The sequence below is a fragment of the Bradyrhizobium sp. ERR14 genome, assembly GCF_014198235.1.
GTDB lineage: Bacteria > Pseudomonadota > Alphaproteobacteria > Rhizobiales > Xanthobacteraceae > Bradyrhizobium.
This window is the reverse complement of the sequence record NZ_JACIHD010000008.1, coordinates 111,615-168,377: the sequence shown is the minus strand read 5'-3', so window position 1 is coordinate 168,377 and position 56,763 is coordinate 111,615. Positions and strand designations below refer to the sequence as shown.

54 protein-coding genes and 1 pseudogene (1 of these 55 cut by a window edge) are annotated in these 56,763 nt (G+C 62.4%); 37 read left to right on the top strand and 18 right to left on the bottom strand.

Going from position 1 to position 56,763, the window contains the following annotated elements:
- Nucleotides 1-338, top strand: partial view of a hypothetical protein gene (locus tag GGD62_RS40890; RefSeq protein WP_246800245.1) — the 3' portion only. 88 nt of this gene lie to the left of the window's left edge; 338 of the gene's 426 nt are visible here — the last part of the coding sequence; the start codon falls outside the window, past its left edge; its stop codon occupies nt 336-338.
- A 380-nt stretch (nt 339-718) separates the two neighbouring features.
- The gene (locus GGD62_RS23165) at nt 719-1,198 is read left to right on the top strand and encodes a potassium channel family protein (RefSeq protein ID WP_183710369.1); all 480 of its coding nucleotides are present in this window, start codon (nt 719-721) and stop codon (nt 1,196-1,198) included.
- A 257-nt stretch (nt 1,199-1,455) separates the two neighbouring features.
- Here the strand turns inward: GGD62_RS23165 and GGD62_RS23160 are convergent, their stop codons facing one another.
- The gene (locus GGD62_RS23160; protein ID WP_092252051.1) at nt 1,456-2,139 is read right to left on the bottom strand and encodes a helix-turn-helix domain-containing protein; all 684 of its coding nucleotides are present in this window, start codon (nt 2,137-2,139) and stop codon (nt 1,456-1,458) included.
- A 308-nt stretch (nt 2,140-2,447) separates the two neighbouring features.
- Between GGD62_RS23160 and GGD62_RS23155 the strand changes: the two genes are divergently transcribed.
- Nucleotides 2,448-3,071 (top strand): response regulator transcription factor, encoded by a 624-nt coding sequence (locus GGD62_RS23155; RefSeq protein ID WP_183235942.1) that lies wholly within the window; start codon nt 2,448-2,450, stop codon nt 3,069-3,071.
- Between the two features lie 132 nt (nt 3,072-3,203).
- Nucleotides 3,204-3,635, top strand: a complete 432-nt coding sequence (locus tag GGD62_RS23150) for a response regulator (RefSeq protein WP_312014278.1) — start codon at nt 3,204-3,206, stop codon at nt 3,633-3,635.
- Between the two features lie 15 nt (nt 3,636-3,650).
- Here the strand turns inward: GGD62_RS23150 and GGD62_RS23145 are convergent, their stop codons facing one another.
- The 3 genes from GGD62_RS23145 to GGD62_RS23135 are packed head-to-tail and all read right to left on the bottom strand — an operon-like array spanning nt 3,651 to nt 6,847.
- Nucleotides 3,651-4,238: an invasion associated locus B family protein gene (locus GGD62_RS23145; protein ID WP_183710365.1), complete on the bottom strand. Its 588-nt coding sequence runs from the start codon at nt 4,236-4,238 to the stop codon at nt 3,651-3,653.
- A 23-nt stretch (nt 4,239-4,261) separates the two neighbouring features.
- Complete coding sequence (locus GGD62_RS23140; protein ID WP_246800243.1) at nt 4,262-5,149, bottom strand: S9 family peptidase; 888 nt, start codon at nt 5,147-5,149, stop codon at nt 4,262-4,264.
- 9 nt (nt 5,150-5,158) lie between these two features.
- Complete coding sequence (locus GGD62_RS23135; protein WP_018319930.1) at nt 5,159-6,847, bottom strand: aspartate:alanine exchanger family transporter; 1,689 nt, start codon at nt 6,845-6,847, stop codon at nt 5,159-5,161.
- Nucleotides 6,848-6,983: 136 nt separating this feature from the next.
- Here GGD62_RS23135 and GGD62_RS23130 point away from each other — a divergent pair, with 136 nt between their 5' ends.
- The 5 genes from GGD62_RS23130 to GGD62_RS23110 all read left to right on the top strand — a co-directional run bounded on the left by GGD62_RS23130 (nt 6,984) and on the right by GGD62_RS23110 (nt 14,469).
- The gene (locus tag GGD62_RS23130; protein WP_183710511.1) at nt 6,984-7,664 is read left to right on the top strand and encodes a YoaK family protein; all 681 of its coding nucleotides are present in this window, start codon (nt 6,984-6,986) and stop codon (nt 7,662-7,664) included.
- Entirely contained in the window at nt 7,661-9,364 is a 1,704-nt protein-coding gene (locus GGD62_RS23125) for a SulP family inorganic anion transporter (protein ID WP_183710363.1), read from the top strand. The genes GGD62_RS23130 and GGD62_RS23125 overlap by 4 nt, the downstream gene beginning before the upstream one ends.
- Nucleotides 9,365-9,547: 183 nt before the next feature.
- Nucleotides 9,548-12,301: a decarboxylase gene (locus GGD62_RS23120; protein WP_183258886.1), complete on the top strand. Its 2,754-nt coding sequence runs from the start codon at nt 9,548-9,550 to the stop codon at nt 12,299-12,301.
- A 12-nt stretch (nt 12,302-12,313) separates the two neighbouring features.
- A complete protein-coding gene (locus GGD62_RS23115; protein ID WP_183710361.1) occupies nt 12,314-14,014 on the top strand; it encodes an aspartate:alanine exchanger family transporter in 1,701 nt (566 codons plus the stop codon).
- A gap of 20 nt (nt 14,015-14,034) precedes the next feature.
- Complete coding sequence (locus GGD62_RS23110) at nt 14,035-14,469, top strand: hypothetical protein (protein ID WP_026202281.1); 435 nt, start codon at nt 14,035-14,037, stop codon at nt 14,467-14,469.
- Between the two features lie 54 nt (nt 14,470-14,523).
- Here the strand turns inward: GGD62_RS23110 and ppk2 are convergent, their stop codons facing one another.
- Nucleotides 14,524-15,324, bottom strand: coding sequence for a polyphosphate kinase 2 (ppk2, locus tag GGD62_RS23105; RefSeq protein ID WP_018319936.1), 801 nt, complete (start codon nt 15,322-15,324; stop codon nt 14,524-14,526).
- A gap of 40 nt (nt 15,325-15,364) precedes the next feature.
- Nucleotides 15,365-15,817 (bottom strand): hypothetical protein, encoded by a 453-nt coding sequence (locus GGD62_RS23100; RefSeq protein ID WP_183235932.1) that lies wholly within the window; start codon nt 15,815-15,817, stop codon nt 15,365-15,367.
- A 163-nt stretch (nt 15,818-15,980) separates the two neighbouring features.
- Here GGD62_RS23100 and GGD62_RS23095 point away from each other — a divergent pair, with 163 nt between their 5' ends.
- From GGD62_RS23095 to GGD62_RS23065, 7 genes are all read left to right on the top strand, one after another.
- Entirely contained in the window at nt 15,981-16,397 is a 417-nt protein-coding gene (locus tag GGD62_RS23095) for a hypothetical protein (RefSeq protein WP_049814962.1), read from the top strand.
- Nucleotides 16,390-17,622: an HlyD family secretion protein gene (locus GGD62_RS23090; protein ID WP_183710359.1), complete on the top strand. Its 1,233-nt coding sequence runs from the start codon at nt 16,390-16,392 to the stop codon at nt 17,620-17,622. Before GGD62_RS23095 ends, GGD62_RS23090 begins: the two co-directional genes overlap by 8 nt.
- A 90-nt stretch (nt 17,623-17,712) precedes the next feature.
- Nucleotides 17,713-19,605, top strand: coding sequence for a HAMP domain-containing sensor histidine kinase (locus GGD62_RS23085; RefSeq protein WP_183710357.1), 1,893 nt, complete (start codon nt 17,713-17,715; stop codon nt 19,603-19,605).
- Between the two features lie 108 nt (nt 19,606-19,713).
- The gene (locus tag GGD62_RS23080; RefSeq protein WP_183710354.1) at nt 19,714-20,694 is read left to right on the top strand and encodes an ABC transporter substrate-binding protein; all 981 of its coding nucleotides are present in this window, start codon (nt 19,714-19,716) and stop codon (nt 20,692-20,694) included.
- A 113-nt stretch (nt 20,695-20,807) separates the two neighbouring features.
- Nucleotides 20,808-22,511 (top strand): DUF3300 domain-containing protein, encoded by a 1,704-nt coding sequence (locus GGD62_RS23075; protein ID WP_183710352.1) that lies wholly within the window; start codon nt 20,808-20,810, stop codon nt 22,509-22,511.
- On the top strand, nt 22,508-23,425 hold the full coding sequence (locus tag GGD62_RS23070; RefSeq protein ID WP_183235929.1) for a DUF2950 domain-containing protein: 918 nt from the start codon (nt 22,508-22,510) through the stop codon (nt 23,423-23,425). Before GGD62_RS23075 ends, GGD62_RS23070 begins: the two co-directional genes overlap by 4 nt.
- A 7-nt stretch (nt 23,426-23,432) precedes the next feature.
- The gene (locus GGD62_RS23065) at nt 23,433-23,879 is read left to right on the top strand and encodes a hypothetical protein (protein ID WP_409333960.1); all 447 of its coding nucleotides are present in this window, start codon (nt 23,433-23,435) and stop codon (nt 23,877-23,879) included.
- 182 nt (nt 23,880-24,061) lie between these two features.
- Here GGD62_RS23065 and lpdA read toward each other — a convergent pair whose 3' ends face one another.
- From lpdA to GGD62_RS23040, 5 genes are read right to left on the bottom strand one after another with little or no spacing between them, the layout of a single operon-like run.
- A complete protein-coding gene (gene lpdA / locus GGD62_RS23060) occupies nt 24,062-25,459 on the bottom strand; it encodes a dihydrolipoyl dehydrogenase (protein ID WP_183710350.1) in 1,398 nt (465 codons plus the stop codon).
- A gap of 4 nt (nt 25,460-25,463) precedes the next feature.
- Nucleotides 25,464-26,735 (bottom strand): dihydrolipoamide acetyltransferase family protein, encoded by a 1,272-nt coding sequence (locus GGD62_RS23055; RefSeq protein WP_183710348.1) that lies wholly within the window; start codon nt 26,733-26,735, stop codon nt 25,464-25,466.
- 1 nt (nt 26,736) lies between these two features.
- Complete coding sequence (locus GGD62_RS23050) at nt 26,737-27,750, bottom strand: alpha-ketoacid dehydrogenase subunit beta (protein WP_018319947.1); 1,014 nt, start codon at nt 27,748-27,750, stop codon at nt 26,737-26,739.
- Between the two features lie 3 nt (nt 27,751-27,753).
- Complete coding sequence (locus tag GGD62_RS23045) at nt 27,754-29,013, bottom strand: 3-methyl-2-oxobutanoate dehydrogenase (2-methylpropanoyl-transferring) subunit alpha (protein ID WP_183710510.1); 1,260 nt, start codon at nt 29,011-29,013, stop codon at nt 27,754-27,756.
- The gene (locus tag GGD62_RS23040; RefSeq protein ID WP_143109001.1) at nt 29,010-29,273 is read right to left on the bottom strand and encodes a hypothetical protein; all 264 of its coding nucleotides are present in this window, start codon (nt 29,271-29,273) and stop codon (nt 29,010-29,012) included. Before GGD62_RS23040 ends, GGD62_RS23045 begins: the two co-directional genes overlap by 4 nt.
- A gap of 135 nt (nt 29,274-29,408) precedes the next feature.
- Here GGD62_RS23040 and GGD62_RS23035 point away from each other — a divergent pair, with 135 nt between their 5' ends.
- Entirely contained in the window at nt 29,409-29,921 is a 513-nt protein-coding gene (locus tag GGD62_RS23035; protein ID WP_018319949.1) for an Lrp/AsnC family transcriptional regulator, read from the top strand.
- A gap of 107 nt (nt 29,922-30,028) precedes the next feature.
- On the opposite strand, the pseudogene GGD62_RS23030 reads toward GGD62_RS23035, so the two are convergent.
- Nucleotides 30,029-30,613: pseudogene (locus tag GGD62_RS23030) on the bottom strand (MFS transporter); the annotation flags it as partial.
- Between the two features lie 163 nt (nt 30,614-30,776).
- On the opposite strand from GGD62_RS23030, the gene GGD62_RS23025 reads away from it, so the two are divergent.
- The 15 genes from GGD62_RS23025 to GGD62_RS22955 all read left to right on the top strand — a co-directional run bounded on the left by GGD62_RS23025 (nt 30,777) and on the right by GGD62_RS22955 (nt 46,283).
- Nucleotides 30,777-31,829 carry an NAD(P)-dependent alcohol dehydrogenase gene (locus tag GGD62_RS23025; RefSeq protein ID WP_018319951.1) on the top strand — a complete coding sequence of 351 codons (1,053 nt, stop codon included), beginning with the start codon at nt 30,777-30,779 and terminating at the stop codon, nt 31,827-31,829.
- Nucleotides 31,830-32,962: 1,133 nt separating this feature from the next.
- Nucleotides 32,963-34,633, top strand: a complete 1,671-nt coding sequence (locus tag GGD62_RS23020; RefSeq protein ID WP_183710346.1) for an aromatic/alkene/methane monooxygenase hydroxylase/oxygenase subunit alpha — start codon at nt 32,963-32,965, stop codon at nt 34,631-34,633.
- A gap of 84 nt (nt 34,634-34,717) precedes the next feature.
- Nucleotides 34,718-35,758: a 2Fe-2S iron-sulfur cluster-binding protein gene (locus GGD62_RS23015; protein ID WP_018319954.1), complete on the top strand. Its 1,041-nt coding sequence runs from the start codon at nt 34,718-34,720 to the stop codon at nt 35,756-35,758.
- Nucleotides 35,759-35,819: 61 nt separating this feature from the next.
- A complete protein-coding gene (locus GGD62_RS23010; RefSeq protein ID WP_183710344.1) occupies nt 35,820-36,890 on the top strand; it encodes an aromatic/alkene monooxygenase hydroxylase subunit beta in 1,071 nt (356 codons plus the stop codon).
- Nucleotides 36,891-36,896: 6 nt separating this feature from the next.
- Nucleotides 36,897-37,268, top strand: a complete 372-nt coding sequence (locus GGD62_RS23005) for an MmoB/DmpM family protein (RefSeq protein ID WP_018319956.1) — start codon at nt 36,897-36,899, stop codon at nt 37,266-37,268.
- Between the two features lie 122 nt (nt 37,269-37,390).
- Nucleotides 37,391-38,413 carry an amidohydrolase family protein gene (locus tag GGD62_RS23000; RefSeq protein WP_092252091.1) on the top strand — a complete coding sequence of 341 codons (1,023 nt, stop codon included), beginning with the start codon at nt 37,391-37,393 and terminating at the stop codon, nt 38,411-38,413.
- A gap of 5 nt (nt 38,414-38,418) precedes the next feature.
- Nucleotides 38,419-39,255, top strand: coding sequence for a metal-sulfur cluster assembly factor (locus GGD62_RS22995; RefSeq protein ID WP_092252093.1), 837 nt, complete (start codon nt 38,419-38,421; stop codon nt 39,253-39,255).
- Between the two features lie 104 nt (nt 39,256-39,359).
- Entirely contained in the window at nt 39,360-40,991 is a 1,632-nt protein-coding gene (locus GGD62_RS22990; protein ID WP_183235925.1) for a molecular chaperone GroEL, read from the top strand.
- 175 nt (nt 40,992-41,166) lie between these two features.
- The gene (locus GGD62_RS22985) at nt 41,167-41,661 is read left to right on the top strand and encodes a hypothetical protein (protein ID WP_018319960.1); all 495 of its coding nucleotides are present in this window, start codon (nt 41,167-41,169) and stop codon (nt 41,659-41,661) included.
- Between the two features lie 103 nt (nt 41,662-41,764).
- Nucleotides 41,765-43,831, top strand: coding sequence for a sigma 54-interacting transcriptional regulator (locus tag GGD62_RS22980; protein ID WP_183710342.1), 2,067 nt, complete (start codon nt 41,765-41,767; stop codon nt 43,829-43,831).
- Between the two features lie 17 nt (nt 43,832-43,848).
- Complete coding sequence (locus GGD62_RS22975; protein WP_179731012.1) at nt 43,849-44,298, top strand: hypothetical protein; 450 nt, start codon at nt 43,849-43,851, stop codon at nt 44,296-44,298.
- Nucleotides 44,295-44,603: a hypothetical protein gene (locus GGD62_RS22970; RefSeq protein ID WP_018319964.1), complete on the top strand. Its 309-nt coding sequence runs from the start codon at nt 44,295-44,297 to the stop codon at nt 44,601-44,603. Before GGD62_RS22975 ends, GGD62_RS22970 begins: the two co-directional genes overlap by 4 nt.
- An 8-nt stretch (nt 44,604-44,611) precedes the next feature.
- Nucleotides 44,612-45,727 (top strand): WD40 repeat domain-containing protein, encoded by a 1,116-nt coding sequence (locus GGD62_RS22965; RefSeq protein ID WP_246800229.1) that lies wholly within the window; start codon nt 44,612-44,614, stop codon nt 45,725-45,727.
- Nucleotides 45,728-45,774: 47 nt separating this feature from the next.
- Complete coding sequence (locus GGD62_RS22960; protein ID WP_092252105.1) at nt 45,775-45,957, top strand: hypothetical protein; 183 nt, start codon at nt 45,775-45,777, stop codon at nt 45,955-45,957.
- Between the two features lie 50 nt (nt 45,958-46,007).
- A complete protein-coding gene (locus tag GGD62_RS22955; RefSeq protein ID WP_246800227.1) occupies nt 46,008-46,283 on the top strand; it encodes a hypothetical protein in 276 nt (91 codons plus the stop codon).
- Nucleotides 46,284-46,463: 180 nt separating this feature from the next.
- Here GGD62_RS22955 and GGD62_RS22950 read toward each other — a convergent pair whose 3' ends face one another.
- Complete coding sequence (locus GGD62_RS22950) at nt 46,464-46,727, bottom strand: pyocin activator PrtN family protein (protein WP_312014283.1); 264 nt, start codon at nt 46,725-46,727, stop codon at nt 46,464-46,466.
- Here GGD62_RS22950 and GGD62_RS41690 point away from each other — a divergent pair.
- The 4 genes from GGD62_RS41690 to dusA all read left to right on the top strand — a co-directional run bounded on the left by GGD62_RS41690 (nt 46,669) and on the right by dusA (nt 50,847).
- Nucleotides 46,669-47,121, top strand: coding sequence for a helix-turn-helix domain-containing protein (locus GGD62_RS41690; RefSeq protein WP_312014277.1), 453 nt, complete (start codon nt 46,669-46,671; stop codon nt 47,119-47,121). The genes GGD62_RS22950 and GGD62_RS41690 overlap by 59 nt on opposite strands.
- Nucleotides 47,122-47,257: 136 nt before the next feature.
- Nucleotides 47,258-48,886, top strand: coding sequence for a hypothetical protein (locus GGD62_RS22940; RefSeq protein WP_183710338.1), 1,629 nt, complete (start codon nt 47,258-47,260; stop codon nt 48,884-48,886).
- A gap of 135 nt (nt 48,887-49,021) precedes the next feature.
- Complete coding sequence (locus GGD62_RS22935) at nt 49,022-49,750, top strand: hypothetical protein (protein WP_183710337.1); 729 nt, start codon at nt 49,022-49,024, stop codon at nt 49,748-49,750.
- Nucleotides 49,751-49,839: 89 nt separating this feature from the next.
- Nucleotides 49,840-50,847 carry a tRNA dihydrouridine(20/20a) synthase DusA gene (gene dusA, locus GGD62_RS22930; RefSeq protein WP_183710336.1) on the top strand — a complete coding sequence of 336 codons (1,008 nt, stop codon included), beginning with the start codon at nt 49,840-49,842 and terminating at the stop codon, nt 50,845-50,847.
- 339 nt (nt 50,848-51,186) lie between these two features.
- Here the strand turns inward: dusA and GGD62_RS22925 are convergent, their stop codons facing one another.
- From GGD62_RS22925 to GGD62_RS22905, 5 genes are all read right to left on the bottom strand, one after another.
- Nucleotides 51,187-51,741, bottom strand: a complete 555-nt coding sequence (locus GGD62_RS22925) for a TIGR02281 family clan AA aspartic protease (protein ID WP_091952184.1) — start codon at nt 51,739-51,741, stop codon at nt 51,187-51,189.
- 28 nt (nt 51,742-51,769) lie between these two features.
- Nucleotides 51,770-51,973: a DUF1289 domain-containing protein gene (locus GGD62_RS22920; RefSeq protein WP_026202286.1), complete on the bottom strand. Its 204-nt coding sequence runs from the start codon at nt 51,971-51,973 to the stop codon at nt 51,770-51,772.
- Nucleotides 51,974-52,018: 45 nt separating this feature from the next.
- Entirely contained in the window at nt 52,019-53,614 is a 1,596-nt protein-coding gene (locus GGD62_RS22915; RefSeq protein WP_026202287.1) for a HAMP domain-containing sensor histidine kinase, read from the bottom strand.
- 138 nt (nt 53,615-53,752) lie between these two features.
- Nucleotides 53,753-55,033 carry a sodium:proton antiporter NhaD gene (nhaD, locus tag GGD62_RS22910; protein WP_183710335.1) on the bottom strand — a complete coding sequence of 427 codons (1,281 nt, stop codon included), beginning with the start codon at nt 55,031-55,033 and terminating at the stop codon, nt 53,753-53,755.
- A 114-nt stretch (nt 55,034-55,147) separates the two neighbouring features.
- Complete coding sequence (locus GGD62_RS22905) at nt 55,148-56,020, bottom strand: NAD(P)-dependent oxidoreductase (RefSeq protein WP_183710334.1); 873 nt, start codon at nt 56,018-56,020, stop codon at nt 55,148-55,150.
- 197 nt (nt 56,021-56,217) lie between these two features.
- Between GGD62_RS22905 and GGD62_RS22900 the strand changes: the two genes are divergently transcribed.
- Nucleotides 56,218-56,655 carry a VOC family protein gene (locus GGD62_RS22900; RefSeq protein ID WP_179731002.1) on the top strand — a complete coding sequence of 146 codons (438 nt, stop codon included), beginning with the start codon at nt 56,218-56,220 and terminating at the stop codon, nt 56,653-56,655.
- The last annotated feature ends 108 nt before the right edge of the window (nt 56,656-56,763 follow it).

The following is a 56,763-nucleotide window of genomic DNA, read 5'->3' as shown; positions in this document are numbered from 1 at the left end:
TCGTAATCGGAAACAGCGCACCCAGGATCGCTCCTGATGGCCGCATGTCGGCCCCGCCCAACGGCAGCCGCGCGCCGGCCGCGCCAGACAGATGCGTAGAGGTGGAGATCGGATCCAGCCGATCGATGGACTGCCTCAACCAGAAGCTCAGGAGGGAGGTCGATCGAGTCAATCCAAGCATCAATCTGCCGCCCATCGATGCCAGGTCGCCTGACCCCAAGCTCGGGGTCGTCAACATCCCCGGTGTTCAGCAGCAATATGGCCGGAACTTCGGAGTTTCCGTCACTCCCTACCGGCCGCCGCCGCCGGTGTTCTCCTCGCCGATCGGGCATCGATGAAGGGATCCAGGGCCTGTTAGCGGAATCGTGCTCCGAGAGCGTCTCAGCTCTCGCGACGGTTTGCTGACGAAGCAATCAGATTCCCACGGCGGAGCTGCTTTGGATGCTTCGCGAAGCTGTCACCGGGGCCCAGCGCAGTCATGAAATCTGCTATTCCCGGGGTGGACTTGAACGACTATAGGGTCCGCATGTTATCTTACCGCTTTTCCGTGGCCCCCATGATGCGATCCACCATTGACGTGGATCAATCACGACGCTTGCCGGCGGCGCCCAGCTAGGCATGGGCCGAGCAGCTGACCTGATGCAGCTGTGGCGACGCAGTCGTTTCGGAACTCGGTGATCGAAGACCAGGACCAGCCAGTTGCAATGCGGTGGGCGCTATGATGCTTCAATTTCTCGTCGGCACGCTTGTTAGCCTGGTCGGTATCGGGCTGCACGCACTGGTGACCGTCGTCGCGGTCAGTATAGCCCGCAGCGCAGGTTTGCGTCACACGACGCGGCCGGGATCGCACTTGATGGGCGTGATGATGGCCACCGCCGTGGTGCTGATGGTCGCGCACACACTCGAAGTCCTCGTGTGGGCCGCGACTTACGGCATTGTCGGCGCGGCAATTGTCGAAAACGGACTGCTCTATTTTGCCTTCGTCAATTATACAACTCTCGGCTACGGTGATGTCACGCCCGTTCGCGAGTGGCGGCTCATTGGCCCACTGACAGCTATGAACGGGGTGCTGCTGTTTGGATGGTCGGCGGCCGTGCTGTTCGAGGTCCTGCGCAAGACGCTCGACCATCTCGAAGCCGTCAAGGCATCTGGACCGGTTCGGGGTAATCCGAGCATCGCAACGGAGCGGCGTGGATAATGTGACGGGATCGGGACTCATCGCCGATTTCCTGTTCGGCTTGGGCGATCTGTTCGCGATCATCAACCCGTACGGGCTCGCTTTCATGGCGCGCCTGTTCGGTGAGGAGGCACCGGTGACGAAACTGTCAGCATTCCTGCTGCTTTGCATGGGCGTTCAAATCATCGTCACCGGCGATTGGAGGTCGCGCGATCTCTATCGACGACGCGTCACGCGCCGTCTAGTAGACGCTGATCCGGGTGCAAGTCGAACCAAGATCAAGGCTGCAGATCGAGGCTGGCGAGCTGGTTCCGGTCGAGCAACACGATCTGCCGTTGGGTGTTGCCGATGAAGCCGAGGATGCCGAGCTCGTGCAGGCGCGACAGCGCGCGTGAGACGGTCTCCAGCGTCAGGCCGAGATAGTCGGCAATATCGCGTCGCGACATCGGGAGCGCGATGACGCCCGCCGCCGTCAGCCGCTTGTCCATTTCGAGCAGGAACGCCGCGACCCGCTCCAGCGAGGTCTTGCGGCCGAGCAACAGCATGTGGTCTTCCGCATGCTGGAGGTTGTTCGTGGTCATGCTGAGCAGGTTTCTGGCTACCATGGCATCGCTCTCGGCCACCGTTTCAAGACTTTGCCGCTTGATCAGGCGCACCGTGGTGTCGACGACCGCTTCCGTCGTGAATCGATGCTCCCCACCGTTCTCGAGCCCAAAGATGTCGCCGATGAGGTGGAATGCGCCGATCTGCCGGCGACCATCGGACAACAGCTTGTAGCTTCGCACCGCGCCCGCCTTGACCTGATAGACATATTCGGCGGGCTCTTTCTCACCGTAAATCTCGGTGCCTTTTCTGTACGAAAATTCGCTTAAACTGACGAGCGCATTTGAATCGCTGGTCATGCCGAGGTCACGGAGGGAATTGGGACGCAGTGCGGAATCGGTTGTGATGCGAACAAACATAGGCCAAGTCCTCAGCTCATCGCCGAATTTGGTCCGTTCGACGAGAATTTTCGCTGCTGGGAATGCGCCGCGCTGTCCCGCTCCCGCCGGGTTGATTTACGCCCAAGGCAGTATTTCAATCCATTGTCCCTAGGTTCATTGTACCAAGGGACAGCTTCTGGCGCTTGGTGCGCAGAATGAGAAAGCGCTGCCGCTGCGGGGATTTGGCTCATTGCAAGCAGATATTTCGGTTCTCAAACTGTTGAAGCTGACTTTGTCGAGCGAGAGGACGTCAATGGTCCTCGCTGGAACTGGGCGAGAGGTTGAAGGTGTCGGGTCTCGTTCACGTGGTTGATGACGACGAGTCCTTTCGGACTGCGATCGCACGGCGTCTGAAGCTCGCGGGCTATGAGGTCGCGACCTATGCGTCGGCGCTGGAGTTGGAGGAGTCTGCGCTGGATCCCGAGCAGGCCGGATGCATTCTACTCGACGTGCGCATACCAGGATTGAGCGGCCCCGATTTGCAGGCGCGATTGATCGCGTCCGGCTCGACGCTGCCGATCATCTTCCTGACGGGGCATGCAGACACGCCGACTACCGTGCGGGCGATCAAGGCAGGTGCGGAAGACTTTCTGACCAAGCCGATATCCTCCGAGCAGTTGATCGATGCGATCGAGCGCGCTCTGGCGGGCCAGCGGACGGCGCGCGCCCAGCGCAGCAAGCTGGAGACGTTTCGGACTCATCTGGCCACGCTGACGCAACGCGAGGGACAGGTGTTCAATCTGATCGTGCGCGGCCGGATCAACAAGCAGATTGCGCATGAACTCGGGACGACCGAACGCACCGTGAAAGCTCACCGCCATCAGGTGATGGAGAAGATGCAGGTTCATTCGCTTGCGGAACTCGTTTCGATCGCGGAACGGCTCGGAATGCTCGGTACGAACGAGCATTAGCTGCTTCGTCACCGCAAGCCCGGTTCCCACGGTGTGATTGCCCTAAAGGACAATATCGAGGCGTGTTGACAGTGCACGGCGAGGCGTGCGCAATGATGCACAGGCGCCGGGTCGGCAACGCAAAGCAAGCGTGTGCAGTATCCCACCGCCGTCACAGCGCTCGCAGTTCGTTCATCTCCCGAAAGGCAGATCGCCTTGCCGCTATGCCCGTCCGTTTTTGTCGTCGATGACGATCGGTCCATGCGGACCAGCCTGAGCAGGTTGCTGCGTGGGCACGGTTTCGACGCCACGCTGTTCGACTCCGCGAGGGCCTTGCTCCAGCACGGCAAATTCTACACCGCGATCTGCATCGTCCTCGACATCGATCTTGGTGGAAAATCCGGCATCGACGTACGGCGAAGACTGGCTGAGCAGGGCGTCACCGCACCGGTTATCTACATTACCGGCAACGACAGCCCCGCGAACCGCGCTGCGGCGCTTGGGTCCGGCTGCATCGCCTATCTGATCAAGCCCTTTACGGGCGAGTCACTGATCGAGTCCGTCGAACGCGCCGGCACCTCGTAAGATCGACTCCGGCCGTTATTCGTCGATCTGCTGCTCGAGCGTCCTGGCTGGCGTTCCCTTGTGGACTGAGGCGAATTGCGCCAGCGGAATCGAAGTCGTCAGGGCCAGGAGGTTCGAATCGACGAGTTCGAGCGTCAGGGTCTTGCCGGATTCCATTTTCCTGATGATCTTCGGCGCCGCCACATCGGCGGCGATGCACAGATTGGTGAGACACCAGGTGTAGGGCAGGCGGAAAGGCGCGCCCTGGTCGACGCTCAACCTGGGTGCATGTTGCAGGTACATGCCGACAGGCACGAACAGTTGCAGCCGGGCCGTGGCGGCGTCTTCGCGTTCGATCAGATCGACGCGCACGGCCGTCTGTCCGGTCGCGAATTGGCCGGTGATCGAGGTCCGGCACAGCGTGGGCGCGCCGCCGGCCTTGAAGCAGAGCTTCTGCCAACCGCCGTAGCTGATGTCCTTTGCTTCATGCTGACCACGTGTGGCGACTTCGGCCGCCGGCTTCTCGCCCTGGGCGCCCTTCGGTGCGGCATGGCCGGGCGCTGCCGTGGCGCCGGCGATGGTGATAAGCAGAAGAATGGCAAGGCAGTCGCGGGCATTGGGCATGATTTCACCTACGGATCTGGCATCTATTTCAGCGCGTCGAGGAACGTCGTTACCAGTGGCGACCACAGCGGGATGGCATCCCTCGAGCCGATGAAGAAATGGCCCTCATTGCCGAACGGCGGCATCAGGTGATACTCGGCCCGGCCGCCGGCGGCGGTGAAAGCCGTATGCATGCGCTTCGACAGTTCGGGGCCGAAGAAAGTGTCGTTCTCGATATAGATCCACAGCATCGGCACACGCGATGTGCGGCCGAAATCCGCGGTGGCCTCAACCAGCCTGTCGGGGCCGCAGTTGTTGTTCGGCTTGCCGCCGACGCGTCCACCACGACCCGCAGCGAAGGTGATGATGGCCTTCACCTGCGGCGGGTTCATGCTCGACAAGGCGATCGAGGCCCAGCCACCGGCGGACTGCCCGATCACGATCACGTCCTTGGGGATGATGCGCTTCTCGGCGGCCAGATAGTCGATGATATCGAGGTCGACCTTGGCGACCGCGAGCCCGGCGTCGCGGAAATTGGGATTGCTGCACTTGCCGATCTTGGAGAAGAACGGTCCGTAGATCGCGCGCTCGGGAATGTCGATGGCGACTGCGCCATAGCCGGAGCCGACCGGCGCCACCACGAGGTAGCCGCGCCTTGCGAACCATTGGGCGGCGTCGCGAAATTCGACCAACGGAAAGAAGCTGCGGTCGGTCGGGTTGAGCGAGACGCCGTGGTTCATGATCACGAGCGGGAAGGGGCCGTCGCCGACAGGACGCACCAGATAGGCGAACATCGGAAGCGGTAGTGGCAGCGCCCATATCTCTTCCTGGATGCGGACGTCATCCGCCGCGCGCGCGGCCGCGGCGAAGGCGACCCACGCGAACAATACGGCCGCGAAACACCCCACCGATCTGGCCGGTCGCCGCATCATGGGTCTCCGTCATCCGCTGTAGGTTGCCGCTACGATGATCGGCCCGAGCACGGTGAGCACCACGTTTCCGACCGCATATGGCACGGCGACGCCGAGGACCGGGGTCTGGCTTTCGGCCACCTCGCACGCGCCGGTCACCGCGGCATCGACAGTCATCGCGCCGGCCAATGCTCCGCAGGTCACGACCGGGTTCATGCGCAGCACATAGAATGCAAACAGCGTCGCGACGATCAGCGGCACGAGCGTGATGACGAGACCCATGCCGACCAGAAGCAGCCCGTGGGCCTGGATCGCGGCCCAGGCCGCGGCGCCGTTGCCGAGCCCGATCGCCGCGATGAAGCCGCCGAGTCCGAGATCGCTCAGGGTCTGTTGCGCCGCCGGCGGCAATGCGCCCATGGTCGGCTTGCGCGACCGTAGCCAGCCGCAGACGAGGCCCGCGATCAGCGCGCCGCCGCCACCGCCAAGCGTGAGCGCGACGCCGCCGATCCTGAAGCTGACGAGCCCGGCGAGCAGGCCGGCGGCGATGCCGGCGGCAAGAAAGGCAATGTCGGCGCGATCACCCGATCGCAGGATCTGGCCGATGGCCTTTGCTGCCCGTTCGATATTGCGCGTGCTGCCGACTAGCGTCATGACGTCGCCGACATAGATCCGAGTGTCCGCGCTCAAGGGAACCTCGCGGCCCATGCGGGTGAGGGCGCGTAGAAAGACGCCCCGGGCGTCGGTGCCGACGCGCGCGGCGATCTCCTGGATCGAGCGGCCGTGGAGATGGCGATTGTCCACGAGCACCTCCAGCACGTTGCCCGGGACGGCCTTCAAGATTTCGTCGGCGTCGATCTCGGTGCCGATGATCGGCTTGGCGGCGACGATGACCGCGGTCCGGCCGGCGATGACGATGTCGTCGCCGGCCTCGAGCACGGTCTCCAAACGTGGCTCGATGTCCGCGCCTTGGCGGACGATGCGCTCGACGACCGTGCGGCTGCCAAGTTCCTCCTCGATCGACTTGACGGTGCGCCCGGCGCCCGCGGTCACGCGATAGGCGCGGGCCTGGAACTTGCGATAAGAGAGATTTTCGGTTTTGGGCGGTTCGCCGCCGGCAAGCTCCGCCTCGAGCTTCTTTGCCTCAGCCTTCAGGTCTATCCGCATCAATTTCGGCGCGACGAAGGGGACGAACAGCAGCGTCAGGATATAGCCGAGCACGTAGGTCACGGCGTAGCCCGCCGCGATGTTCGCCTCCTGCTGGCTCAGCACATCCTTGGGCAGGCCGAGCTGGGCCAATGCGCCTGAGGCGGTGCCGATGACCGACGATTGCGTCAAGGCTCCGGCCGCAATCCCCGAAGCGGTGCCAGGATCGAGCCGGAAGCCGTGGGCAAACAACAGGACGACGACCAGTCCGGTGCCGCCCAGCACCAGCGCCATGGCGACCTGCGCGAGCGTGCGGACGCTCAAGGAGGCGAAGAACTCGGGCCCGGACCGGTAGCCGATGGTGAATACGAACAGGCTGAACAGGATGACGCGGAGCAGCGGCGGAAACGCAAAACTGCCGAGCTGTCCGAGCAGCACGGAAACGATCAGGATGCAGGCTGTGGTCCCGACGGCAAAGCCGCGGATCCGGACTCGGCCGAGGATCGTGCCGATGGCGACGGCCAGCAGCAGAAAGATCTCGGGAGCGGTGGAGATGATCCACCTGACGGTATCCATGTCGCATCTCCCCCGGCGCTTTGCCGAGATCTCAGTCGGGAAATCGCGGGCATTGCTTGATCCAGATCAAGCCCTGCGAGCGGCAAGGCACCGCCTATCGGATGATGTGGAATTCGCGACAGCCGGCATCATCAACATGAGCGCTCTCGACTTCGCGGCCGGTGCGATCCGCCGCGACGAAACCGTGGAGATCGTCCTGCTGCTCGCCTTCGTCGGCGGCTATATCGACGCCTATACCTGGATCGTCCACGGCGTCATGGCGAATGCCCAGACGGCTAACCTGATCTTCCTCTGGGTTTATGCGACGGCCGGCGACTGGACGAAGGCGTTTCACTTCGTGCCGCCGCTTCTCGCCTTTGCCGCCGGTATCGTGATTGCCGCTTGGCTGCGCCGCGCTGCGGGCGAGCGGGCCAGCGCAATCAGCACCCTGCTCGAGATATTGCTGCTGATCGCGATCAGCATCCTGCACAACAGGCTGCCGGATCTGGCTGGAACGCTCGGCATCTCGTTCGTCGCCGCGATGCAGACCGCGATCTTCACCAGGGTCGAGGGTGTTGTTTGCAGCACGGTGATGATCACGGGCAACATGCGCCAGGCGATCGAGGCTGTCTTTTTGGCCGCCGCCGGCGGCGCGCCGCTGGGGACGCTGCGTCGGTCGGGCATCTTCTTCGCCTTGTGCGCCGTGTTCGGCTTAGGCGCCGCGCTGGGCGCCTTCGCCACCAAGGCTATTCCGGACCTCGCGCTCGGCATTCCTGTGGTCGCGCTGTTGGTCGTCTTGTTGCGCTGCGAAGCGTCGCATCAGAGGGCGGTCCAATGAGTGCGCCGTCCGAACCTGGATGGATACGGTTCTTCCCGCCGGCCGGCTGGCTTGGCGCCTACCGGCGAGAGTGGTTTTCCTCCGACGCCGTCGCTGGCGTCACGCTGGCTGCTTACGCCATCCCGGTCTCGCTCGCCTATGCCGCGCTGGCCGGCCTGCCGCCTCAGATCGGCGTTTACGGCTATATGCTCGGCGGCCTCGGCTACGCGCTGTTGGGGGCGTCGCGGCAACTTGCGATCGGACCGACTTCGGCGATTTCCCTGATGATCGCGGGCACCGTCGGCGCGCTGGCCGGAGGCGATGCGATCCGCTATGCGCAGATCGCGAGCCTTGCGGCCTTTGCAGTGGCGGTGCTGTGCTTCATCGCGTGGTTGTTCAAGCTGAGCGTGCTGGTCCGCCTCGTCAGCGACAGCATCCTGGTCGGCTTCAAGGCCGGTGCCGGGCTCACGATTATCATGAGTCAGCTGCCGAGCCTGCTCGGCGTTGCCGGCGGCGGCCACAATTTCTTCGATCGGGCCATCAAGCTGGTCGGGCAGCTCGGGACCGTCAACCTGCTCGTGCTCGCGGTTGGCGCTGTCGCGCTCCTGCTGCTCCTGTTTGGCGAGCGGCTCCTTCCGGGAAAGCCGGTCGGCATCACCATCGTCGCGCTCGCGATCGGGACGGCGACGCTGCTCGGCCTGCCGGCGCTCGGCGTGCCCGTCACCGGGAAGATACCGGAAGGTCTGCCGGCCCTGGGCATTCCGACGCTCGGCCTGCTGGACTTCGACGATCTCTTCCCGCTCGCCGCAGGGTGTATCCTGCTGGCCTATATCGAGGGCGTTTCGGCCGCCCGCAGCTTCGCCGCCAAGCACGGCTATCCCCTCGACGTCCGGCAGGAGTTCCTGGGGCTGGGCGCCGCGAACCTCGTCGTCGCCTTCGGCCATGGCTATCCGGTTGCCGGCGGGCTGTCGCAATCGGCCGTCAATGACAGCGCCGGCGCACGGACGCCGCTCGCTTTGGTGTTCTGCTCGGTGACGCTCGGGCTGTGCCTTCTGTTCTTCACGGGACTCTTGACCAACCTGCCCAAGGCCGTGCTTGCAGCCATCGTCTTTGCCGCCGTCTACAAGCTCGTCGACGTTCGCGCGCTGGTGCGGATGTGGCAGGTCAGCCGGATCGACTTCTACGCCGCAACAATTGCGCTGGTCTCCGTGCTATTGCTCGGAATCCTGCAAGGCGTGCTGCTGGCGTCGATCGCTTCGATCCTTTTGCTGCTGGCCCGTGCCTCGCGGCCAAACGTCGCGTTTCTCGGCCGCTTGCCCGGCAGCGGCCGTTATTCGGACAGTTCAAGGCACGCGGACGTCGAGCCGCTGATCGGCGTCATCGCGTTCCGGCCCGAAGCCTCGCTGCTCTACATCAACGCCGAGACGATCCTCGAAACCGTCCTGATCGCGCTTCGGCGCACGCCCGAGGTCCGGCTGGTGGTCTGCGACCTCTCGGCTTCGCCTTATATCGACCTGGCCGGCGCGGGCATGCTGCACGACCTCTATGACGAGCTCGCCGCGCGAAAGGTCATTTTCTCCATCGTCGGCGCGCACGCGCAGCTCCGCGATCTCTTGCGGGCGGAAGGGCTGGCGGAGAGGACGGATAGCAGCCAGTGGCTGCGATCGCTCGACAGCGTTCTCGGCGACGAGCAGGCCGTGACGGCGCAGCGGACGGCCTGAGCGGGCGTGTTGCAATGCGAATGACCGCTGCGGCCGACGGTCTCGCCAGAATGCGTCCGACCGTTGACTTGGATCAATGGAGCCATCGGCGCCGAACTCACGATCACGCTCAGCTTCGCCCCAACTGGCATCAAATGACCATCGAGTGACCATCAAGGCACCGCCGAGGATCGGGAGAGACACATGTCCAAGGACACCAAGCCGGCGCAAAAGCGGATCGATCAGTTCTTTTCCGGGCCCGGCGCGCGGGCGGATGACTGGCGCGACCTCGTGGAGGCCGCGAAGGCGTGGGCTCGCGTCGGCAATCGGGCGGTCTACGATGCGGCACTGGCCGAGCTCTCGGTGACTGAGGAGTTCTACGGCTATCCCGGCCTGCAGCTGATGGCGGCATTGCGGGAGGCCGCGTCCGCGGGCGATGGGGCAACGACGCTCGCCCTTGCGACGCGGATTACCCAGGCCCTGACGACACGATCCTTCCGCCAGCATGCCGGCGACTGGAGCGCGAAGGATGATGGTAATGGCGACGCGCCCGAGCTGGTGCCACCGACGTTCGGTGCGCATACGGCACGCCGGCCCTATTTCGAAACCCTGATCGTGACTGGCGTATCATCAAGTCAGTGGCCGGCGCTCGCCGCCGAATGGCGCAAGTTGCGGCGCCCAGTCGATGGCTTCATCTATGAGCCTGTCATCGTCGGCAGCCTGGAAGATGCATTCTGCGCGACCATGCTCAATCCCAATATCGCGGCCGTCATCATCAACGAAGGCTTCGGGCTGCGCTCGCGCCACAATGCACCCGTGCTGCGCTCGATCACGGCTTCGGCCGGCCTCAACGACGAGTCCGACGCCTCTGCGCTCCGGCTCGCCCAGATCATCAAGCGCGTCCGTCCCGAGCTCGACCTCTACATGATCTCGAACCGCGACGTCGAGGAGTTGGCTGGAAACCCTGAAGCCAACGTCGTTCGCCGCATCTTCTACTCCGTCGAGGAGCTTCTCGAGCTGCATCTGTCCATCCTCGAAGGCATTCAGGATCGCTACGACACCCCGTTCTTCGACAATCTGAAGAAATATGCGCAGCGTCCGATCGGCACGTTCCATGCGTTGCCGATCGCCCGCGGAAAGTCGATCTTCAAGTCCGACTGGATCCGCGACATGGGCGAATTCTACGGGCCGAACCTGTTCCTGGCCGAGAGCAGCGCCACCACGGGCGGCCTCGACAGCATGCTGGAGCCGACCGGCAACATCAAGAAGGCGCAGGAGAAAGCGGCGAGGGCGCTCGGCGCTGACCGCGTCTTCTTCGTCACCAACGGCACGTCGACATCGAACAAGATGGCGGTGCAGGCGCTGCTCGCGCCGGGCGACATCGCGATCGTCGATCGCAACTGCCACAAGTCGCACCACTATGGAATGGTTCTGGCGGGTGCGCAGCCGCTTTATGTCGAAGCCTTCCCGATGACGGAATACTCGATGTACGGCGCGGTGCCGCTGAAGACGATCAAACAGGCGCTGCTCGGCGCCAGGGCCGACGGCCGGCTCGACCGCGTCAAGATGATCGACCTCACCAACTGCACCTTCGACGGCCACATCTACAACACCCGCCGGGTGATGGAGGAATGTCTCGCTATCAAGCCGGACCTGATCTTCCTCTGGGACGAGGCCTGGTTCGGCTTCGCGCGTTTCTCGCCGTTCCTGCGCCGCCGCACCGCCATGGGGGCGGCCAACGAGATCGAGGCGTGGATGCACGACCCGAAGTCGGTCGCGGCTTATGAGAAGCAGCAGGCCGAGCTCGGCAAGAACCCGTCGGACGAGATGCTGCTCAAGACCCGGCTGATTCCCGATCCCAGGCAGATCCGCCTGCGCGTCTACCAGACCAACTCGACCCACAAGTCGATGTCGGCGATCCGGCAGGGCTCCATGCTCTCGGTCAAGGACGTCGAATTCCACACGGTCGAGCAGCAGTTCAAGGAGGCCGTGTTCACCCACGCTTCCACCAGCCCGAACCAGCAACTCATCGCCAGCCTCGATATCTCCAGGCGGCAGATGGAGCTGGAAGGTTACGGCCTCGTGGCCAATGCGATGGAGATCGCGCTTGCCATTCGCCAGGCGGTCAACAACAACCCGCTGATCTCGAAATATTTCCGCATCCTCGGCGCCGACGCCATGGTGCCAGCCCAGTATCGCCAGAGCGGCTTTACCGATTATCTCGCCGCGGGCGTGAATTGGGTCAACACCCTCAAGAGCCTGGACGAGGACGAGTTCTGCCTCGATCCGACCCGTATGACATTGGTGTGCGGCATGGCCGGTTATGACGGCACCCAGTTCAAGGGTATCCTCGCCAACGAGTATAACATCCAGGTCAACAAGACCTCGCGCAACTCGGTCCTGGTCCAGTCCAACATCAACAACACCCGCAGCGACGTCGCGCATCTCATCCGCGTCCTCGCCGAGATCGCGGGCGAGGTCGATCGCGGGCTGGCACAGGGCGGCGTCAATGCGAAGAAGACGTTCGAGGCACGGGTCAAGAGCTTGATGACCGACGTGCCTGATCTGCCCAACTTCTCGCATTTCCACCCGAGCTTCCGCGGCGATGCCGGCAGCAAGACCAATGAAGGCGACATTCGCAGCGGCTTTTACGCGGCCTACGACGTGGCGGGTTGCGAGCACATCCGCCTCAACGATCCCGAGATCGATCGCCGGCTCAAGTCGGGACCAGAGCTCGTCTCGGCCAATTTCGTGATCCCGTATCCGCCGGGCTTCCCGATCATGGTGCCCGGTCAGGTCATCACGCAGGAGACCATCGACTTCATGCGCAAGCTCGATGTGAAGGAGATCCACGGCTACGACGCCAAGGAAGGGCTGAAGCTCGTGCGCTCCGAAGCCTTGGCGAAGATCGGCAAGCCCAGGCCCGCCGCGACGCCGAAGTTGAAAGCGGCATCTTAGAGGGGATCGAACATGCAGGGCTTTTTCACGTTCCTGCAGCAGAATCCGTACCTGCTGCTGTTCTTCGTCGTCGGCCTCGCCGTCTATATCGGCCGGGCCAGCATCAAGGGGTATGGCCTCGGCATGGTTGCCGGCGCCATCGTGGTCGGCGCCGGCGTTTCGGTGTGGTCGTCGACCTACGGCGTGAAGCTCGAGCTGAACAATTTCGCCAAGAGCCTGTTCTACTATCTCTTCATGTATGGCGTCGGCTTGCGTGTCGGGCCGTCCTTCATCAACAGCCTGAAGGGCGACGGCTTGAAGTTCTGCATCCTGGCCGTGGTATCGAGCGTGATCGGATTGGCGCTGGTGGTGATCGGCGCAAAACTGTTCTCGCTTCCGCCAGGCGCAGCCGGTGGCATGCTGGCGGGATCGCAAACCATGTCGGCGGCGATCGGCTCGGCCGAGCAGGCCGTCACGTCGGGCGTCGTCAAGCTGCCCGAGGGAATGAAGCCTGAGGATGCCTCAGGCATGATCGCGCTGTCCTACGGTATCACCTACATCTGGGGCACCGTCGGCATCATCCTGATCTGCAAATACCTGCCGCGCTGGTGGGGCGTCGACGCCAGGGCCGCCGCGAAGCGGTACGAGCGGGAATTCGGCGTCAAGGATCTCGAAGGCGGCGGCCTGACCGGCTATCGTCAGTTCGGTCTGCGGGCCTACCGGCTGGAGAACCCGGCGACGGTCGGTATGAGCATCGCGAAGTTCCGCGCGATAAATCCGGAATACCGGATCGTCAATGTCGGGCGGAACGGCGAGCCGCAAGGCGCGGATGCCGACCTCGTGCTGCAGAAGGGCGACATCGTCGCCCTCGGCGGCTCGACCGAGCACCTCACCGAGAAGATGGGCCTGATCGGTCCGGAGGTCTCGGATGCCAAGACGCTCGGCATTCCCATGGACCAGGCGGACATCCTCATCACCAACAAGGAGATGGTGGGACGTACCTTCGAGTCCTTCCGCGACACCGCGATTGCCGGCCAGCTGCAGGTCACCAAGGTCGAGCGCGGCGGTGTGCAGATTCCGGCCGGTCTCAAGACCAAGCTGGAGCGGATGGACATCGTTTCCGTGGTCGGCTTGAAGTCTGCCGTCAACGAGCTCGGCGAGATGTGGGGCCGCATCGCCCGGTCCAACACCTCGACCGATCTGCTGACGCTGGCTGTCGGCATGATCATTGGCTTCCTGATCGGCAAGATCGAATTCCCGGCATTCGGCGCCAAGGTCGGCCTCGGCAACGCCGGCGGTCTGCTGCTATCGGGTGTGATCGTATCGTCGATCGTGTCGCGTCTGCGATTCTTCGGCAATACGCCGAACGCGGCGCGCAACGTGCTGGAGGATCTCGGCCTCGTGGTCTTCGTGGCCATCGTCGGCGTCAATGCCGGCGCGGGACTGCTGTCGCAGCTCACGGGTGCAGTCGCCTTGAAGATATTCCTGGTCGGCTTCATTGCGTGCACGATCCCGCCGTTCATCGTCTGGGCGATCGGCTACCACGTCTTCAAGATCAACCCGGCCGTGCTGATGGGCGGCGTTGCCGGCGCGCGGTCGCACTCCGGCCCCGCCCGCGAGGCTGCGGTCGAGATCCAGAGCTCCGTGCCCTGGATCGGCTTCCCGGTCGGTTATGCCGTCTCGGGCATCCTGCTCACCGTGTTCGGCTACTTCGCAATGATCCTTGCGCAATGATCAAGAGGGGGAAGAAAGTCATGAAGAAACTTGCCGTTGGCGTCGCCCTGGTTGCCTCGATTGCGGCCCTGACCGGTCTCAGCACGCCGTCGCGTGCCGAGACCGGCGAGGTCGCCGTCGTCTTCACCAAGGGCGGCTTCATCGTCGGTGTCGGGGGCGGTGAGGGCGTTCTGCTCCTCAGGGGCAAGAAATATCCCTTCACCGTCTCCGGCATGAGCGTCGGCCTCACCGTCGGGGCCTCGACCACGAAGTTCGTCGGTCGGGCGCTCAATCTGAAGGGGCCAGCATCCATCGAAGGCTCCTATGCGGTGGGAGGAGCGGGCGGAGCCGTGGCCGCAGGCGCTGGCGCCGTTCAGCTGCAGAACGCCAATGGCGTGATCCTTCAGCTCAGCGGTCCGAGGGTTGGCGCGGAAGTGTCGGCTGCCGTCGGCGGTGTCACGATCCGCCTGAAGTGATCCTGAGGGCAATCAGGGCAATCGGGCTGCCTCACCGGCAGCCCTTTTCGCGTCTCAATACCGCTCGGCGACGAAGTTCATCCCCTTCAGGCCGGCCTGGTCGTTGTAGCGGCCCTTCTCGGAGCGCTTCGGCAGCTTGATTTTGTCCTTCTTGATGCGCTTGTAGGGAATCGCGCCGAGGAGATGTGCGATGCAGTTCAGCCGCGCCTTGCGCTTGTCATCGGAGCGGATGATGTACCACGGCGCTTCCTTCGTACTGGTCTGCTTGAGCATCAAATCGCGAGCTCGCGAATAGTCGTACCAGCGCCGGTAGGACTCCAGGTCCATCGGGCTCAGCTTCCATTGCCGCACGGGATCATCGATCCGGGCGTGGAAGCGACGCTCCTGCTCGTCCATTCCGACCTCGAGCCAGATCTTGATCAGGATGATACCGCCGTCGATGACGTATCTCTCCATCTGCGGGCAGAGGGAGAGGAAGCGCTGGTGCTCGGCGGGCGTAGCAAAGCCCATGACATATTCGACGCCGGCGCGGTTGTACCAGCTCCGGTCGAAGATCACGATCTCGCCGCCCGCCGGAAACTGCTCCATGTAGCGCTGGAAGAAGAGCTGTGTCTTTTCGCGGTCCGACGGCGCCGGCAGCGCCACGACGCGGAACACGCGCGGGCTGACCTTCTCGGTGATCGCCTTGATCGTGCCGCCTTTGCCGGCAGCGTCACGGCCTTCGAACACGATGATCACCCGGAGCTTGTTCGCCCGCACGTAGTCCTGGAGGTGACAGAGCTCGACCTGGAGCTTTTCCAGCTCCTTCTCATAGTCCTTCCGCTTCATTCGCTCCGCGGGCGCATCCTTGGCCATGCCGGTCCTCTCGCTGCTGAGCTTGTCAATCGCCCCAGAACTAATCGTCCCAGGAGATGGTCACGCCGATATCGCCGGGCACGCCGCCCGGGAATTCGATGATCTGGTAGGCGATGCGATAGCCGCGCGGTTTCAGATAATCGGTCCAGAGCTGGAAGATCTCCTTGGGGATGCCGGTCAGCGTGGTCTCCCAACCCTTTTCCATCTGGTTGATGGCGCGCCCCCTGTCGGTGCAAAGCGAGTTGGGGAAGCGATAGACCAGCACCTCCGTCAGGCCGTTTCGCACCGCACGCTGGATGATGGTCGAGGCGAGTTTGATCTTCTCCTCCTCACTCTTGCCGGAGGGTTTGCTGAGCCGCTCGATCAGCGCGCGCTTCTCGGCTTCGACCGCTGCGGCGAGGCGGACATACTCCTCGGCTTTCTCGGCCTCCTTGAGGGCGGCTTCCTTCCGAATCTGGGCGGCGTTGGGGATGAGATCGTCGAGGCCGGTCATGGCTTGCGGCTCCTGATGGTTATCCAATCAGCATCCAGGAAACGCTAGGGTCGGGCGGAGGGTGTTCCCTTGATTCAAATCAAGCAAACCGCGGCCTGCCGAACACAATATCGCACATGCGCATTTGATCGGGAGAGACGCTTTGAGCGACCAGCTTCATCCGATGGCTCCGCACCATTTGCCGTTTTATCTGGCGCCGGGGAGCGGGACCGATACGCTGATGGTTGTGATGGGGCTGTTCCTGATCGGGACCGTGCTCTGGGTCGGTACGCTCTATTGGAAGCTGCACAGCCTGCCCGAGCGGATGGCGCACAAATCACAAAAATTGCAGTTCGAGCTCGTCGCGGTGCTGGGCCTGATCTCGTTGTTCACGCACATGCATATTTTCTGGGTCGCCGGCCTCCTGCTCGCGTTGATCGATCTTCCCGATTTCGGCACCCCGCTGCGTAGCATCGCCGGGTCGGTCGAGAAGATTGCAGAGGCCGCGCCTGCCGCCGGTGGCGAAGAGATCCGGACGGAGGCCGCGACGCCTCCCGCACAGAAGCCGGAAGCCGCAAAGAAGGAGCACAGCCATGTTTGAGCTGATGTTCTGCTCGCTGCTGACGATCCTGCCGGACTATCTCTATCGCCGCTACGCCCAGGGCAAGCGTTTCGGCAAGGAGATCACCTTCTTCTCGGTCTGGTACGAGCTGCGCTGGGGCATCACCGGCTGCCTGATGCTTACGGTGTCGCTGATCACTATGATCTTCTACTTCCATCCTTCGACGTCATCGGCGACGCTCTATTTTCGCACCGTGCCGATTCTGCCCGAAGGCTCCGGCCGCGTTGCCGAGGTCAAGGTTGGCTTCAGCGAGCCGGTGAAGAAGGGCGACGTGCTGTTCACGCTCGACGCCTCGAAGCAGCAGGCCGCGCTCGAAACCGCCAGGCGGAAGGTTGCGGAGGTCGATGCCGCCATGCAGACGGCGCAGGCCGACGTGGTCAAGGCCGAGGCGCAGATCGGGGAGGCGAAGGCGAACTATCAGCAGGCCAAGGACGAGCTCGAGGTCAAGACCGAGCTCCAGCGCCGCAATCCCGGCATCGTTCCGCAGCGTGATATCGACAAGCTCCAGGTTTTGGTCGACCAACGTCAATCCGGGATCGATGCCGCGACCGCCGCGAAGCAATCCGTATCAATGCAGGTCTCCATCCTGCTACCGGCGCAGAAGGCCAGCGCGGAGGCCGCGCTCGACCAGGCCCAGGTGGATATCGACAAGACCTTCGTCCGCGCCGGTGTCGATGGGCGCGTCGAGCAATTCCTGATCCGTCCCGGCGACGTCGTCAATCAACTCATGCGGCCCGCAGGCGTTCTCATCCCGGAGGGGGCCGGCCGCAAGATGCTGCAGGCCGGGTTCGGCCAGATCGAGGCACAGGTGATGAAAGAGGGCATGGTGGCGGAAGCGACCTGCATCTCCAGGCCATGGGTGATCATCCCCATGGTGATCACGACAGTCCAGGACTACATCGCGGCCGGACAATTCCGATCCGGGGAGCAATTGGTCGATCCGCAGAACGCCGTCCGCCCCGGCACCATCCTGGTGTTCCTGGAGCCGCTTTACAAAGGTGGCCTCGAAGGCGTGACGCCGGGCAGCAGCTGCGTCGTCAATGCCTATACCAGCAACCACGAGGAGATCTCGGCCAAGGGGACTTCGACCAGCCGGAAGATCGCCTTGCACGTGGTCGACGGTGTCGGCCTGGTGCACGCGCTGCTGCTGCGCATCCAGGCGCTGCTGCTGCCGATCCAGACGCTGGTGCTGAGCGGGCATTGAGCTGTGAAGCCGCCCCCGGGGCCTGTCGCAGCGGTGCAATTCCCGCTAGAATTGCCGCGACAGCAGTTGCTGGAGCTGCAAGGATGGAGCATGAGCGGGCGCACGTCCATCTCCAAGGTCAGGCCACGGGCCGTGACGGCGCTATACTGTCTCGCGCTGCTTTTCGCCGTGTGCCTGTCCGCCGGGCGAGTTGGTGCAGTCGAGCGGAGTCTCCGCGGCGAGCTGAAGCGCGTCCTGGTATTGCATTCATTCGGCCGTGATTTTCGGCCGTGGAGCGAGTATGCGCGCGACATCAAGGCCAAGCTCGAACGGCAATCGCCCTGGCCACTCGATATACAGGAGCACGCGCTGCTCACCGCGCGCTTCAACAATCCCGGTCCTGAGGCACCTTTCGTCGACTATCTGCAATCGCTGTACCAGGGAGCGATGCCCGACATCGTATTGAGCATCGGCGCGCCTGCGGCCCGGTTTGCGCAGAAATACCGCGGAAGATTATTCCCTGATGTGCCATTGATTCTCTCCGCGGTCGAGCATCGGCTGATCAATCGCGCCGATCTCAGCGACAACGACGTCGTCGTGGCGATCCGCAACGATTTCATGGCCGCGTTCCGCAACGTTCTCCAGATTTTGCCTGACACAAAGTCTATTGTGGTCGTGATCGGTGCCTCGCCGCTCGAGAAGTTCTGGGTGGAGGAGGTCAAGCGGGAACTGCAACCCTTGGGCGAGGAGGTCGAGCTGGTCTGGTACTCGGACTTGTCATTCGACGAAATCCTGAAGCGCGCTTCAAAGCTGCCGCCGCACACCGCGCTGTTCTGGGGGCTGATGTCGGTCGATGCGGCTGGGGTCGTCCACGAGAGCGACATCGCCTTGCGCAGCCTGTACGCGGCCGCGAATGCCCCGATCTTCTCCTACCAGGAGCCGTTCTTCGGTGACGGCACTGTCGGGGGACCGATGCATATGATCGCGGAAACGAGTTCCAGGACCGTCAGTGCGGCGATTGGCATTCTCGGCGGCGCGAAACCAGCGAGCATCAGTTACGAGCCGATCGGATTCGCCGCGCCGAGATATGATTGGCGCCAATTGCAGCATTGGGGCATCAGCGAGAGCCGTTTGCCTCCCGGCAGCGAAGTCATGTTTCGCGAACAGAGCATCTGGGAGCGCTATCGTTGGCAGATGCTGCTGATCGCGTCCGTCATTCTGGTGCAGGCCGGGCTGATCAGCGGGATGCTGCATGAGCGCCGTCGGCGCCAGATCGCCGAAGTCGAGTCACGCCAGCGTCTGGCCGAGCTCGCTCACGCCAACCGCTATTCGGCCGTTGGCGAGTTGACCACGTCGATCGCCCATGAACTGAACCAGCCGCTCGGCTCCATCCTGACCAACGCCGAGACTGCGGAGCTGATGCTGAAGGCCGCTTCGCCCGACATCGACGAGATCCGGCAGATCCTCGCCGACATCCGGCGTGACGATCAGCGGGCCAGCGAAGTCATCCGCAGGCTACGCAGTATTCTGAAAAAGACGCCGTTCGAGGTCAAGGACATCGAGCTCAACGATATGGTCCGCGAAGCGATCGGCCTTGTGCGGGCCGTCGCCGATGGACGCCGGATCACATTGATCTACACGCCTGTCCTGGCCGACCTGCATGTCAGAGGCGATCCGATCCAGCTTCAGCAGGTCGTTCTCAACCTGATCATCAATGCGATGGATGCGATCTTCGACGCAGATCCCGGAAAACGCCAGGTCAGCGTCTCGACCCTGCGCGTCGGCAACGAAGCGGAGATCCGGGTCTCCGATACTGGTCCCGGGATTGCCGCTTCCGACCTTGCGAACGTGTTCAATCCGTTCTTCACGACCAAGCCCCAGGGCATGGGCATGGGGCTCGCGATCGCCAAAACCATCATCGAGGCCCATCACGGCACGATCTCTGCCGAAAACCAGGCCGCGGGCGGCGCGCTCTTCACGATCCGTCTTCCGATCCTTCACTGATCGCCGGTGTCTTGATTTTGATCAAGCTCACGGGATCGGCGAAGCCGTTTCCTTCTCGCAATTGCGCGATGACCGGGATGGGTGCGCATGTGGGGAGTGTCGGTGGCCATGAGACGCCGTGAGTTCATGTCGCTGGTTGGTGCCGCGGCGGCGTTCCCGGTCTTGGTCCGGGCCGAGGACAGAGCGCCGTTCGTCGGCGTGCTGACCGGCAATGTCGCCGGCGATCCCGGCGCGCAGATGCGTGTCGATGCCTTTCAGCAGGGGCTTACCGATCGTGGCTGGATCGCCAACCAGAACTATCGCCTGGAGGTGCGCTGGCCGGGTCCCAGTCCGGCACGCCAGCAATTGGAGGCGCTCGAGCTCATTGCCGCCGGGCCGGACGTACTGCTTTCGACCAGCACGGGCACGACCCGGACGCTGCGCGATGCCACGCAGCGAATTCCGATCGTCTTCGTCGGGCTCTCCGATCCCGTCGGGACCGGCCTCGTCGCCAATCTGGCGCGGCCGACCGGCAATCTCACCGGCTTCTCGCTCTATGAGCACTCGATGAGCGGGAAATGGCTCGGTCTGCTGAAGGATATGGTGCCGGGGATGAGCCACGCGGCGCTGCTGTTCAATCCGGAATCGTCGCCCTATGCGCCGTTCTATCTTCAGGCGGCGCACCAGATGGAAAACCGGCTCGGTCTCAAGGTCACCGGTGCCAGTGTCCGGAGTGGGGCCGAGATCGCGGCGGCCATCGAGACCGCGACACGCGACGGCGGCGGCCTCGTCGTGCTGCCTGATGGCGGATTCTTTGGGGCCCAGAGCGCGATGACGATCGCGCTGCTGACGCAGCGCCGCGTGCCCGCGATCTTCGCGGTCCGCTTCTACGCGGTGAACGGTGGGCTGATGTCCTATGGCGCCGATCTCACCCAGCAATTTCGCGACGGCGCCGGCTACGTCGATCGCGTCCTGCGCGGCGCCGAGATTCGATCGCTCCCGGTGCAATTCGCCACCAGGTTCGAGCTCGTCATCAACATGAAGGCGGCCAATGCCCTCGGGCTGACGGTGCCGGGCCGCCTGCTGATGGACGCCGAACTGATCGAATGACGCGTGGCTCTCGCGCTGCAGCAGCCACGAGGGCCTCGTTTCGTTGATCTCGATCAACAAACGTCTGCGTCCCGGCCCGATCGTCCCACCCTGGAAGTGCAAGGGAGGATGCAATGTTTCGCTGCGGCAAGACCCTGATGGTGCTTGCGGTCGTCATGGCGACATCGTTCGCCGCAACGGCGCAAACCAACACGACGCCTGCGGCCCCGTCTCCGCAAGCGCAGCCGGCTCCTCCGCCTGCGCCGACGGCCGAGCTTCTGAAGCCGGAGCAGCTCGAGGCCCTCGTGGCGCCGATCGCACTGTATCCAGACGAGCTCCTTGCCAATGTGCTTGCCGCCTCAACCTATCCGTTGGAGGTGGTGCAGGCCGACCGCTGGCTAAAGGAGCGCAAGACCCTGAAGGGCGATGCGCTGAAGACGGAGGTCGAGAAGCAGGCCTGGGACGACAGCATCAAGGCGCTGGCCAGCACTGCCGATGTCCTGACCATGATGAGCGATCAGCTCGACTGGACCAAGAAGCTCGGCGATGCCTTTCTCGCCCAGCAGCCCGACGTGATGGATGCGATCCAGCGCTTGCGCAACAAGGCCTATGACAACAAGAAGCTGGTCACGACCAAGCAGCAGAAGGTCAGTGTCCAGTCGCAGGAAGGCAAGCAGGTCGTCGTGATCCAGCAGGCCAATCCCGCGGAGATGTACGTGCCGTATTACGATCCGGCGACGGTCTATGGCAGCTGGCCCTATGCGGAGTATCCGCCGTATTATTGGGGCTATCCGTCCTATATCGGCGCCGGCGTCGTTGCGGCGGGCCTCGCTTTCGGCACGGCTTGGGCGATCGGGCGCTGGGGCAATTACTGGGGCGGCGGCTGCAATTGGGGCAACCGCAATGTCTACGTCAATCATCGCACCACCAACATCGGTAACGGCTGGCAGCATAATCCGGCGCATCGCGGTGGCGTGCGCTACAACAACAGCAACGTTCAGCAGCGTTTCGGCAACAACAACCTGAAGGCCGGCGTGTCGGACCGGAAGGATTTCCGCGGCCGTGACGGCAACCAGGTGCTGCGTCCCAACCAAGGTGCTGGAGACCGGGCCGGCGATCGCGCCGGTGACCGTGCTGGTGATCGTGGTGGTCCCGGTGATCGGGCGGGAGATCGTGCGGGTGATCGTGCCGGCAACCGCGGCGATCGGCCCGGCGGTGGCGATCGCGCTGGAGCTGCCGATCGTGCCAAGGGCGGCGGCGACCGTGCCAAGGCTGCAAACAAGGGTGGCGGAGATCGCGCCAAGGCCGCCAACCGCGCCGGCGGCGGTGCGGCAGCCAACCGTGGTGGCGGCAATCGCGGCGGTGCGATGAACGTCTCCTCCGGCCGCTCGGCCGCGGCGGCGTCCGCGCGCGGACGATCCAGCATGGCAAGCATGCCGCGCGGTGGCGGCGGCGGACCGAGCATGGCCGGCCGCGGCGGCGGTGGCGGAATGGCAATGCGGGGCGGTGGCGGCGGCGGATTCCGCGGAGGCGGCGGTGGCGGCTTCCGTGGCGGTGGCGGCGGTGGCCGGCGCTCCGACATCGCGTTGAAGCATGACATCGTCCTGCTCGGTCATCTCGCGAACGGCCTCGGCTATTATCGCTTCAGCTACATCGGCGGCGACAAGGCCTATGTCGGCGTCATGGCGCAGGAGGTCGAGCAGGTGATGCCTGCCGCCGTGACCCGCGGCAGCGATGGATATCTGCGGGTTCGCTACGAAAAACTCGGACTGACATTCCGCAGCTATGGCGACTGGCTCGCCGGCGGCGCGAAGATCCCTGCGGAGGTGACGCCATGACCGGCTCGAAATCACTCCGTCGCGCGATGTTGCCGGGACTCGTGGCGCTGGCGCTGCTCGGCTCAGCATCGCAGGCGCAGCAATCCTTCAAGACGCCGGAAGATGCAGCGGCAGCGCTTGCAGCCGCGGTCAAGAACGGACCAGACGATATCCTGAAAGTGCTTGGCCGCGCCGCAGACGACATCGTCTCGTCCGGCGACGAGATCGCCGACAACGACATCCGCCAGCGCTTCACGTCGATGTATGACGCCAAGCACGGCATCAAGGCGGAGGGCAACAAGACGGCGACCCTGATGCTGGGGCCGGACGATTTCCCCTTCCCGATTCCGCTGGTCAACACCAAGGCCGGCTGGGAATTCGACACCGACGAGGGACGCATCGAGGTGCTGCGCCGTCGCATCGGCCGTAACGAGCTCGACGCGATCCAGACCGCGCTCGCCTTTGTCGACGCGCAGAACGAATACGCCGACAAGGACCGCGGTGAGGGCGCCGGCGTCTATGCGCAGCGCATCGTCTCATCGCCCGGCAAGAAGGACGGCTTGTTCTGGCGCGACGACAGCGACCCGAGCCCGCTTGGCGCGCTGGCGGCCGAGGCCTCGAAGGAGGGCTATCGCGCGGGCGACGTCGGACCTGCGCCCTATCACGGCTACTATTTCCGCATCCTCAAGGGGCAGGGCCGCGATGCGCCCGGCGGCGCGCTCGACTATGTGGTCAAGGGCAAGATGATTGGTGGTTTCGCCCTGATCGCGTGGCCCGCGGAGTACGGCAATTCGGGCATCATGACCTTCCTGGTCAATCACGCCGGCACCGTCTACCAGAAGGATCTCGGCAAGCGCACGGCGTTTGTCGCCGAGCGCACCACGCTGTTCGATCCCGATGAGACTTGGAAGAAGGTCGATGCCGCAAAACCCTGAATGGCGCATGTCCATGCGCCGGCGCAGGCTCGGCCTGATAGCGCTCCTCCTGTTGGCGCTCGGACTGACCATGCCGGCGACGCCAGCCTTGGCGCAGGCGTCCGGTCACGTCAGGGCCAAGATCGTCAAGGCCGGCCTTCTGGTCGGCGGCGGCGCCGGAAATGGCGTGCTGACCTATCGTGGCAAGTCCTATCCGTTCAGGATCAGCGGCCTGAGTTTCGGCATCACGGTTGGCGCGACGGTCGGCCGGCTCGATGGCTGGGCCTCCGGGATCCGCGAGGTCGGCGACTTTGCCGGCACCTACAGTTCGGTCGGCGGCGGTTTTGCTCTGGTCGGCGGCGTCAGCGGCGCCCACCTCCGCAACGAAAAGGGCGTGACGATCGTGCTGCAAGGCCCCAAGGCGGGACTCGAGCTGGCGGCCAATATCAGTCAGATCACGATCTCTCTGCGATAGGACGACAATCGAGGAAACTGGTCCTGCCGCAGCAACATCGTAGTAGCGGCAGCTCACAATCTGTTGAGACATGGGACCATGTTCTCTGATGCTTGATCGTCCTTGGTCTCCCTCGATGACCAGTGACCGGACGTACGTTGTGGCGCCAGTTGGCAGCTCTACTGCGCAGTTGGCGCCTGTGCTTAGATATGAATCGCATGTCCTAGCGACTTCAGCGCAGCTTCGTGAAAGGCTTCGCTTTGGGTTGGATGCGCATGGATGGTCATGGCGATATCCTCCAGCCGCGTGCCCATCTCCAGCGCAAGAGTGAAGGCTGCCGAAAGCTCGGCGATGCCGGCGCCGACGCCCTGGATACCCAACAGGAGGTGATTGTCGGCTCGCACGACCGTCCGGATGAAGCCGTCTTCCCGATCCAGCGTCAATGCGCGGCCGTTGGCCTTGAACGGGAAGAGGTCCGTCTTGATATCGAATCCCCTGCTGCTCGCCTCGTTGGGTGACAGGCCGACCGTGACGAGCTCGGGGTCAGTGAAGCAGATCGCCGGGATCGAAACCCGGTCCCAGGCGCGACGGCGGCCGGCAACGATCTCGGCTACCATCTCGCCTTGCGCCATGGCGCGATGCGCCAGCATCGGCTCTCCCGTGACGTCTCCGATCGCGCAGATGCCGTGCATCGAGGTGCGACATCGGTCGTCAATTCGAATGAAAGGTCCGTCCATATCGAGATCGAGCTGCTCGAGGCCAAAGCCGCTTGTCAGGGGTCTGCGGCCGACCGTGACAAGGATCTTGTCGACTGCGAGCGAAGCCTGCTCACCATTGGCGGTCTCGATCGCCAGCGCCGTGCCATTGGCTTCGAGTGCTTTCACCCTTGCGTCGGTCAGAACCGTGACCCCGAGCGCGGTCAGGCGCCTTGCGACGGGCTCGCTCAAGTCGCGATCATATTGCGGGAGTATGCGTGGCGCGGCCTCGACGACCGTGACAGCCGTGCCGATTTTCGCGAATGCAGTACCGAGCTCGAGACCGATGTACCCGCCGCCGACCACGACAAGCTTCTTCGGGATTTCGGTGAGCGCTAATGCCTCGGTCGAAGAGATCACCCGGCCGCCGAAGGGAAGAAACGGCAGGGCGACCGACTCGGAGCCTGTCGCAATCACCACCGTTTCGGCATGGATCACCTGCCGGCCGGATTGCGTTTCGACCTCGACGGTCTTTCCGTCGCGGAAGCGAGCGTAGCCGGCCACGAGCCTGACACCGGCCCTTCTCAAGAGACCAGCCACACCGCCGTTCAGACGTCGGACGATATTGTCCTTCCAGGCGATGGTCTTGGCGAAGTCGAGAGACGGCTTCGCCGTGGTGATGCCCAGTGCGCTCTCGCCCGCCGCGGCGCGCGCAATGGTTTCATACTCACCGGCCGCATGGATCAAGGCCTTGGAAGGAATGCAGCCGGCATTGAGGCAGGTTCCACCCGGCTTCTCGGCCTCGACGATGATCGTATCGATGCCGAGCTGGCCGGCACGGATCGCACAGGTGTAGCCGCCGGGGCCCGCGCCGATGACAAGGAGCTTGCACGTGATTTCGGTCATCATCCTACCCGTCAATGAAGATCATGGCGGGTGTCTCCAACTGTGTCTTGATCCGCTGCACGAACTGGGCTGCATCGAACCCATCGATGACCCGGTGGTCGAAGCTGGACGACAGGTTCATCATCTGACGCGGCACGAAGGCGGCGCCATCCCAATGCGGACGGATCGCGATGCGGTTGACGCCGACGATCGCGACCTCCGGATGATTGATGATGGGCGTCGTCGCGAGCCCGCCCAGCGCGCCGAGCGATGTGATGGTGATGGTCGAGCCGGTGAGCTCGTCGCGGGTGGCGCTGCCGTTCCGAGCCGCTTCCGCGAGCCGTGCCACCTCGGCGGCGCAACTCCAGAGGTCGCGCGCTTCCGCATGCCGGACGACGGGGACCACGAGGCCGGCCGGCGTTTGCGTGGCGATCCCGATATGAACGCCTGCGTGCTGGTGTACGATCCCGGCCTCGTCGTCGAAATGGGCATTGAGATGCTGCTGCTCGGCGATCGCGCGCACCATGGCGCGCATCAGGAACGGCAACATTGTCAGTTTGGGTCTACCCGGCTGCTTCTGGCTGTTGAGCTTCGCGCGCAAATCCTCGAGCGCGGTGACGTCGACCTCTTCAACATAAGTGATGTGCGGAATGCGCGAGCTCGCAACGGACATCTTCTCGGCGATCTTGCGTCGCAAGCCGACGATCTTGATGTCGGTGACCGCGGTTTGCGTTGGATACGGCGTCGCCGTCGTTCCGGTGCGGCCGCGCGCGAGATGGGCGTCGAGATCATCATGGGTGATCCGGCCGGCGGGACCCGTGCCGCGGATCTGACGCAAGTCGACGCCTGCCTCCCGCGCGCGGAGCCGAACCGCGGGGGCGGCGAGAGGCCGATCGCCTGCGTGGTGGGGTGGCGCCGCAGAGGGCTGCGACTTCAGCATGTTGGGCGGCTCGCGCGCCATGCGCGGGGCGCTTGCGGCAATGTCAGGCTTTTTGGCCAAAGTGCTTGCCGTGGACGAGGCCGACTTCACTGCCTCCGCCGCTGGCGCGCTTTTGCCGTCTACCTCCAGCCGAACAAAGTCCGAGCCGATGGCGAGAACGTCGCCCACACTGCCGGCGAGCCAGATGACCCGTCCGTCCGTCGGCGAGGGAATTTCCACCGTCGCCTTGTCGGTCATGACGGCACCGAGCACGGCGTCTTCGCGCACGACATCGCCGACCTTCACGTGCCATTCTACGAGCTCTGCTTCCGCAATGCCTTCGCCGACGTCGGGCAGCCTGACCACGCGCTCGGTCATCTCAAGCCTCCAGCGTTTCGATCAATGCGCGGCCGACACGCGCAGGGCCCGGAAAGTAGTCCCATTCCTGCGCATGCGGGTAGGGCGTGTCCCATCCGGCGACACGCACGATCGGGGCTTCCAGATGATAGAAGCATCGTGTCTGGACCAATGCGCAGAGTTCAGCACCGAAGCCAGAGGTCAGCGTCGCCTCGTGCACGATGACGCAGCGTCCGGTCTTCTTGACCGAGGCTTCGATGGTGTCGAGATCGAGAGGCAGCAGCGAGCGAAGATCGATGATCTCGGCATCAATGCCGGATTCGGTCGCGGCGGTCTCGGCGACGTGCACCATCGTCCCGTAGGCGAGGATGGTGACGGCCTCACCCGGCCTGCGAATAGCGGCGCTGCCGAGCGGAATCGCAAAATGTCCGTCGTCGACTTCGCCGAGATCATGCTTCGACCACGGCGTTACCGGCCGGTCGTGATGACCGTCGAATGGACCGTTATAGAGCCGCTTCGGTTCGAGAAAGATCACGGGATCGGGGTCCTCGATCGCAGAGATCAACAGGCCCTTGGCGTCCCGTGGGTTCGACGGCACGACCGTCTTGATACCGCAGACATGCGTGAACAGAGCTTCCGGGCTCTGGCTGTGTGTCTGGCCGCCAAAAATGCCGCCGCCGGTCGGCATGCGCACCACGAGCGGGCAAGTGAATTGACCGTTGGAGCGATAGCGCAACCGCGCGGCTTCGGAGACAATCTGATCGTAAGCCGGATACATGTAGTCGGCGAACTGTATTTCGACACAGGGTTTCAGGCCGTAAGCCGCCATGCCCACTGCGATGCCGACGATACCGAGCTCGCTGATCGGGGTATCGAAGCAACGGCTCGTTCCGTATTTCGCTTGCAGGCCCTGGCTGGCGCGAAACACGCCCCCGAAATAGCCGACGTCCTCGCCGAACACGACGACGTCGTCATCGCGCGACATCATCACATCCATGGCCTCGCGAATCGCCTCGATCATGGTTTTGCGCGGCATCGCTCAGACTCCCGCTTCCTGGCGTTGCCGTCGCAGGTGCGGCGGCATCTCCGAGAACACGCCTTCGAACATGTCACGCGCCGAGGCATGCTGAGGTGAATGCAGCGTGCCGTAGCCCTCGGCCTCCTTCTGCGCCGCGATCACTGTGTCCATGATCTCCGCTTCGGCCTGCTTGTGCCGCTCCTCCGACCAGGCGCCGCGCACGATCAAATGATTCTTCAGCCTGATCACGGGATCTCCGAGGGGCCACGCTTCGGACTCCGTCTTCGGCCGATAGCCCGCGGGATCGTCCGAGGTGGAGTGCGCGCCGACGCGATAGGTCACGTGCTCGATCAGGGTCGGGCCAAGGTTGCGGCGTGCACGCTCGCACGCCCATTTCGCGACCGCGTGGACGGCGAGGTAGTCGTTGCCGTCGACGCGTAGAGCCGGAATGCCGAAGCCGAGGCCGCGCGCCGCGAACGTGCCGGAGCCACCTCGCGCGATGCCCTGGAAGGTCGAGATGGCCCATTGATTGTTGACGATGTTGAGCACGACCGGCGCGCGATAGGTCGAAGCGAACACGAGGGCCGCGTGGAAGTCGGATTCGGCCGTTGCGCCATCGCCGATCCAGGCGACCGCGATCTTCGTGTCGTTCTTGATCGCCGAGGCCATCGCCCAGCCGACCGCCTGAATGTATTGGGTGGCGAGATTTCCCGAGATCGTGAAGAAGCCGTGCTCCCTTGAGGAATACATCACGGGCAGCTGGCGCCCCTTCAGGGGATCGTGTGTGTTGGAATAGATCTGGCAGGCCATCTCGACCAGGGAGTAGCCGCCGGCGATCAAAAGCCCGGCCTGGCGATAGGTCGGAAAATTCATGTCTCCCGGATTGAGCGCCTTGCGGAAGGCGCAGCTCACGGCCTCTTCGCCCATGTGCTGCATATAGAACGAGGTCTTGCCCTGACGCTGCGCCATCTGCATGCGCGCATCGAACGCACGCAGCGTCATCATGTGACGCAGGCCCTCGAGCAGTTCGTTGTCGCAGAGCGCACCTGCCCAGGGACCGACGGCCTCGCCGTCGCGATTGAGCACGCGGATAACCGAGAAGGCGAGATCACGAATCGTCTCGGCATCCACGTCGACGTCGGGACGATTGACCTGGCCTGCGCGCGGAATGCGGATGTTGGAGAAATCGGGCGTGCCACCCGGGCGAACCGCGGGCTCCGGCACGTGCAGCCTCAGTGGCGGATGTTCGGCGGATGGAGCCGCCCCGTCTTGCGGGATCATGTCACGGATGAGGTTGGGGTCGGGCATTGGCTTTCACCTCTCACCTCGATTGCATCGACGCAGAATAACGCACCAACGCGCCGAACGAGCCGGTCGATGACGTCGCGGTCATTGATGTCTATGGAAGCCGAGATGCGGCAGGCATTCGCATCCGCCCGCGCACTGAGAGCAGCAAGCGGCAGCCCTGCGACACGGGTCTGGTCGAGCAGGCGGCCGAGTGCGGCGTGCATATTGCTGGTCTGCAGTTCGAGAACAAACACCGCATGCGTCTCATTTTGGTAAGCACATCGTACTGGCAAAAGCCAGGATTGTCGTTCTTTTGATCTGGGTGTAGTCTAAAAATGCGGTAAGAATTTTCCAAATATGAATAGCAAAGCGAGAATAGGATTCTTGGTATGGCTTCGACCGGACGTGCCAGAGGGCCTGTCAAAGCTCCGCGCAAGGATGCACTTCGGCTCGACGAGATCGACCGCAAGATCCTGCGTGCCTTGCAGCAGGATGCGCGCCTGACGACGGCGCAACTCGCCGACAGAATCGGGCTCTCCACCACGCCATGCTGGAACAGGCTGAAGCGGTTGGAGACGCAGGGCTATATCGATGGCTACGTCGCGCTGCTCAATCAGGACAAGCTTGGCCTGCCCGAAACGGTCATCATAGAGCTGACGCTCGACCGCCACGACGAGGAGATGCTCGAGCGCTTTGGCCAATTGCTTACGAATTTGCCGGAGGTGATCGAGGCCTATCTCACCACCGGCGATTACGATTACATCGTGAAGGTCGCGGTCGAAAGCACCGCCGGCTATGAACGCTTCCTGCGCGAAAAGCTCTATCGCATCCCTGGCATCCGCCACAGCCGGTCGTCGTTTGCGCTGCGCTGCCTGAAGAAGCTGACCTCGGTCCAGGTCTAGTAAGGGATCAGGGCACTCCGTCGCACCTAATCGCTTCTGACGCTGAGTCCCCCATACCCCAAGTTGGGAAATGGGCCTCGCATTTGCCACGGCGATGCTGGAAAGGCTTACCGCCCCGGCTCGGCGAACTCGTGCTTGCTCTCGTGCCCGCCGACGAAGACCAGGATGCCGGCGATCAAGGGCAGGATCGCGAGCACGAGCAGCCCTGTCGAGGTTTGCCCTGTCGCTTCCTTGACCCAGCCGATCAGATAAGGACCGCCAAAGCCGGCGAGATTGCCGATCGAGTTGATCAGCGCGATCGCGCCGGCCGCCGCCGTTCCCGAAAGCCAGGCTGTCGGCAGGGTCCAGAACACTCCAAAGCAGCAAAATACGCCGACGGCAGCCACCGTCAGCGCCACCATCGTCATGGTGGGATCGGTGAGATTGGAGGAAACGGCGAGCGCAATTGCGGTCAGGATCAGCGGCGCGCCGACATGCATCACGCGCTCACGGGTGGCATCCGAATGCCGCGCCCACAGGATCATCGCGATGGTGCCGAACAGATACGGGATCGCGGTGACGAAGCCGGTCTGGGCGTTGGTCAACCCGAACGCCTTGACGATCTGCGGCAGCCAGAACTGCATGCCGTAGAGAGCGCCGACGAAGCCGAAATAGATCGCGCTCAGCGCGATCACCTTTCTGCGTTGCAGCGCGGACGTCACTGTTCATCCATGATGAAACAACCGCGCAGCAAAGTCCACCCGCGGCTCGGACAATGGCTGTTGGCGCCGCGACATGAATCTACTGGCACAAAAAATGCTGAGGCTCGAATGACCCGATGGCGCACCGAAGTTCGCCGGGGGCACGGAGGAGAAAATGAGAGCCCAAGTATTGAGAGCCTACGACGAGAAACTTTCCAACGACCTTTGGGTCGGGGAAGAGAAGGTGCCTGATCCGAAGCTGACAAAATCAACGGACGTCATCGTCCGCATCGGTGGTGCGGGCGTATGCCGAACCGACCTTCACATCGTCGAAGGCGTGTGGAAGCCGCACATGGATCCGAGCGGTGACAAGCTGCTTCCCCTCATTATGGGGCACGAAAATGCAGGCTGGATCGAAGAGGTTGGCAAGGAAGTCGAGGGACTAAAGAAGGGCGATCCTGTCATCGTCCATCCGAAGATCAGCGGCGGGACGTGTCTCGCCTGTCGCCGAGGATTCGACATGCACGGTCCTGGAACGTTCCCAGGCCTCGATTGCAACGGCGGCTATGCAGAGTTCCTTTGCACCTCAGAACGCAACATCGTCCCGCTGCCACGGACTTTGGCGCCAAAGGATGTCGCGCCATACGCTGATGCAGGCCTCACCGCCTATCGCGCTGTCAAGAAGGCCACGCGTCACCTTTTGCCAGGCGAATCTTGCGTTGTTATCGGTGCGGGAGGGTTGGGCCACATCGGAATCCAGTGCCTCAAAGCGATGTGTGCGGCCGACATTATTGTCGTCGACAAGTCCGAAGCATCGCTACAACTGGCCGAAAAATCAGGCGCCGATCATCTCGTGAAAGCTGACGGCAACGAAGTGGAAGCCGTTCTCGGCCTGACCGGTGGAAACGGTGCGGAAGCAGTGATCGACTTCGTCGGCGAGAAGGGCACGACGTCGAAGGGCCTGGCAATGACCCGTCCGATGGGCAGCTACTACGTCGTCGGTTACGGCGAGGACATTCGGGTGCCGACAGTTGACATGGTGATAACCGAGAAAAACATTATCGGCAATCTGGTCGGCACATGGGCCGAACTAACCGAGCTGATGGCCCTTGCGGACCGAGGTCTGGTTGAGCTTGCCACGGCCGAGTATCGCCTTGCGGACGCCAATAAGGCCTTGCACGATCTCAATGCCGGCAAAATTCATGGACGGGCCGTGTTGATCCCTTGAAGGATAGCTGCATCATCCATCGCGAGCATGCATTTCCTCGCGATGGATCGAGCGAGCGGCCATCGTCATGCTCGCGTGGTGTCGTCTGACGCCGTCACCGGAGCCCCGGCCGCGTCACGCGCTGCAGCAGTCCAATCAGATCGGGCTCACACAAGCTCATATCGCAGTGCAAACACCGCAAAGGTGGACAGTGGTCTGATGTCCGGAGTCTCATTGTGCGCCATCGTCTCAATCTGCATCGTTGTCAATCTCATATCGATATGATCGCTTAGGAACGCCGTATGAGGTTCGTCCTCGTCAATGGCAGAACACCGTGGCTGAAGACGTTCTGCATGTCTTGCTCAGAGCCCATTCACGCTCACTATCTGAGAGAATTCAGCACCGGGCTCCCTTTCTGCGATCATGATTGCTACGCCCAGTATACGGAACGCTGGATCGAGAAGGTCCGGCAATCAAACCAGGCGGCCGGTTTCGAGGGCTATCGCTAGTCCGAGTGGGCGGGCAACGAGCCGGTCTAGGCAATGCGCGGCCTTCAACGCGAAAGAGTCTGTCGCATCGAGGAGCTGTGTTCAATTCCCAAAGCGCCCAAACATGTTGCTCGGGGAAATTCTGGCGCTGCTGCAGCGCAAACATTGCGCCGCGAAGTGGCGGTCTCCGCGTTGCTCCGATTCTCATTTTGCAACTCTTGTCGCAGTTTGCATTTCCGCGGCGCGCCAACCGGGAGGCGCGACGTCTCCGTCAGTGCTGATCCTCACCTCCGGCAGTCAGAAATCGATTTGGCGGGGCAAGAGAGCGCTGGCACGCCCATTGCAAAGCTGTTTGGCACAACAACGCTGACTGCTCCGCCCGGGGCGAGCCGCGAAAAGAACGAGGGAAGGGGATGTCAAGCTGAGGGCGAACCTCGCGCGGGCTGACTCAATTGCGATCGGAAGACGGCTGGGTCCGAAGATCGCTCCTGATCATCCCTGAGGCGTTCCACAGTCATCCTGAGACCCTTGCCGATATCAAACGTCCGGCCGTGCAAACGGTCGCGAGGTGGCCCGTAACGCACGGGTAAGCACTGCTCGGTCCGCGAAGGTCCAGGCAGGCGGAATATCGATGTGGTTTCTGACCCGATCAGGAGGAAAGACGAAATGTCTGGAACGCTAACACTCAACAAGATCACCGCCCAGCGCGGCATTTCTGTCGGTGAGGCTGCAAAGAAGATTGCAGATCTCGGATGGAATCCGTCCTACGTCCAGGAAGCGATGACCTTCCCCACCGACTACAAGATCACGAAGGCGCCGAAGGATCCGATGAAGCAGGTCCTTCGCTCCTATTTCCCGATGCAGGAGGAAAAGGACAACCGCGTCTACGGCGCCCTCGATGCCGCGCTTCGCGGCGACATGTTCCGCAACGTCGAGCCACGTTGGGTCGAGTGGATGAAGCTGTTCCTGGCGATCATCCCGTTCCCGGAAATCTCCGCCGCGCGGTCCATGGCCATGGTCGGGCGCCTTGCACCCGGCGAAGATCTCCGTACTGGCTTCACCATGCAGATGGTCGACGAATTCCGTCACTCGACCATCCAGATGAACCTGAAGAAATGGTACATGGAGAATTACATCGACCCGGCCGGTTTCGATATCACGGAGGAGGCGTTCGGCAAGTGCTACGCCACCACGATCGGTCGCCAGTTCGGTGAAGGCTTCATCACCGGTGACGCCATCACGTCGGCGAACGTCTACCTGACCGTCGTCGCCGAGACGGCGTTCACCAACACGCTGTTCGTCGCCATGCCGTCGGAGGCGGCGCGCAACGGCGACTATGCGCTGCCAACCGTGTTCCTTTCGGTTCAGTCGGACGAGAGCCGCCATATCGGCAACGGCCACTCGATGCTGATGTCGATGCTGAAGGAGCCGGAGAACCACCTGCTGCTCGAACGCGACATGCGGTATGCCTTCTGGCAGAACCATGCCATCGTCGACGCGGCGATCGGGACGTTCATCGAATACGGCACCACGAACCGCGACAAGAACAAGGAGTCGTATGCGGAGATGTGGCACCGCTGGATCTTCGAGGACTATTACCGGACCTATATGCTGCCCCTCGAGAAGTACGGCATCAAGATCCATCATGACGACGTGCAGACCGCCTGGAAGCGGCTGACCGAGAAGCACTACGTCCACAAGGTCGCTCAGTTCTTTGCGGTCGGCTGGTCGGCGAACTTCTGGCGTATCGAGGCCCAGACCGACAAGGACTTCGAGTGGTTCGAGCACAAATATCCGGGCTGGTACGCGCAGTTCGGCGAGTTCTGGAAATGGTACGAGAAGCTGTCGCATCGCGGCCAGACCAACATCCTGTTCAACAGCGACGTCGGCTACGTCTATCCGCATCGTTGCTGGTCGTGCCTCGTTCCGTGCCTGATCCGTGAGGACATCGTCACCGACGAGATCGACGGCAAGCTGCACACCTTCGCCCATGAGCTCGACCGCTGGACGGCCGTCGAAGCCTTCGCCGGCGAGTACCAGGGTCGTCCGACCCCGGCGATGGGGCGGTTCAGCGGCCGTCGCGAGTGGGAGAGCGTCTACCACAACGTGGATATCGCCGACGCCATCAAGGATCTCGGCTTCGTGCGCACAGACGGCAAGACGCTGGTCGCCCAGCCGCATCTGCGGTTCGACCAGAAGGAAATGTGGACGCTCGACGATGTCCGCGGCCACATCCTCAAGAGCCCGCTGCAGACGCTGCGGGAGATGAGCCCGGCCGACCGCGAGAATCATCTCGCCGAGTATCGCAAGGGATTCACGATCAATCCCTGCAACTAAGTGAGACGGAAGGGGCCGGCTGCGGCCGGCTCCTTCCAGATCGCTCCCCGGAAGAAATGAAAGCGTTCGTTTGAGGAGGCCCCTATGGGCGCGCCCGCTAATGTCGTTCGCCTGCAACCGGTAGGCATAGAGTTCGAGGTCGAGGAAAACGAAACGGTTCTCGACGCTGCGTTTCGTCAAGGGATCGCGCTGCCGCATGGTTGCAAGGAGGGGCAGTGCTCGGCGTGCAAGTGCGTTCTTACTGGGGGGGACGTGGAGCTGAAGAAATACTCGACGTTTGCCCTGAACGAGATGGAGCGTGGCCAGGACTACATTTTGCTCTGTCGGACCTTGGCGTACTCGGATCTGGAGGTGGAGCTCCTCAACTATGACGAGGAAGTGCTGTCGAAATCGATTCCCGTCAAGGATTTCACGGGCACCGTTACGAACGTCTCTGCGCTGACCCATGACATCCGCCGCCTCGAAATCACACTGGAGCAACCTCTGAAGTTCTGGGCGGGTCAATATGTCGACATCACGCTCCCGGGACCAGAGACGATTACGCGCTCGTTTTCCATGGCAAATTCGCCGGGCGAAAGCCAAAAACTCGCGTTCATCATCAAGAAGTACCCCAACGGGCGCTTCTCCTCACGACTTGACGGAGATCTCGCCGTCGGAACCGAAGTCGGAATCAAAGGACCCTACGGAACCTGCTTCCGACGAGAAAACAAAACGGGAGCCATGATCCTGGTCGGCGGTGGATCCGGGATGTCGCCGCTGTGGTCCATCCTGCATGATCACATCAGCTCGGGAGAAATGCGCCCGGTGTACTTCTTCTACGGAGCTCGAACGCGGGGCGACCTTTTCTATCTCGATCGCTTCGCCGAGCTCGCAGCCAACCATCCGGAGTTCACCTTCGTCCCCGTTCTTTCCCATGCAGCGGACGATACGGCCTGGAGGGGAGCGAAGGGCTTCGTGCACGAAGCGGTCGGATCGCACCTTCGCAGCGCCGGATATGGCGAAGACGTCGACGTTTACGCTTGCGGACCATCGCCGATGATCGAGGCGTTGACGCCGGTACTGCAGATGAACGACGTCGAGTCAGACCGAACCTTCTTCGACAAGTTTACGCCAGCCAACAACTAGGGCGGCTTTGACCGCCGAGCGAACCATCTTAAGGCCCGACAACAGGAGGAGGAAGACGACCATGACTGCCGTTCAAACTGAATCAGCCAAATCCGGTGCAGCAGGTTCTGCGGTGTTCCCGGACTCGGATAGCCGAAAATATCGGTATTTCGAGCCGCGCAGCAAGCGAGCCACGCACTACGAGGACGTGACGGTCGACGTCCAACCCGACCCGGAACGCTACCTGTTGCAGGACTGGATCATCGCCTTTCCGAACGGCAAGGGTGCCTACACCAAGGACAACACGGCGGCGCTCAGCTCGAACTGGCACGCCTTCCGCGCCCCCGACCAGGAGTGGGAGCGCACTCACTACCAGCGGCAGTCCAGGATCGAGGCGATGGTCCAGGCGGTGATCGCCAACGGCCGCAAGTCCGGCGCACCGAAGAGCTTCGACAGGGCCTGGATCAAGATCCTGCAAAACCATCTGGGCGCCTGGAAGCATGCCGAGTTCGGTCTCGGCACGTCGCTGATGCAGGCTCAGCGCTACGGCTACACCCAGATGATCAACAACGCGACGCTGACCAACTCGTCGTACAAGCTCCGCCTTTCCCAGGACATCACGCTCTATCTGGCCGAGATCGGAATGGACATTCCGGGCTTCGACGACGCGGCAGGCAAGCGCGCCTGGCTCGAAGACAAGGGCTGGCAAGGTACCCGGGAAGCGATCGAATCGATCATGGGCTCGCCCGACTATCTCGAGCAGTACTTCGCCACGAACATCGTGTTCGAGCCACTCGTCGGCGAATTGTTCCGCAGCGGTTTCCTGATGCAGGTGGCCTCGTCGAACGGCGATTTCATCACGCCGCCGGTGATTTCGTCTGCGGAGGCGGATTACGAGCGAAATCTCGCCAACACGATCGATCTGATGCACCTCCTGGTGACCGACAATCAGCATGCCGCCCACAACAAGAAGCTGTTCCAGGGGTGGGTGAACAAGCATGTGGCGCTGGCGAACAAGGCGGCGGCCGGCCTTCAGCCGATCTGGTCGCAACCGCACTCGAAGCCGGTGCAATACGCCGATGCCCGTGCGCAGTCGGTCGAACGCATCAAGAAGATTCTCGGCGAGCTCGGCCTCACCCTTCCCAAGGAGTAAATTGCAATGTCCGTCGTCTCCAGATCTGCGACCAACCAGAACATCTTCCAGAAGATGGGAGATCTTCGTTTCGAGCAAACGATTTCCCATCAGTGTGGCGTCACCATGAACGACAGCGTCGAGGCGCGAGCCATTGCCGAGTTCATGGGAAAGAAGCCGAACGTTACCGTGACCTACCAGCCCGCGCTGATCCGCATCGACGGCGAGGGCAAGCTGATCTTCAAGATGGACGAGATCAGCGAAATCCTAGGGAAGGAAATGACGGCCGAGATCTTCGAGGTGAATACCTCGACCCACTACGGCCGGATGGTGCGCATCGACGACAATACGGTGACGCTGTTCGGCAACATGGACGAGGTCTTCGAATACATCGAGTGAGCTCCATTCTCCCTGACTGGGTGGGGCCGCTTCGTGGCCCCACCTCTTCTCGAACCGTTCCAGCGCGACGACTGCGCATCGATTGATCGAATAGAGCTAACCAAGGATTCCTGGAGATCACCATGTTTATCACTCCCAGCGGCGAGGAAGTTTTCGTTATCGACGGCCACACCCATTTCTGGGACGGTAGTCCGGCAAACCAGCTCAACATCCACGGCAAGCAGTTCATCGACTGCTTCTACGCGTATCACACCTCGCTCAGTCCGAAGGACAAGCTCTGGCCGAAGGAGCAGTTCGAGAAATACAGTGCCGATCAGATGTATCACGATCTGTTCGTCGATGGTCCGGACGACATGGCCGTCGTTCAGTCGACCTACCTGACCGAGTTCTACAAGAACGGGTTCAACACCATCGATCGCAATGCCGAGATGGCGAAGAGGTACAAGGACCGCTTCATCGTCAACGGCGCCTTCGACCCGCGGGATGGCGAGAAGGCTCTCGAGTACATCCACTACATGAAGGAGACGTTCGGCATCAAGGGCGTCAAGCTCTATACGGCCGAGTGGAAGGGCGACTCGCGCGGGTGGAAGCTTACGGATCCCAACGCCTATCGCTGCTTCGAGCTTTGCCAGAAGCTGGGGATCACCAACATCCACGTCCACAAGGGGCCGACGATCATCCCGTTGGACAAGGATGCCTTCGATGTTCACGACGTCGACCATGCCGCGACCGATTTCCAGGGGCTGAATTTCATCATCGAGCATTGCGGCCTGCCGCGACTCGACGATTTCTGCTGGATCGCCGTGCAGGAGACCAACGTCTATGGTGGCCTGGCGGTGGCGCTGCCGTTCATCCACGGCCGTCCGCGCTACTTTGCCGAGGTGATCAGCGAATTGCTGTTCTGGGTCGGTGAGGACAAGATTCTCTTCGGCAGCGACTACGCGATCTGGACGCCTCGCTGGCTGGTCGAGAAGTTCTGGAACTTCGAGCTGCCGGAAGACCTGAAGCAGGAGCACGGCGTCGACCTCACTCCCCAGGCGAAGCGGAAGATTCTGGGCCTCAATGCGGCGCGCCTCTATGGCGTCGACGTCGAGGCACAGAAGGCGAAGCTTGCGCAGCAGGTTCATGCGACTGCGGCGGAGTAGACATCATGAGCGCGCTCCAACATCAGCATGATCGTAAGACCGGCGAGGTGTGGGAGCGCCTTGCGATGGTGACGGATCCCGAGCTGGACGAGTCGGTTACCGAGCTCGGATTTGTCGAGCAAGTCTCCGTCGATCATGACGACGGCGTCGAGATCGTCTTTCGTCTGCCGACCTATTGGTGTTCGGCGAACTTCGCCTTCCTGATGGCCGATGACATGCGCCGGGCGGTATCCTCGCTGCCGTGGGTTCGCGAGGCCCGTCCGCAGCTTCGGGATCACATGGTCGCCGAGGAGATCAACAAGGGTGTCCGCGAGGGCATGTCGTTTGGTGATGCACTCAAGGACTTCGCGGCCGGCGGGTCGCTTGACGAGCTGCGGGAGAAATTTCGCCGCAAGGCATTCGAACGGCGCCAGGAGACCATGATACTGGCATTGCGAGGGCTGGGTTATGAGGATCCGGCGATCTGCCGGATGGATCTGAGCACCTTTGACGCGATCAACTTCGACTCGGAGGAAATTGCCCGCCAGAAGCCGCGTTATCGAGAGCTTCTGGTCGAGCGGAACCTCGCCAATCTCGCCGGCGATCGCGCCTTTGTCACCTACGATGGATGCACCATCAAGCGACACGAAATGGTTCCGTATCTGCAGCGGTTGCGAGGCGTGCGTATCAACATGGAGTTCAACAGCTCCTTGTGTAGAGGGCTTCTTGCGGTCCGCTATCGCGAGGTCGATGGGGATCGGCCGAGCCAGACGCCCGGGCCATGCGGCGGCTGCGGCAGTGGTTGTGCCGCACAGTCAGTCGGGCCGACGGTCACAAAGACACATTCTGCCGCGCTTGTGTGAGGCTGGGCCGCTACACGAAGCGCCTGCGAGCGCCAATAGACGGAGCGGACAGCAAGCCCGCCCGAGCCGATAACCAAGAGACGACCACGTGGGAGTGAAGCGCAATGCCAAAAGTTCTGCTGCATGACATCGAAGCTCGCCGTGCTCTCGCGCGCGGGGTCCAGAAGCTCGCCGCCGCGGTCGAATCGACGCTCGGTCCGAAGGGCATGAACGCGATGGTGGATAGGCCGATCGGCACGCCCATCGTATCGCGAGACGGCGTGACCATCGCCTCCGAGATCGAACTGCCGGACCGGTTCGAGAACATGGGGGCACAGGTGGTGCGCGAGGTCTCGATGCAGACCAACGAAGTCGCCGGCGACGGTACGACGACGGCGATGGTGCTCGCGAACGGCCTCATTCAAGGCGGCGTTGTGGCCCTGGAGCGAGGCGCCAAGGCCGTCGATCTCTGCAAGGGGATCGACCGGGCCGTCGAGGTCGTGGTCGAGACCCTGAAGGGTGCGGCGGTCGCCGTAACGGATCGCAAGACCCTGCAGGCGGTGGCGACGATCGCATCGACCGACGCTCACCTGGGCGGCCTGATCGCCGAGGCGGTCGAGCGCGTTGGCAAGGACGGCATCATCAGTTCCGAATACGGGCTGACGACGAGCACGACGCTCGAGGTCGTCGAAGGCATGTCGTTCGACCGCGGTTACATTTCGCACCATATGGTGACGGACGTCGAGAAGATGGAAGTGGTGCTGGATCAGCCCTACATTCTCCTGACCGACCTGAAGATCAGGACGCCGGGCGAACTGTCACCGGTCCGCGCGATGGTGGCCGCGACCGGACGGCCGCTCGTCATCGTCGCTGAGGAGATCGCGCCGGAGGTCGTCGTCACGCTGCTGGGTGATGGCAACCGCGGCAAGGTGCTCGTGGTCAATCCACCGGACTACGGCCACTGGCGCAAGGCGATGATGGACGACCTCGCCATCATCACCGGCGGGCGGGTCATTGCCCGCGAGCTCGGCGGCAGGCTGGAGGAGATCGGCATCGGCGATCTCGGCACCGCGCGGCAGGTGCGGGCAAGTGCGCGTGAAACGGTCATCATCAGGGGCGGTGGCGACGATGCGGCGATTGCGGCGCGGCGCCAGCAAGTGGCCAAGCAGCACGATCTGGCACCGCCCAACATCGAGCAGGACAAGCTCAAGGAGCGCCTCGCCAAATTGTCGGGCGGAACCGCGGTTATCTTTGCGGGGGGCGTCACGCCGGTCGAGCAGAAGCGCACGATCCAGCTGATCGACGATGCGTTGAGCGCGGCGCGGGCCGCGGCCGAGGAGGGCATCGTGCCCGGTGGTGGCACGGCATTGGCGCAGTGCGCGCCGGTGGTGGCGCGCACGCTCGGCAACATCAATGGCGATCTGGGTGAAGGCATCAGGCTGGTACGTGAGACCTTGTCGCGTCCTGCCGCCTTCATCGCGCGAAATGCGGGGCATGATGCGCAGAAGGTCGTGGCCGAGCTGCAAAGCTCGCGTACGGGTGTCGGATTCGACGCCGCAAACGGCGTTTTCATCGACATGGTTTCGGCCGGCATCGTCGACCCTGTCAGGGTGACGTATACCGCGCTTCGAAACGCAGCCTCCGTCGCCACGCTGGTCCTGACTACCAACACGCTGGTTGCGGACGTGCCGCAATACACCGATCCGACGCAGGGACCGGCGCTCGGCGGCGGAGCAGAGAAGCTTGGCCGCGCATGAGGCGTGTGCACGCACCTCGTGTTCCGCCGCACCGCTTCAGGCTCGAGCGGTCGGGATATCTTAGGTGACAACGATCCGGAACGCGGTACAATCTTGGAAGCTCCGGCATGAGCCGAAGGAGGCGTGTAACAAGCCTCCACGGACATCCGACTAGCCGGGCAGGAGGAAGCGGGACATGGCCTACATCATCTCCAAACGCGACGGTCCGCACCGCGAAGAGGTGGCGGCGAAGGACTTCCTTCAGAAGAACCGCACCACCATCAACTCGCTCGCCAATCATCTGACGCTCGGGCGTTGGCAGGAGTTGCGCAATCCGAAGCCTCCTTCACAGCCTGAGCCATCCGGCAAGCTCTGGTCCACGTCTCCGGCGCGGCCAAAGGAGCTCGAGCCCTATGTGCGGATCAGCTTTAATGGCCGCGTCGTGATCGCCGATCTCGCTTCGGGCCGGCAACTCCATTTTGTCGGCGAGCTGCGCGGCAGCGGCCGATCGCGCCGCTTCGCGCTGGCGACGCGCGAGAACGGGATCTTCGATCCGCTGGACGACGAGTTGTACAAGGTCCTGGTCGACCTGGAAGGCGTGAGCGTCCCTGATGAGACGTCGGAAGCGCAGCTGGAGCAGGTCATCTCAAATCGTCTCGGCTTGGACGCGATCGCCAGAAGCATCGAATAGTCTCCACGACCTGGACCTTGCGGGATATCGATCTCGATCGGGTCCGGCTCATGTCGTTTCTGCCGATCAAGCTGCTGTTTGCCCATTCAGATTTGGTGCCCCAATGCTGACGGAAACGTTCATGGCTAAGCCGCCGTTTTCCCTGGAAGGCTACAAAGTTCCGGACGCGACTGATGCGGAGCAGGGGCGGCCCTACGATGAACGAGAGACCAACAGGGCGTGGGAAAACTTCCTGACGTTCGGGGACGCGAAGCGCGAGAACGCGCTGGTGCGAGGCGTCATCGAGGAGTCGTGGCAGCGCAGCATCCAATCGGGCGTCGATGCCCGTTGCAAGGGTAGCGGTCTCATCGCCTCGCCGGACGATCTCTATGAGCTGCGTCTGAAGAACGACGACCTGCTCGGCTCCAGCGCTCAGACCTTTCGCCGGGTGGCGGATGTCCTCGGCGATGCGGCCACGATGTTGGTCATCACCGACAGGAACGGCGTCGTGCTCGATGTCGGGGGCGACCAGCGGACGATCGATGCGGGACACGATATTCGCCTCGAAGTCGGCGCCGACTGGGGAGAGACGGTGACCGGCACCAACGGCATTGGCACGGCGCTCGTCACGGGCAAGCCGGTCCATGTCCACGCGGCGGAGCACTTCTCCGAAGGCATCAAGGCCTGGACCTGCGTCGGCAGTCCCATTCGCAGCCCGATCGACGGCAGCATCATCGGCATCATCGATTTTTCCGGACCCCAGGCGATCTTTCACCGACACAACGTCGCATTGGCGGTGATCGCGGCCAACCATATCGAGCTTGCCCTTTCGGAAAAGATCCGGCTCGAGAGAATACTGCTCCTCGAGGCGAGCATCTCTCGAATGCCGGGGATGGGCAGTGCCGACGGCGTGGTGATCCTGGATCGCTTTGGTCGGGTCGTCCATCACAACGACATGGCGTCGGCTCGCTGGCGTCGGCTCGCGCAGTCTCGTGAGTTGAGCATTGGGTCACAGATTCTTCCAAGTCGCGAAGGCCTGTTGGGAAAAGACCTGGCCGAGGGGTTGCCCGAGGAGCTGCGTGAGCAGCGGATCGAGCCACTAATCGTCGACGGGGTCGTGAAGGGCGCAATGCTCGTGCTTGCTTCGAAGCCGCGGACAAATCCTGCTGCAGCCGAGATGTCGCCGACAACCCGCGCCGCCCTGATATCGGCAAAGGAAGCAATCGTCGGATGTAGCGAGGCATTGCTTGAGGTGGTGCAGAAAATTGAGCGGGCGGCGCTTGGCCGGACAGCAATCCTGCTCGAGGGCGAGACGGGCGTCGGCAAGGAACTCTTCGCCCGCTTGGTTCATGCCGCCAGTCAGAAGACCGGCAAGGAGCCTTTCGTTGCCTTCAATTGCGGTGCGGTTTCGAAAGAGTTGCTCGGCGGCGAATTGTTCGGGCATGCGCCGGGCGCCTATACCGGTGCTACGCGCGAGGGAAGGCCCGGGCGGTTCGAATTTGCCAATGGCGGCGTGCTCAGCTTGGACGAGATCGGCGAGATGCCGATGGACCTGCAACCTTACCTGCTCCGCGTGCTGGAAGAGCGCGCGGTGTACAGACTGGGTGACAGCAAGGCGCGCCCGGTGGACGTCAGGCTGGTGGCGTCGACCAATCGGAACCTGAAGCAGGAAGTGGCCGAGGGACGTTTCCGGAAAGATCTGTACTTCCGGATTGGTGTCGTCAAGTTCACCATTCCGCCGCTCCGCGACCGGTTGGGCGATGTCGAGATCCTGATCGATCACTTCAACAGGCAATTCGCTACGATCTACAGCACCCAGCCGCTGCGCTTCGAGGCGGCCACGATGGAGTTGCTGCGCCGCTATTCCTGGCCGGGAAACGTTCGCGAGCTGCGCAATCTGATTGAGAACCTGGTGCTGATGACGATAACCGGCATCGTCACGCCCAGGGACCTGCCAGAGGATTTCGTGGAGGTCACGCCGGCTCAACCTCCCTCGATGTCGGTGCAGTCGGAGAACAGCGCGACGGGATCGGAGGGCGACGAGATCGCGCGCTTTGACGAGATGGAGCGGCGTGCCATCGAGAGGGCCGTCGCAAACGCCGGCGGCAATATTGCGGCTGCCGCGGAAAAGCTGGGGCTCTCGCGCGCTACGCTGTACCGCAAATTGCACCAATACCGTTCCCGGACCTAGCGATCGGAGAGCCTTTCATGGCGGCTGTCTGGGATGAGCAAAAGGGCGGGAAAGGTCCGGCCCCCGCGGCGACGCTGGCCTCGCAGATCCTTGCGCGCGCCGACCGCGACGTCACTTTCGTGGTGCACCTGGTTGGCGAAAGCCAGAGTTTGCTGGTGCGGCATTTCATCTTGTTCATCGAGACCGAGCTCGCAAAGCGCGGCATGAGCTACGGCGTACATCCGCTGCTGCGGCCGTTCGTCGAAACGCATGCACGCGAGCTGTCGGATTTCGTATTGCAGGGGATCGGCTTGCGGCATCAGTTCGGTCTTCAGGCCATCGAGACGATGAGGGGCGATCCGGCGCGGTTGCTGAGGGTCGATCTGTGGGACTCGCTCCAATCTTACGTCAACGACGCGCAGCAACACTTCGTATCCGATGCCCGGGGTCTCCAGCGGATCCTTGATCAAATCGAGCCGAGCGCATGAGTGTCGATCCGGAGGTTCTTGTCGAGATGCTGAAGGAGCGGTTGCTCGTCGTTCAGCAGATGTCGGCCGCTCAATCGTGGAACCTTCTGAACCGTCAGCTTGCCGGTGGAGCAGAATTCGAGATTCAGAGGATTGAGCAGGAGATCGCGGCGACGGGCGATTCGCATGCATTCGGCCACGTTATCGAGGAAGCGCACGAGCGCTTGAAGGAAGCAAGGGCCGGAATGGCAACATGCGACGCCCAATGCGCCGCGCTGGAACGACGCCTTGAAGAACTCGACAGGTGTATTGCGACCGGCAGGTGAGACGACCGATGGACACGATGGAAGCTGAGACCGCTACGCTCTATGACTTGCTTGGTCGGCATTGGACCATGGGGGCGCCGGTTACGAACGTGGCGTTCGACGCTGCGGGACAGGCAGTGGCGTTCGCGCTTGCCGATGGCTCTCTGGCCATCGCTCCGCTGGCCGACAGCGAACCGCCGAAAGACCGTTATCGTATGGCCTTGGACGGCGGCCGATCGACGATCTCACCGCGGCGGAATCCGGTCCCGCCATTGACGAAAGTCGTCATCAGCGATGCTTCACTTCATCTCGCCTCGATCGAGCCGGAGGGCTTCATCGCAAGCGATGGCAGTCAGTTGCTGCACGTGTCGGCATCCGGCGTCACGCGACAGGCCGCAAAATTAGCGGCCCCGATCGATCTCGTTGCCCCGGTGCATGCCGGCGGTATTCTGGCGGCTTCCGACGGGTCGGTCATATACTGCGATTCCAACGGCGACGTCGGATGGCTTCAGGAGCGTGCGGGAGGGCGTTCATCCGCGATCGCCGTCTCGCCAGACGGTCGGAGCTTCGCGATAGGAGCTGACGGTTGTCTGCTTGTGCGTGCCTTCGGACCCCGACCTGAGCCCACCGCTACAATGGCTTTCGGCTTCATCTCCAGCTTGGCATGGAGTCCCGATGGAAGCTGGCTGGCAATGTCCGTCGCAGAAGGAGGTATCGCATTGCTGCGCCTTTCCGATGCGCGCGCCGCTCGGATTCCGAGCTATCCTGCAAGCGTCCGGTCTCTTTCGTGGAGTGCAGACTCCCGCGTTCTTGTGACGAGCGGAGCCTACCGCATGATCGCATGGGACGTTTCCAGTCTCGACGACGGTGGCGAACAGCCGAAGAGCGTTTGCACCGGCCGCGGTGGCTTCGTCCTTGTCGAGGCAGTGGACATGCATCCGGGACGTCCGTTGGTTGCGGCAGGATACAGCGACGGCAGGGTCGTCGTTGCCAGGATCGGCGAACCCGACGAACTGGTCGTCAAACCGCCGGGCCGGAGCGCGGTCCAAACCGTCTGCTGGTCCGACGACGGCCAGCATCTTGCCATCGGGACATATGGCGGCGAGGCGGCAATCGTGACGTTTCCGCCGCAAATCTTCAAGTAACGGCGAGCTGGGCGACGAGCCTTGCCGCGAGCTCCAGGAGCAAGTTCATGACAGCCACCGAAGCGCGAAGCGAAGCCACAAGCAAGGATCACTTCTTCAAGGAACTGGCGGAGCTCTCCGAGCGCATGATTGCCGCGCACGGAAAGGAGTTTTCGATGGGGGCCTTGGTGTTGGCGGCGAGGTTCATCGCCGAAAACAAGCCCTTCGAGAGTAGCGCAACAACGCAGTGACAGGTCATCTAACTGCACGCGAAATCTAATCGAAGGGTCAAGGGGGCAGCATGTTGAAGGGGCTTATTCGGGACAACGAACTCGTCCACAAGGCCGAGTGGCTCGAGACGCTGTCGCTGCATTGTGGCATCGGATTGTGGGATGCGATCCTATATGAGGGGGATGCGATGCACGCCAAGGCGCGGTGGACCTGGTCGAGCGAATTCCGGCGCTTGTGCGGGTACAAAACGGAAGCCGAATTTCCCAACGTCGCGGACAGCTTCGCACGCGCCTCGCTGCTATACTATTCTCACGGAAATAGTATAACGGGAATGGACCGCAAGTAACAGATTGAAATCGCAAGACTATCTCTTTTCCGTCGCCCCCATGATGGATTGGAGCGACGCGCAAAATATGCGCTGAGACATCATTGGCTTGCACGAGTGCCGAAGGGAAATCGTACCAATTTGTCGTACCAGCATGCTTGGCACTGTTTTCGAGCGCGTATCCCATAAAACGTTCATCTCCTAACTTTCGTGCTCCGATCCCGGGTTTTTAGCTTTTGCTCGCTGACCGTCGATGTAGTTGGCAAGGTCCTGGATGTGGACACCCCGCGCGCTCTTCTGGCTCTTGTCAGCGCGCATAACTCTCAGCGGGATTATGCCCCCTTCACAGCGTCGAACGAAACTCACGGAGTTGAGGTGCGGGAAATAGTCCCGGCGCACATCCTCGATGGGAATGACGGCGCGACTGCCGTACTGGCCCATTAAGAAAAAGAGAGTGCGTCTTATTCATTCGGGATCACCTTCGAGGAACGCTGTAGCTCGCATGATCGCTCGACGCCCCAACCATAAAGCCTTCGCGCACCAAGAGGTCTATTTTAGCTCTTTTAAGGTTGGAAAACAACTGATATATGGCATTTTGGATCAAGCTGTCGATCGTGGGAGCATGATATCTCCCCGTCAGATTCGCGCCGCAAGAGCCTTCTTGGGCTGGTCGCAGCAGGACTTGGCCGACCGAGCCATTGTCTCGCTGAATGCAGTAGCCCGCATAGAAAGAGGGCAAGTGGACGCGCGGGTAAGTACGATCGTTGCTATCGAGCGAACGCTGATTAAGGCTGGAGTTGAGTTCCTTGCTCCTGGTGAGCGAGGAGAGGGGGTTAGGATGAAGAGTCCGAAGCTATAGGTGCCAAGCCGTATTTTGTTTTGAGAGAGTATTCTGCATTCCACGTCGCGAGGCACTGAGCCGCATACTCGTGAAGGTGTTCATTAGGCTGAGAGGAAATCCCAGGTCTGGTTTTGGGGTGAGAAGGGACAGTGCAGTGGCCGACGCAAAACAGCCACCTCCGCAAACGCGGGTGAGCCAAGCTAAGCTTGACTATCACATCAAGCAGCTGCGCAAGTATTTTGCCCGCGCCGACGACCGCGCATTCTTACAGATGATCTGGGCCGTAGACGCTCTTCAATCCGATCGAGAAGCGGCTGCGAAGACAATAATGCCCTCGTATCCTAGGGAGGCGGTGGTGAAGTCATCGCTTCACTCCCCCCATGGGGTTCATAGATGGGAACTTGAGACGTTGCTTATCCAGCTGTTGCTCACACCCAAAGAGGAAAGGCGCGCTGAAGGCAATCTTGTCCTGGACTGTTCGAAGTTTGACGCCATGCGCGGAACAATCAACAGGTTGAGGGCTCTCGAAAACGTTGAGTCGGGCCGCTACTTGGGCAGCGGGCTAAACATTTTCGGCGAGATGCACCGTATCGCCCAACGCCAGTTTCATTGGCAGCACGGTTATCTCAACATGCCCAACCTCTACCGCTACATTTACATCTACGGACAAGGTAAGTGCGCCCAGTTCTTCAACGAGGCTTACGGCGTATCGATCAACGACTTCACTTATGCAGGTTTTGCTATGTATGCCGCTGCTGTGCGTACACCTTGGCTTCGTCAAGAATTTGCAGTTTCGGGCCTTGGAATAACACCTGGCGACGTGCAAAAGGTCTTAAATCTCATGACGCTTTCGCTCGAACAAGCGAAGGCAGAGGAACGTTTGCTCACTCATGAGATAAACCGGCTTCATGGCGCACCAATTCCTACGGCTTTCATGCCGAGCATACTGAGGCGCCATCCCCTGATTTCGCTGACACCTGATATGACTACGTTCATGCCGCCCATCCCCGAGCTGATACTCATGCGGATCAGCTCCGGTCTCTACTACGATGTCATTCCCGGAAAACAGCCGTTGCTGAACGAGGCGAATGACCGCTTTGAACAATACTGTCATGATTTGATCGACGAACTAACCGATTTCGTTACCAGGCGTAGCCATTGTTACGGGCCGAAAGGCGGGCAGTTCGACAGTCCTGACGTCCTCGTCACAGAAGACGACGAAGTCGTAATCGCCATAGAATGCAAGGCGACTAGGCTGACCTACCTGGCACAATTCGCTGAAGATCCATTTGAAGCTGAGAAAAAGCAGTATATGCAGCTCGCGCGCGGCGCATTTCAGCTGTGGCGCTATTTTTCGCATACCCGGCGTGGTTTAAGTACGGATGTATTGGCGGATGAAGCGTATCCAATGGTTGTTACACTCGATTCATTTTTCATGATGAGCCCGCAACTGAGTGCAAGCATTTTAGCTGAGGCAAACAGTTTAGCCGATGACGAAGGCGAAATACTCTCTGAAGATCGGCGGCACATCATTTATTGCCCGATCATGATGCTTGAGGAGGTATTGCAACGTGGCGATAGGGTTACGCTGCTCGCAGCCCTCAAGGCGGCTGGTCAAGAGAAATACAAAGGCTGGATGTTCCGCGAGGTGTTCAGAGCGGTCACCGAAGATATAGAATTAGGGTCGCCGCAAGAGTTTCCATTCGACCTCGATCCCGTGTTGCCCTGGTGGCAAGACGTTCAAAAGCTTGGAGCCGAGATTAAGTCGCCAGAGCTGGATTGAACGTTAGAGCTAGGGCAGTTGGCCGTCGATGTATTCGTGAACAGCTCGCGCTCTTCTAGCCTTTGTCGGCGCGGGTCAGAATCATCAGAATGAAGAGTTCGAAGTTATAGTGGCAGACTGCCGGGGGTAGGGGGCATGATCGAAGAACTCACCGCAATCGCTGACGCAATGGACGCGATGCTCCCGCTGTTTAATCGTAGTGATAGCTTTGGGCTAATCCTACCGACCCAGCACTCAGCGTCGTTCAAGGCGCTGGCTATCGAGGCCAAATCGATCATTGACGGCGAACTGCGGGCGGCCAATGAGTTCTCTATGAACCTCGTTCACGCCGTGAACTCAGGCGCGGGAGGCCTCATAGGTGGGCCGTCGTATGCGTCGGTTGAGGAGGCGTCACACATCATCCGTGCTGCGGTGCGGGCAATTCAGCGCCAACGGGCAACTCCGCCAGCAACAGCGCCCGGTGTGAAGCTCTATGTCGATCCAAGCAGGATCATGGCGCTCCAGCAGATCGGTGGTAGCAAGTGGGATTTTACGCGGCTGGTCGAACTCTGCCGAGAATTGAACGTCGCCGCTGCCAATCGCTGCCATATGTCCACCGCGATGCTCCTGCGCACGGTCCTAAACCACGTGCCCCCGACGCTTGGCTTCGACACGTTTGCTCAGGTGGCAAACAACTATGCCGGGGCGAAGTCGTTCAAGGCCTCAATGCAGCGGCTGGAAGGCTCCCTAAGAAACATTGCCGATTTTCATCTCCATTCGCCTATCCGCTCACGTGAGGACGTGCCTACGGCCACCCAAGTCGATTTTTCGGCTGACCTCGATGTTCTGCTCGGCGAAGTGGTCCGCGTGTCTCAGGAGGGTTAGAGTCGGCGGCGGCCTATGAAAACCGTCGATTTCGCTGCTATATCCGTGTTGCCAATCGCATGGCCTCAATGCAAAGTTCCACAGAATCAATGCCAAGTTACAAGTCGTCGAAACATCGATTTAGCGTTGCACCCATGATGGATTGGAGCGACCGGCACTGCCGGGTGTTCCACCGCCACCTGACGCGGCGGGCGCTGCTCTATACGGAAATGGTGACGACCGGCGCTGTGATTCATGGCGACCGTGAGCGGCTGCTCGGGTTCGATGCGAGCGAGCATCCGGTGGCGCTTCAGCTTGGCGGCTCGGATCCGCGCGAACTGGCGCAAGCTGCGCGGATCGGCGAGACGTTCGGCTATGACGAGATCAACCTCAATGTCGGCTGCCCGTCGGACCGCGTGAAGGATGGCCGCTTCGGCGCCTGCCTCATGGCGGAACCAGAGCTGGTAGCGAGGTGCGTCGAGGCGATGAAACGCGCTGTCGCGGTTCCCGTCACGGTGAAGTGCCGCATCGGCATCGACGACCAGGATCCGGAAGTCGCCCTTGATGCGCTTGCGCGCGCGGTGGTCGCCTCCGGCTGCGACGCACTGATCGTGCATGCCCGCAAGGCCTGGCTCAACGGGTTGTCTCCGAAGGAGAACCGCGACATCCCGCCGCTCGACTATGAGCGCGTCTATCGGCTCAAGCGCGCAATGCCTGACGTGCCTGTCATCATCAACGGCGGCATTCGAGGCCTCGACGAAGCGAGAGCGCATCTCGAACATGTCGATGGCGTGATGCTCGGCCGCGCCGCCTATCAGGACCCGTGGCGGCTGCTCGGCGTCGATCACGAAATCTTCGGCGAGGCGACGTCGCACGCGACCATGCAGGACGCGCTCGAGGCGATGATGCCCTATATCGAGCAGCAGCTCGCGCGCGGCACGCGGCTGCATGCGATCACGCGGCATTTCGTCGGCGCATTCCATGCCGTGCCCGGCGCGCGGGCCTTCCGCCGCCATCTGGCCGAGCAGGGGGTGAAAGCAGGCGCCGGTCCCGAGGTGCTGCGCGATGCGATCGCGCGCGTCGGTGCGCGCGCTCCTGCGGAGGAAGCCGCGGCCTAGTCGCATTCCTGCGGGCCGATGTGATGTTTCAGAGGCCGATGAGTTGACGCGACGGACGGCCGGACCGACTCTGGCGGATTGCGCGATGTTGCCCTTCTGCCGGTGTTTTGCCCGACGTGTCACCAATATCCTTGCCCCGACGCATCCAATAACTCCGGGGAGGCGCCCATCGTTGTCCCGCGTAAGTCCTTGATCGCACAAGCATCGGCTACTGTGCATGGGGTTGTTTTCGCGTTTTCTGTTCGCCGCACCAACCGGCAGGCACGCATCGCGCAGGGATTAAGTCGCGGCCCGTGTGAAGCGAGGTCGTTGGCGCCTGCGACGGTTCTTGCGGATGGTCTAGTCGAGCGCCGTACGCGAGCGGCGATGGCTGCTCTGAAGCTCGGGATAGCCGGTCAGCATCAGCTTGTCGGCGCGAACCCCCCAGCTCTCCAGGCGGTCGAGGAAGCTCATGCCGAGCAGATTGGTCTTCATCTGCCCGCGCTGGACGACGAGGGCCGGCACCGATTTTTCGACGAGATGGCCGACGGAGAGACGGTCGAGCGTGAGGCGGGCTGCCTTGGTATGGCCGCCCGCGGTTTCGAGGTCGACATCGTATTCGAGCATCTCGAGCGGCAGCCCGATGGCTTTCGCGGTTTCCCAGGTCAGCACCACCGAGGTTGCGCCGGTATCGATCACCATCGGCGCGGCGATGCCGTTGATCTTCGCACGCAGCGCGAATTCGCCGCCCTGGCCGCGCGGGATCTGCACGGCAGGCGCGGGCGTTGCCGTCTGCGCGCGAAAGATGTGGGAGACCTTGTGGCTGGCACGCGCGATCTGATCGGGATCGCCATAGGCGACGACCGCGCCCGCCGTGCCGGCAAGCATGACGAGAACAAGCAGGAAGCGGATCATCGCGCGCCTCCGCAGGCGGGCAGGCCGGTCAGGTGCGTTTCGGCGATGCCGCGATCGGCGCCAGTCCGGCTTCCGTCATGCGTGCGGGCAACAGCGCCATGACCGCGAGCCGGTCCGCGCTTTCCATGGCGTGCCAGCGCGCGATCTCGGGCAAGGTCCGGCCGCAGCCGAAGCACAGCTTGGTCCTGGGATCGATCATGCAGACGGCGACGCACGGCGTTTCTTTGCTCATTCGGACATTGTGGGGGATTGTCGGGCATGTCTGCAAGCATCTGGTTTAAGAGCCCGTGCCTGCGCTCATGATCGGCTTATGGCGCGGCCGGCGCTTCTCCTCGGGCAGTACGGAACTCTCCGGCTGAAGCGGCGGGGAATCATCCGACAGCGGCGCCAGCGCGCTCATCACGCGCTCCGGCGGGAAGGTGACGATCACCTCGGTGCCGATGCGCAACTTCGATTTCAGCGTGAACGTGCCGCCATGGAGGTCGATCAGATTCTTGGCGATCGGCAGGCCGAGACCGGCGCCCTGTTCGGCGGACTTGATCGAGTTGGAGCCCTGGCCGAACGAGGCGAGCACGACCGGGATCTCGTCCTCAGGGATTCCGGAGCCGGAATCCCGCACCGAGAGATATTGTCCGCCCGAGGCGGTCCATCCGGCCTTGAGCCAGATCTCGCCGCCTTGCGGGGTGAACTTGATCGAGTTGGAGAGTAGGTTGAGCACGACCTGGCGGATCGCGCGCTCGTCGGCCCACAGCCGCGGCATGGCCTGCTCGAACACTTCGTGGATGGTGATGCCGCGGCTGGAGGCGCGCAGCTTCATCAGGTGATGGCAGTCGGCGACGATGCCGACCAGCGACACCGCTTCCTCGTTGAGCTCGTAGCGGCCGGCCTCGATCCGCGACAGGTCGAGGATCTCGTTGATGAGGTTGAGCAGGTGCACGCCGGAATTATGGATGTCGGCGGAATATTCCTTGTAGACCGGCACGGCATGGGCGCCAAAAATCTCGCTCTTCATCACCTCGGAGAAGCCGAGGATGGCGTTCAGCGGCGTGCGCAGCTCGTGGCTCATCTGCGCAAGGAAGCGCGACTTGGCGACGTTGGCGGATTCGGCGCGGTGGCGTGCTTCGTCCGAGATCGCCTTGGCCTGTTCGAGCTCGCCGATCAGCGCGTCCTTCTCGGCGCGCGCTTCCAGCGTGGCGAAGGTAGAGGAGTGCAGACGGTGCGCCAGCAGCACGAAATAGCCTTCGGCGGCGAGCGCGAGCGCGGCCAGAATGTAATTGTCCAGCGAGCCGGTCATCACGAAGCTCAGCGCCATGGCGACCGCGACCGGCGCGGTGGCGGCGAGGGCTGCGATCGGCAGATTGGCGGCGAGCATGCTCGACACTGCGATCACCAGCAGCATCAGGAACATCATCAGCGTTTCCGTGACCATGTCGAGCACGGGATGGATCAGGATCGCCATCCAGCACAGGCCATAGAGCAGGTCGAGCACGACGAAGCGCGTCCGCCAGGCGCGCGTCGCCGCGGGCGAGGCGGGCTCGGTCAGGAAGCGCCGGCAACTGCGGGTCATGGCGCTGTGGATGCAGAGCATGCCGGCGGTCCAGGCCGCGGCCGGGATCGGCTGCATCCACAGGCCGAACAGCACGCCGGTCGCGACCACCAGCAGCATCACGACATAGGACGCCGACAGCCGCGTCTGGGCGTATTGACGCAGCATCTCGGCGTCGAAGGCCGGCCGGGTTCCGCTGGTCGACGTTAACTTGTCCCGCGCCTCGCGCACCCGCTGCGCCGCAGCCCTTCGGCTGCTCGCCGATGGAGCGCTCACCGGCTCGGCCGGAAGCTGCACAACCTCAGGCTTTTCAGCGGGGTTACTCATCAAGCAACAACGATTCCTGCCCACGCCGGACGCGGGCCTTCTGCATTGTCTATCTCTGGCAAGAAATCCTTAAGAGGTGACTTAAGGAGCTAAAGAATTACGTTAACCCGGCGTTAATTTTGGATCTCGCCTGCGCCGTCAATGCAGCGCCGCGTACTGCGCGATGTAGACCATCGCGCCCGCCAGATAACCCACCAGCGCGGGCCCTGCGATGCGGCGGGCGTACCAGAAGAATTCGATCTTCTCGAGTCCCATGGCGGCAACGCCCGCGGCCGAACCGATGATCAGGATCGAGCCGCCGGTGCCGGCGCAATAGGCGATGAACTCCCAGAGGAAGCTGTCGGGCGGATGTTGCACCAGACTGTACATGCCCATCGTGGCCGCGACGAGCGGCACGTTGTCGATGATCGCGCTCAAGAGGCCGAGCAGGATGACGATGATGTCGAGACGACCGACCGTGGCGTCGAGCCATTTGGCGAGCAGCTCGAGGACGCGGGCGTGCTCCAGGCACGCGACGGCCATGAGGATACCGACGAAGAACACAATGGAACTCATGTCGATGCGCGCCAGCGCGTGGACGAGGGTGAGGGGACGGCGCGCATCCTCGTCCTTGTGGCGGTGAACGACCTCGCCGACCAGCCAGAGGATGCCCAGCCCGAAAAGAATACCCATGAAAGGCGCAAGGTGCGTCACGGCCTTGAAAACCGGAACGGCAACCAGGGTGCCGAGGCCGAGATAAAACATCAGGTTGCGCTCGAACACCTCGACCCTGAGGGCCTGCTGCCGCCCTTGCAGCGGAGGGACGATCTCCTTTCCCTTGAGCGAGTAGCCGATGATGAGCAGCGGTATCAGCAGGTTGAGCAGCGACGGCAGGAACACCGACTTCATGATGTTGACGGGAGAGATCTGCCCTCCGATCCAGAGCATCGTCGTGGTGACGTCGCCGATCACGGTCCAGGCGCCGCCGGCATTGGCCGCGATGACGATGATGGAGGCGAACAGCAGGCGATCGCTCTTGTTGCCGATCAGCTTCTGGATCAGCGAGATCATCACGATGGTGGTGGTGAGATTGTCGAGGATCGCGCTCAGGAAGAACGTCACGAAGCCGATGATCCACATCAGCGTGGTCTGCTTCGTGGTGCGGATGACCGAGGTGATGACTTCGAAGCCGTTATGGGCGTCGATCACCTCGACGATCGTCATGGCACCGATCAGGAAGAAGACGATCTGCGCGGTCGAGGCGACGGATTCGTCGAGCTGGTGGTTGACGAGCGAGGGGTCGCCGACGGACAGCGCGTAGATGGTCCAGAGCAGGCCGGCTCCCAGGAGAGCCGAAGCGCTTTTGTTGACGCCGAGCGGATGTTCGAGCGCGATGGCAGCATACGCAACGATGAAAACGGCGGCTATCACGCTCAGCAAGTCAATTCCCCCCGGAATCCGTTCTTCGGCTCAATGCGAGCCTCGTCGCGACGGGCGCCGCGTCGAGACCCGCGAGGGCCGCAGCTGCCCCGGCTGCGGCCGTCAATGCGTTCCTCAGCGTTGCAGGCGCGCGAGCAGGCTCGACGTATCCCAGCGCTTGCCGCCCATCTTCTCGACCTCGGAATAGAACTGATCGACCAGCGCCGTGACAGGCAGGTTGGCGCCGTTGCGGCGGGCTTCAGCCAGCGAGATCGAGAGGTCCTTGCGCATCCATTCGACCGCGAAGCCGAAATCGTACTTGTCCTCGTTCATGGTCTTGTAGCGATTTTCCATCTGCCAGGACTGCGCCGCGCCCTTGGAGATGGTCTCGATCACTGCGGCGACGTCGAGGCCGCTCTTCTTGGCGAAGTGGATCCCCTCGGAGAGACCCTGCACCAGACCTGCGATGCAGATCTGGTTGACCATCTTCGTCAGCTGGCCGCTGCCGGCGGGCCCGAGCAGTTTGCACATCCGCGCATAGGCGCCTGTGATGATCGGCTCGGCGCCGGAATAGGCGTCCTGCGCGCCGCCGCACATCACCGTCAGAACGCCGTTCTCGGCGCCGGCCTGGCCGCCGGAGACCGGGGCGTCGACGAACTTGAAGCCGGCCTTGGTCGCGGCCGCATCCAACTCACGTGCGACTTCGGCGGAGGCGGTGGTGTGGTCGACGAAGGTCGCACCCTTCTTCATGCCGGCGAAGGCGCCATCGGGGCCGATCGTGACCGCGCGCAGATCATTGTCGTTGCCGACGCAGCACATCACGAAATCCTGACCTTCGGCGGCCGCCTTCGGGGTCGGTGCGGTCTTGCCGCCGAACTTGTCCGCCCATTCCTTCGCCTTGGCCGCGGTGCGGTTGTAGACGGTGACCTCATGGCCCCCTTTTTTCACGAGGTGGCCGGCCATGGGATAGCCCATGACGCCGAGACCGAGGAAAGCGACTTTAGCCATGTGTGGTACCTTGTCCGTAGCTTGAGTTTTACGGTTGCAGCCGGGCGAGGGCGCCAGGGCGGCGTCCTCGAGGTTCCGCCGCGAGGGCGGATCGGAGGCGCACCATAAACCGTTAAGGGCGGAGGGCAACGGCTTCGTTTGGCGGTCCCCTGTGCTAGGATGGCGGACCTAAGGACTTCAAAAAAGGGAGCGAAAGCATGGGCGGCGTGAGCGTTGGCGTCCTCGATCATTTCAACATCCGGACCCGGAATCTGGCCGAGACCGTCCGCTTCTACGAGGATGTGCTGGGCCTGGAAAAAGGTGCCCGGCCGAATTTCGCCTTCCCTGGCGCCTGGATGTACAGCGAGGGCAAGGCGGTGGTGCACCTCGTCGATATTTCTGCGACGGCCGAGCCACAAAAGCCGGATTCCGGCGTTGTCCATCATGTCGCCTTCGCCAGTCGCGGCTTCGCCGGCATGAAGCAGCGGCTGGCATTCAAGGACATGAAGTTCGAGTCCCGCCAGGTGCCCGGCGGCGACCTCTGGCAGATCTTCGTCAACGACCCCAACGGGGTCATGATCGAGCTGAATTACGAGGCGGCCAGGGAGCAGGGGGCAGCGCCCGCCGAGAAAGCTGACGATATCGGCAGGCAGTAGCCTTTTGGGCGTTTCCGCTCTAATGGGGCATCCTAAAGTCTCGAGCATGACCTTGCCGGAAAGCCGCGCCTCGCTTGGCGCTGGTGCCGTCCTCCAGGTCCGGATCAT

Bases quoted from the DNA above. Each gene is read 5' to 3' on its own strand.
- GGD62_RS23165 (WP_183710369.1), top strand. From the start codon at position 719: ATGATGCTTCAATTTCTCGTCGGCACGCTTGTTAGCCTGGTCGGTATC.
- GGD62_RS23160 (WP_092252051.1), bottom strand. From the start codon at position 2,139: ATGTTTGTTCGCATCACAACCGATTCCGCACTGCGTCCCAATTCCCTC.
- GGD62_RS23145 (WP_183710365.1), bottom strand. From the start codon at position 4,238: ATGCCCAATGCCCGCGACTGCCTTGCCATTCTTCTGCTTATCACCATC.
- GGD62_RS23140 (WP_246800243.1), bottom strand. From the start codon at position 5,149: ATGATGCGGCGACCGGCCAGATCGGTGGGGTGTTTCGCGGCCGTATTG.
- GGD62_RS23135 (WP_018319930.1), bottom strand. From the start codon at position 6,847: ATGGATACCGTCAGGTGGATCATCTCCACCGCTCCCGAGATCTTTCTG.
- GGD62_RS23130 (WP_183710511.1), top strand. From the start codon at position 6,984: ATGAGCGCTCTCGACTTCGCGGCCGGTGCGATCCGCCGCGACGAAACC.
- GGD62_RS23125 (WP_183710363.1), top strand. From the start codon at position 7,661: ATGAGTGCGCCGTCCGAACCTGGATGGATACGGTTCTTCCCGCCGGCC.
- GGD62_RS23120 (WP_183258886.1), top strand. From the start codon at position 9,548: ATGTCCAAGGACACCAAGCCGGCGCAAAAGCGGATCGATCAGTTCTTT.
- GGD62_RS23115 (WP_183710361.1), top strand. From the start codon at position 12,314: ATGCAGGGCTTTTTCACGTTCCTGCAGCAGAATCCGTACCTGCTGCTG.
- GGD62_RS23110 (WP_026202281.1), top strand. From the start codon at position 14,035: ATGAAGAAACTTGCCGTTGGCGTCGCCCTGGTTGCCTCGATTGCGGCC.
- ppk2 (WP_018319936.1), bottom strand. From the start codon at position 15,324: ATGGCCAAGGATGCGCCCGCGGAGCGAATGAAGCGGAAGGACTATGAG.
- GGD62_RS23100 (WP_183235932.1), bottom strand. From the start codon at position 15,817: ATGACCGGCCTCGACGATCTCATCCCCAACGCCGCCCAGATTCGGAAG.
- GGD62_RS23095 (WP_049814962.1), top strand. From the start codon at position 15,981: ATGGCTCCGCACCATTTGCCGTTTTATCTGGCGCCGGGGAGCGGGACC.
- GGD62_RS23090 (WP_183710359.1), top strand. From the start codon at position 16,390: ATGTTTGAGCTGATGTTCTGCTCGCTGCTGACGATCCTGCCGGACTAT.
- GGD62_RS23085 (WP_183710357.1), top strand. From the start codon at position 17,713: ATGAGCGGGCGCACGTCCATCTCCAAGGTCAGGCCACGGGCCGTGACG.
- GGD62_RS23080 (WP_183710354.1), top strand. From the start codon at position 19,714: ATGAGACGCCGTGAGTTCATGTCGCTGGTTGGTGCCGCGGCGGCGTTC.
- GGD62_RS23075 (WP_183710352.1), top strand. From the start codon at position 20,808: ATGTTTCGCTGCGGCAAGACCCTGATGGTGCTTGCGGTCGTCATGGCG.
- GGD62_RS23070 (WP_183235929.1), top strand. From the start codon at position 22,508: ATGACCGGCTCGAAATCACTCCGTCGCGCGATGTTGCCGGGACTCGTG.
- GGD62_RS23065 (WP_409333960.1), top strand. From the start codon at position 23,433: ATGTCCATGCGCCGGCGCAGGCTCGGCCTGATAGCGCTCCTCCTGTTG.
- lpdA (WP_183710350.1), bottom strand. From the start codon at position 25,459: ATGACCGAAATCACGTGCAAGCTCCTTGTCATCGGCGCGGGCCCCGGC.
- GGD62_RS23055 (WP_183710348.1), bottom strand. From the start codon at position 26,735: ATGACCGAGCGCGTGGTCAGGCTGCCCGACGTCGGCGAAGGCATTGCG.
- GGD62_RS23050 (WP_018319947.1), bottom strand. From the start codon at position 27,750: ATGCCGCGCAAAACCATGATCGAGGCGATTCGCGAGGCCATGGATGTG.
- GGD62_RS23045 (WP_183710510.1), bottom strand. From the start codon at position 29,013: ATGATCCCGCAAGACGGGGCGGCTCCATCCGCCGAACATCCGCCACTG.
- GGD62_RS23035 (WP_018319949.1), top strand. From the start codon at position 29,409: ATGGCTTCGACCGGACGTGCCAGAGGGCCTGTCAAAGCTCCGCGCAAG.
- GGD62_RS23025 (WP_018319951.1), top strand. From the start codon at position 30,777: ATGAGAGCCCAAGTATTGAGAGCCTACGACGAGAAACTTTCCAACGAC.
- GGD62_RS23020 (WP_183710346.1), top strand. From the start codon at position 32,963: ATGTCTGGAACGCTAACACTCAACAAGATCACCGCCCAGCGCGGCATT.
- GGD62_RS23015 (WP_018319954.1), top strand. From the start codon at position 34,718: ATGGGCGCGCCCGCTAATGTCGTTCGCCTGCAACCGGTAGGCATAGAG.
- GGD62_RS23010 (WP_183710344.1), top strand. From the start codon at position 35,820: ATGACTGCCGTTCAAACTGAATCAGCCAAATCCGGTGCAGCAGGTTCT.
- GGD62_RS23005 (WP_018319956.1), top strand. From the start codon at position 36,897: ATGTCCGTCGTCTCCAGATCTGCGACCAACCAGAACATCTTCCAGAAG.
- GGD62_RS23000 (WP_092252091.1), top strand. From the start codon at position 37,391: ATGTTTATCACTCCCAGCGGCGAGGAAGTTTTCGTTATCGACGGCCAC.
- GGD62_RS22995 (WP_092252093.1), top strand. From the start codon at position 38,419: ATGAGCGCGCTCCAACATCAGCATGATCGTAAGACCGGCGAGGTGTGG.
- GGD62_RS22990 (WP_183235925.1), top strand. From the start codon at position 39,360: ATGCCAAAAGTTCTGCTGCATGACATCGAAGCTCGCCGTGCTCTCGCG.
- GGD62_RS22985 (WP_018319960.1), top strand. From the start codon at position 41,167: ATGGCCTACATCATCTCCAAACGCGACGGTCCGCACCGCGAAGAGGTG.
- GGD62_RS22980 (WP_183710342.1), top strand. From the start codon at position 41,765: ATGCTGACGGAAACGTTCATGGCTAAGCCGCCGTTTTCCCTGGAAGGC.
- GGD62_RS22975 (WP_179731012.1), top strand. From the start codon at position 43,849: ATGGCGGCTGTCTGGGATGAGCAAAAGGGCGGGAAAGGTCCGGCCCCC.
- GGD62_RS22970 (WP_018319964.1), top strand. From the start codon at position 44,295: ATGAGTGTCGATCCGGAGGTTCTTGTCGAGATGCTGAAGGAGCGGTTG.
- GGD62_RS22965 (WP_246800229.1), top strand. From the start codon at position 44,612: ATGGACACGATGGAAGCTGAGACCGCTACGCTCTATGACTTGCTTGGT.
- GGD62_RS22960 (WP_092252105.1), top strand. From the start codon at position 45,775: ATGACAGCCACCGAAGCGCGAAGCGAAGCCACAAGCAAGGATCACTTC.
- GGD62_RS22955 (WP_246800227.1), top strand. From the start codon at position 46,008: ATGTTGAAGGGGCTTATTCGGGACAACGAACTCGTCCACAAGGCCGAG.
- GGD62_RS41690 (WP_312014277.1), top strand. From the start codon at position 46,669: ATGGGAATGACGGCGCGACTGCCGTACTGGCCCATTAAGAAAAAGAGA.
- GGD62_RS22935 (WP_183710337.1), top strand. From the start codon at position 49,022: ATGATCGAAGAACTCACCGCAATCGCTGACGCAATGGACGCGATGCTC.
- dusA (WP_183710336.1), top strand. From the start codon at position 49,840: ATGCCAAGTTACAAGTCGTCGAAACATCGATTTAGCGTTGCACCCATG.
- GGD62_RS22925 (WP_091952184.1), bottom strand. From the start codon at position 51,741: ATGATCCGCTTCCTGCTTGTTCTCGTCATGCTTGCCGGCACGGCGGGC.
- GGD62_RS22920 (WP_026202286.1), bottom strand. From the start codon at position 51,973: ATGAGCAAAGAAACGCCGTGCGTCGCCGTCTGCATGATCGATCCCAGG.
- GGD62_RS22915 (WP_026202287.1), bottom strand. From the start codon at position 53,614: ATGAGTAACCCCGCTGAAAAGCCTGAGGTTGTGCAGCTTCCGGCCGAG.
- GGD62_RS22905 (WP_183710334.1), bottom strand. From the start codon at position 56,020: ATGGCTAAAGTCGCTTTCCTCGGTCTCGGCGTCATGGGCTATCCCATG.
- GGD62_RS22900 (WP_179731002.1), top strand. From the start codon at position 56,218: ATGGGCGGCGTGAGCGTTGGCGTCCTCGATCATTTCAACATCCGGACC.